The 44,489-nt window shown below is 60.5% G+C and carries 39 protein-coding genes and 5 tRNA genes; 17 read left to right on the forward strand and 27 right to left on the reverse strand.

What is annotated here, in order from left to right:
* Nucleotides 1-158 precede the first annotated feature (158 nt).
* The 5 genes from EDF61_RS18020 to EDF61_RS18040 all read right to left on the reverse strand — a co-directional run bounded on the left by EDF61_RS18020 (nt 159) and on the right by EDF61_RS18040 (nt 4,816).
* Entirely contained in the window at nt 159-404 is a 246-nt protein-coding gene (locus tag EDF61_RS18020) for a hypothetical protein (protein ID WP_133835060.1), read from the reverse strand.
* A gap of 43 nt (nt 405-447) precedes the next feature.
* Complete coding sequence (rlmB, locus tag EDF61_RS18025) at nt 448-1,395, reverse strand: 23S rRNA (guanosine(2251)-2'-O)-methyltransferase RlmB (protein WP_105658780.1); 948 nt, start codon at nt 1,393-1,395, stop codon at nt 448-450.
* 50 nt (nt 1,396-1,445) lie between these two features.
* Nucleotides 1,446-2,897 carry a cysteine--tRNA ligase gene (gene cysS / locus EDF61_RS18030; protein ID WP_133835061.1) on the reverse strand — a complete coding sequence of 484 codons (1,452 nt, stop codon included), beginning with the start codon at nt 2,895-2,897 and terminating at the stop codon, nt 1,446-1,448.
* 87 nt (nt 2,898-2,984) lie between these two features.
* Complete coding sequence (gene ispD / locus EDF61_RS18035; protein ID WP_133835062.1) at nt 2,985-4,226, reverse strand: 2-C-methyl-D-erythritol 4-phosphate cytidylyltransferase; 1,242 nt, start codon at nt 4,224-4,226, stop codon at nt 2,985-2,987.
* 104 nt (nt 4,227-4,330) lie between these two features.
* On the reverse strand, nt 4,331-4,816 hold the full coding sequence (locus tag EDF61_RS18040; RefSeq protein WP_038993823.1) for a CarD family transcriptional regulator: 486 nt from the start codon (nt 4,814-4,816) through the stop codon (nt 4,331-4,333).
* Nucleotides 4,817-5,169: 353 nt separating this feature from the next.
* On the opposite strand from EDF61_RS18040, the gene EDF61_RS18045 reads away from it, so the two are divergent.
* Nucleotides 5,170-5,709, forward strand: coding sequence for a hypothetical protein (locus EDF61_RS18045; RefSeq protein ID WP_105658783.1), 540 nt, complete (start codon nt 5,170-5,172; stop codon nt 5,707-5,709).
* A gap of 83 nt (nt 5,710-5,792) precedes the next feature.
* Here EDF61_RS18045 and EDF61_RS18050 read toward each other — a convergent pair whose 3' ends face one another.
* Nucleotides 5,793-6,473: a response regulator gene (locus tag EDF61_RS18050; protein WP_105658784.1), complete on the reverse strand. Its 681-nt coding sequence runs from the start codon at nt 6,471-6,473 to the stop codon at nt 5,793-5,795.
* On the reverse strand, nt 6,470-7,684 hold the full coding sequence (locus tag EDF61_RS18055; RefSeq protein ID WP_388024205.1) for a sensor histidine kinase: 1,215 nt from the start codon (nt 7,682-7,684) through the stop codon (nt 6,470-6,472). The genes EDF61_RS18050 and EDF61_RS18055 overlap by 4 nt, the downstream gene beginning before the upstream one ends.
* A gap of 227 nt (nt 7,685-7,911) precedes the next feature.
* Between EDF61_RS18055 and phoU the strand changes: the two genes are divergently transcribed.
* On the forward strand, nt 7,912-8,565 hold the full coding sequence (gene phoU / locus EDF61_RS18060) for a phosphate signaling complex protein PhoU (RefSeq protein WP_133835063.1): 654 nt from the start codon (nt 7,912-7,914) through the stop codon (nt 8,563-8,565).
* Between the two features lie 425 nt (nt 8,566-8,990).
* Here phoU and EDF61_RS18065 read toward each other — a convergent pair whose 3' ends face one another.
* The 4 genes from EDF61_RS18065 to EDF61_RS18080 all read right to left on the reverse strand — a co-directional run bounded on the left by EDF61_RS18065 (nt 8,991) and on the right by EDF61_RS18080 (nt 11,912).
* Nucleotides 8,991-9,293, reverse strand: a complete 303-nt coding sequence (locus EDF61_RS18065) for a DUF4193 domain-containing protein (RefSeq protein ID WP_038993831.1) — start codon at nt 9,291-9,293, stop codon at nt 8,991-8,993.
* A gap of 198 nt (nt 9,294-9,491) precedes the next feature.
* Nucleotides 9,492-10,238 (reverse strand): phosphoglyceromutase, encoded by a 747-nt coding sequence (locus EDF61_RS18070; protein ID WP_105658786.1) that lies wholly within the window; start codon nt 10,236-10,238, stop codon nt 9,492-9,494.
* Between the two features lie 128 nt (nt 10,239-10,366).
* On the reverse strand, nt 10,367-10,684 hold the full coding sequence (locus EDF61_RS18075) for a DUF2516 family protein (protein ID WP_105658787.1): 318 nt from the start codon (nt 10,682-10,684) through the stop codon (nt 10,367-10,369).
* 70 nt (nt 10,685-10,754) lie between these two features.
* Complete coding sequence (locus EDF61_RS18080; RefSeq protein ID WP_133835064.1) at nt 10,755-11,912, reverse strand: trans-sulfuration enzyme family protein; 1,158 nt, start codon at nt 11,910-11,912, stop codon at nt 10,755-10,757.
* A 147-nt stretch (nt 11,913-12,059) separates the two neighbouring features.
* Here EDF61_RS18080 and tmk point away from each other — a divergent pair, with 147 nt between their 5' ends.
* From tmk to EDF61_RS18105, 5 genes are all read left to right on the forward strand, one after another.
* Nucleotides 12,060-12,713, forward strand: a complete 654-nt coding sequence (gene tmk, locus EDF61_RS18085) for a dTMP kinase (protein ID WP_133835065.1) — start codon at nt 12,060-12,062, stop codon at nt 12,711-12,713.
* Nucleotides 12,710-13,864 carry a DNA polymerase III subunit delta' gene (locus EDF61_RS18090; RefSeq protein WP_133835066.1) on the forward strand — a complete coding sequence of 385 codons (1,155 nt, stop codon included), beginning with the start codon at nt 12,710-12,712 and terminating at the stop codon, nt 13,862-13,864. The genes tmk and EDF61_RS18090 overlap by 4 nt, the downstream gene beginning before the upstream one ends.
* 23 nt (nt 13,865-13,887) lie before the next feature.
* Entirely contained in the window at nt 13,888-15,423 is a 1,536-nt protein-coding gene (locus tag EDF61_RS18095; protein WP_286172348.1) for an alpha/beta hydrolase, read from the forward strand.
* A gap of 82 nt (nt 15,424-15,505) precedes the next feature.
* Nucleotides 15,506-15,577: transfer RNA gene (locus EDF61_RS18100), tRNA-Thr, on the forward strand.
* Between the two features lie 271 nt (nt 15,578-15,848).
* Nucleotides 15,849-16,601 (forward strand): YqjF family protein, encoded by a 753-nt coding sequence (locus EDF61_RS18105; protein WP_133835067.1) that lies wholly within the window; start codon nt 15,849-15,851, stop codon nt 16,599-16,601.
* A gap of 79 nt (nt 16,602-16,680) precedes the next feature.
* Here EDF61_RS18105 and EDF61_RS18110 read toward each other — a convergent pair whose 3' ends face one another.
* The 5 genes from EDF61_RS18110 to EDF61_RS18130 form a co-directional block, all read right to left on the reverse strand.
* Nucleotides 16,681-17,523, reverse strand: a complete 843-nt coding sequence (locus EDF61_RS18110) for an aldo/keto reductase (protein WP_133835068.1) — start codon at nt 17,521-17,523, stop codon at nt 16,681-16,683.
* A 68-nt stretch (nt 17,524-17,591) separates the two neighbouring features.
* Nucleotides 17,592-18,041: a hypothetical protein gene (locus EDF61_RS18115; protein ID WP_105662501.1), complete on the reverse strand. Its 450-nt coding sequence runs from the start codon at nt 18,039-18,041 to the stop codon at nt 17,592-17,594.
* Nucleotides 18,042-18,194: 153 nt separating this feature from the next.
* A complete protein-coding gene (locus tag EDF61_RS18120; protein WP_073707480.1) occupies nt 18,195-18,386 on the reverse strand; it encodes a YbdD/YjiX family protein in 192 nt (63 codons plus the stop codon).
* A 2-nt stretch (nt 18,387-18,388) separates the two neighbouring features.
* A complete protein-coding gene (locus EDF61_RS18125) occupies nt 18,389-20,623 on the reverse strand; it encodes a carbon starvation CstA family protein (RefSeq protein ID WP_388024215.1) in 2,235 nt (744 codons plus the stop codon).
* Between the two features lie 109 nt (nt 20,624-20,732).
* Nucleotides 20,733-21,710 (reverse strand): NAD(P)H-quinone oxidoreductase, encoded by a 978-nt coding sequence (locus EDF61_RS18130; protein WP_166650880.1) that lies wholly within the window; start codon nt 21,708-21,710, stop codon nt 20,733-20,735.
* A 62-nt stretch (nt 21,711-21,772) separates the two neighbouring features.
* Between EDF61_RS18130 and EDF61_RS18135 the strand changes: the two genes are divergently transcribed.
* Nucleotides 21,773-21,860 (forward strand) — tRNA-Ser (locus EDF61_RS18135).
* Between the two features lie 49 nt (nt 21,861-21,909).
* On the opposite strand, the gene EDF61_RS18140 is transcribed toward EDF61_RS18135, so the two are convergent.
* Complete coding sequence (locus EDF61_RS18140; protein WP_133835070.1) at nt 21,910-23,925, reverse strand: FAD/NAD(P)-binding protein; 2,016 nt, start codon at nt 23,923-23,925, stop codon at nt 21,910-21,912.
* 56 nt (nt 23,926-23,981) lie between these two features.
* Between EDF61_RS18140 and EDF61_RS18145 the strand changes: the two genes are divergently transcribed.
* Both EDF61_RS18145 and EDF61_RS18150 read left to right on the forward strand, forming a co-directional pair.
* Complete coding sequence (locus EDF61_RS18145) at nt 23,982-26,069, forward strand: prolyl oligopeptidase family serine peptidase (protein ID WP_133835071.1); 2,088 nt, start codon at nt 23,982-23,984, stop codon at nt 26,067-26,069.
* 63 nt (nt 26,070-26,132) lie between these two features.
* Nucleotides 26,133-26,224: transfer RNA gene (locus tag EDF61_RS18150), tRNA-Ser, on the forward strand.
* 144 nt (nt 26,225-26,368) lie between these two features.
* Here EDF61_RS18150 and EDF61_RS18155 read toward each other — a convergent pair.
* Together EDF61_RS18155 and EDF61_RS18160 are read right to left on the reverse strand one after the other, a co-directional pair.
* Nucleotides 26,369-27,286, reverse strand: a complete 918-nt coding sequence (locus tag EDF61_RS18155; protein WP_105658799.1) for a hypothetical protein — start codon at nt 27,284-27,286, stop codon at nt 26,369-26,371.
* A gap of 30 nt (nt 27,287-27,316) precedes the next feature.
* A complete protein-coding gene (locus tag EDF61_RS18160; RefSeq protein WP_133835072.1) occupies nt 27,317-29,437 on the reverse strand; it encodes a RecQ family ATP-dependent DNA helicase in 2,121 nt (706 codons plus the stop codon).
* 167 nt (nt 29,438-29,604) lie between these two features.
* On the opposite strand from EDF61_RS18160, the gene EDF61_RS18165 reads away from it, so the two are divergent.
* From EDF61_RS18165 to EDF61_RS18180, 4 genes are all read left to right on the forward strand, one after another.
* Nucleotides 29,605-31,038 (forward strand): phosphomannomutase/phosphoglucomutase, encoded by a 1,434-nt coding sequence (locus tag EDF61_RS18165; protein WP_166650881.1) that lies wholly within the window; start codon nt 29,605-29,607, stop codon nt 31,036-31,038.
* A 12-nt stretch (nt 31,039-31,050) separates the two neighbouring features.
* Nucleotides 31,051-31,521, forward strand: coding sequence for a hypothetical protein (locus EDF61_RS18170; RefSeq protein ID WP_105658802.1), 471 nt, complete (start codon nt 31,051-31,053; stop codon nt 31,519-31,521).
* A gap of 77 nt (nt 31,522-31,598) precedes the next feature.
* Nucleotides 31,599-32,057 carry an RrF2 family transcriptional regulator gene (locus tag EDF61_RS18175; protein WP_133835073.1) on the forward strand — a complete coding sequence of 153 codons (459 nt, stop codon included), beginning with the start codon at nt 31,599-31,601 and terminating at the stop codon, nt 32,055-32,057.
* A gap of 146 nt (nt 32,058-32,203) precedes the next feature.
* Entirely contained in the window at nt 32,204-33,379 is a 1,176-nt protein-coding gene (locus EDF61_RS18180) for a globin domain-containing protein (protein WP_105658804.1), read from the forward strand.
* Between the two features lie 66 nt (nt 33,380-33,445).
* Here EDF61_RS18180 and EDF61_RS18185 read toward each other — a convergent pair whose 3' ends face one another.
* The 3 genes from EDF61_RS18185 to EDF61_RS18195 form a co-directional block, all read right to left on the reverse strand.
* Nucleotides 33,446-34,528: an alpha/beta fold hydrolase gene (locus EDF61_RS18185; protein WP_166650879.1), complete on the reverse strand. Its 1,083-nt coding sequence runs from the start codon at nt 34,526-34,528 to the stop codon at nt 33,446-33,448.
* On the reverse strand, nt 34,525-35,052 hold the full coding sequence (locus EDF61_RS18190; RefSeq protein ID WP_105658806.1) for a PadR family transcriptional regulator: 528 nt from the start codon (nt 35,050-35,052) through the stop codon (nt 34,525-34,527). Before EDF61_RS18190 ends, EDF61_RS18185 begins: the two co-directional genes overlap by 4 nt.
* Nucleotides 35,053-35,219: 167 nt before the next feature.
* Complete coding sequence (locus EDF61_RS18195; RefSeq protein ID WP_133835074.1) at nt 35,220-37,052, reverse strand: phosphoenolpyruvate carboxykinase (GTP); 1,833 nt, start codon at nt 37,050-37,052, stop codon at nt 35,220-35,222.
* A 317-nt stretch (nt 37,053-37,369) separates the two neighbouring features.
* Here EDF61_RS18195 and EDF61_RS18200 point away from each other — a divergent pair.
* The 3 genes from EDF61_RS18200 (at nt 37,370) to EDF61_RS18210 (ending at nt 38,259) form a co-directional block, all read left to right on the forward strand.
* Nucleotides 37,370-37,446: transfer RNA gene (locus EDF61_RS18200), tRNA-Arg, on the forward strand.
* Between the two features lie 59 nt (nt 37,447-37,505).
* Entirely contained in the window at nt 37,506-38,081 is a 576-nt protein-coding gene (locus tag EDF61_RS18205) for a GNAT family N-acetyltransferase (RefSeq protein ID WP_105658808.1), read from the forward strand.
* Between the two features lie 101 nt (nt 38,082-38,182).
* Nucleotides 38,183-38,259: transfer RNA gene (locus EDF61_RS18210), tRNA-Arg, on the forward strand.
* 77 nt (nt 38,260-38,336) lie between these two features.
* Here EDF61_RS18210 and EDF61_RS18215 read toward each other — a convergent pair.
* From EDF61_RS18215 to EDF61_RS18235, 5 genes are all read right to left on the reverse strand, one after another.
* On the reverse strand, nt 38,337-39,350 hold the full coding sequence (locus tag EDF61_RS18215) for a LacI family DNA-binding transcriptional regulator (protein WP_286134377.1): 1,014 nt from the start codon (nt 39,348-39,350) through the stop codon (nt 38,337-38,339).
* A 100-nt stretch (nt 39,351-39,450) separates the two neighbouring features.
* Nucleotides 39,451-40,869 carry a GH1 family beta-glucosidase gene (locus EDF61_RS18220; RefSeq protein ID WP_105658810.1) on the reverse strand — a complete coding sequence of 473 codons (1,419 nt, stop codon included), beginning with the start codon at nt 40,867-40,869 and terminating at the stop codon, nt 39,451-39,453.
* On the reverse strand, nt 40,869-41,756 hold the full coding sequence (locus tag EDF61_RS18225) for a carbohydrate ABC transporter permease (RefSeq protein WP_041648380.1): 888 nt from the start codon (nt 41,754-41,756) through the stop codon (nt 40,869-40,871). Before EDF61_RS18225 ends, EDF61_RS18220 begins: the two co-directional genes overlap by 1 nt.
* The gene (locus EDF61_RS18230; RefSeq protein ID WP_133835075.1) at nt 41,749-42,912 is read right to left on the reverse strand and encodes a carbohydrate ABC transporter permease; all 1,164 of its coding nucleotides are present in this window, start codon (nt 42,910-42,912) and stop codon (nt 41,749-41,751) included. The genes EDF61_RS18225 and EDF61_RS18230 overlap by 8 nt, the downstream gene beginning before the upstream one ends.
* A gap of 96 nt (nt 42,913-43,008) precedes the next feature.
* On the reverse strand, nt 43,009-44,337 hold the full coding sequence (locus EDF61_RS18235; protein WP_133835076.1) for an ABC transporter substrate-binding protein: 1,329 nt from the start codon (nt 44,335-44,337) through the stop codon (nt 43,009-43,011).
* Between the last annotated feature and the right edge of the window lie 152 nt (nt 44,338-44,489).

Genomic DNA, 44,489 nt, shown 5'->3' on the forward strand with positions numbered 1-44,489 from the left:
TGTTATGTATTCACCAAATAAAAATATTCGGTATCAACAAACTTGGCACACTATTGAGTTCTCAAACAACAAACACTCTCGACACCACAACCACCGATCCTTCGATGACTGCTTCGCTCCGGAGCAACTTTACAAGCTTACCACCAAGTTGACCGTTGTCAACTCGACATTTCAGTCTTGTTCACCCCGCCGTTTCCGTTTCGCCCTTTCAGGCTGTCCGGATCAGCGGCGCGAGATAAAACTCTACACGGGTTCAGCCACGACGCAAAATCGGCCAGTTTCCATGCTTTTCTGCGCAGAATCCCCGGAATCATGCGGATTCCCTGCGGTCCAAGGTGAATATCGGCTAAAAACAACGGAAAATTGTTGTTATGAAGCAGGTCACCCCAATGAAAAGGGGCCATAACTTGCCTTGGCAAGTTATGGCCCCTTCACGGTGCTTGGAGACTACTTGGACTGTCCAGCGCGCAAACGCGATACCTCGTAGAGCGAGATGCCAACAGCCATCGAAGCATTCAGCGATTCCATTGCCGAGTCGATTGGAATCGAAACGATGGCGTCGCAGTTTTCGCGGACCAGCCGGGACAGGCCCTTGCCTTCGGAACCAACCACGATGCACAGCGGGCCGGTAGCCAATTCGAAGTTCGGAAGCTCCATGTCGCCACCGGCGTCGAGGCCGATCACGAAAATGCCAGCAGCCTTGATTTCTTTCAGTGCGCTGGTCAGGTTGCTGCACTTGGCTACTGGTACGCGTACAGCTGCACCGGCGCTGGTCTTCCATGCCGAAGCGGTCATGCCGACGCTGCGGCGCTCTGGAATGATCACGCCGTCTGCGCCGAAGGCCGAAGCCGAACGGACAATCGCACCCAGGTTACGCGGGTCGGTGATGCCATCCAGTGCCAGGAACAGCGGCTGGGTCCGGGTGTATCCCTTGTCGAAGTCCTTGATGGCCTTGGTAGCCAGCTGGACTGCATCCTTGTATTCGTATGGCGGGATCTGCAGGGCCATGCCCTGGTGGATCGCGTCATCGGTCATGCGGTCGAGCTCGGGCTTGGATGCTTCCATCAGCGGGATGCCCAGCTCGGCAGCCAGCTTCAGGGATTCGCGGACGCGGTCATCGACGTCGATGCGGATGGCAACGTGCAGCGCCTTGGCAGGGATGCCGGCGCGCAGCGCCTCAACGACGGAGTTGCGGCCGGTGACGAATTCGGCGTTAACCTTGATGCGGTCGGTTCGGCGGCCGGTGCTGCGCTTGGCGGCCGAGCGCTCAGAGAGCTGCTTGGCACGGTAAGCCTTGTGGTACGGGCGGTCCTCCGCTTTGGGGGTCGGGCCCTTGCCCTCGAGGGAACGACGTCCCTTGCCACCACTACCCTTGGTTGGGCCCTTTTTGTTCATTGGTTCATGTCCTTTAGTTTTGAGTTCGTTGGTGCCGCGCGTGTTCGCGACTAGTTGTCCAGAGTCCAGCGAGCGCCATCGGCCGAGTCCGCCACGGTAATGCCAGCGGATGCCAGCGCATCGCGGATGGCGTCGGAGCGTGCCCAGTCCTTGGCAGCGCGTGCTTCGGCGCGTTCAGCCAACTGGGCCTGGATCAGCTGATCCAGGGCTGCGTGCTCTGCAGAAGATTTCGAGCTTTCATTGCTGCCGGCATCATCCAGGCCCAATACCTGGGTCATGGCCAAGACCTGGCCCAAGGCCTTGGCAGTGGCAGCGTCGTCACGGCTATCCAAGGATGCATTGCCCAGCCGCACGGTTTCATGCAGCGCGGCCAGCGCCATTGGAACGTTCAGGTCATCATCCATCGCGGTGCCGAAAGCTTCCGGAACCCCGGTGGCCACGATCGACTCGGCGACGGCACCCAGGCGGTAGCGCGCGTTGGAGATGAAGGTGTCGATGCGTTCGACCGCTGCCCCCGCTTCGGTCAGCGAGTCCGGGCGGTAGTCGAGCATCGAACGGTACTGCGCCTGGCCCAGGAAGTAGCGCACCACGCGGGCGTCGGCCAGCGCGAGCATTTCTTCCGGGGAAATGGTGTTCCCAATGGACTTGGACATCTTCTCACCCTCATAGGTGACCATGCCGTTGTGCATCCAGAAGTTTGCAAAGCCGTGGCCAGCCGCGTTGGACTGGGCCATTTCGTTCTCGTGGTGCGGGAAGCGCAGATCCAGTCCGCCGCCATGGATGTCGAATTCGCTGCCCAGGTACTTGCCAGCCATCGCCGAGCACTCAAGGTGCCAGCCCGGGCGGCCGCGTCCCCAGGGGCTTGGCCAGGAAGCGGTCAACGGATCGGTGCCCTTGTAGCCCTTCCACAGCGCGAAGTCGCGTGGATCCTTCTTGCCGCGCGGATCCGAATCCGGCGCGTCCTGCATATCTTCGATCTTCTGGCGGGTCAGTGCGCCGTACTGCTCATAGGAGCGCACGTCGAAATAGACATCTCCGGAGCTGTCGGCCGCCGGGTAGGCATGACCGCGTTCGATCAGCTGTGCAACCAGCTCATGCATTTCGGTGATGTGGCCGGTCGCGCGGGGCTCGTAAGTCGGGCGTTGGACACCCAGAGCCTCGTAGGCCCGTGCGAATTCCTGCTCGAAGCGGTACGCCAGGGCGAACCATTCTTCGCGCGGCTTGTAATGGGCATCCGCCTCGAAGTCCTCGGCGAAGGATTTCGCCGACTTCTCCAGGATCTTGTCATCGATGTCGGTCACGTTGCGGACGGTGGTGACGGCAAAGCCGCGGTATTCGAGCCAGCGCACCAACAGGTCGAAGACAATGGCGCTGCGGACGTGGCCCACGTGCGGCATGCCCTGCACGGTGGCGCCACAGTAGTACAGCTTGACTTCGCCTTCCGCCAATGGCTGGAAGTCGCGTACGGATGCTGTTTTGGTGTCATAGAATCGCAGGCTCACGCCTTTAAGGTTATCCGATGGATGCACCCTTTGTACTTCACTTGTGACACTCTCGATGATCGAAGCCCCGCGGTTGCGCCAAGGGGCCTAGCCCGATACCGGGTAGACCAGTGCGGTGGCATAGGCTGTCACGCCCTTGCCTTCCCCCTCGTAGCCCAGCCCGTCGCTGGTGGTCGCAATGACGCTGACTGGGGCGCCGATAGCCTCGCTCAGCACTTTGCTGGCTTCTTCGCGGCGCGCGGCAAAGCGCGGGCGGCGGCCAACGAACTGCACCGCGACATTGCCGATTTCGAATCCCGCCTCCCGCACCAGGCGCGCGGCTTCTGCAATCAGGCTCACACCGCTGGCCCCGGCGAATTCCGGTCGGTCCACCCCGAAGTGCGTGCCCAGATCGCCAATGCCCGCCGCGGAGAACAGCGCATCGCAGGCCGCGTGCGCTACCGCGTCGCCATCGGAGTGGCCCGAAAGCCCGGTGTCTTCCGGGAAGTGCAGTCCTGCCAGCCACATTTCGCGAGTCGGGTCTTCGCTGACCGCGTGAACATCGATGCCGTTGCCGACTCGTGGCAGGATCATGGTTTCTTCCTTTGCGCTTGGGGTGGCCGCGGGCTGGTTCGCCGCGAGCTTGCCTGCCGCGTCGAGATCTCCGGGATAGGTGACCTTCATGGCTTGCTGCGATCCCGGCACCACATGGACTTCGGCTCCGAAAGCCCGCACGATCGACGCGTCGTCGGTAACCTTCTCCAGTTCTGCCTCGGTGCAGCCATCCAGTTGGGCATGGGCATCGCGCAACAGCTGCGCGTCAAAGCCCTGCGGGGTTTGCACCGCGCGCAGGATGGAACGTGCCGGGGTTTCCTTAATGATTTCGTGCTCGCCGGCGGCATCGAGCTCCACCACGCAGATGGTGTCGGTGACGTTCAACGCCGGGATGACGGCGTTGCACTGCTCGTCGGCCAGAGCGCCAAGCACTTGTTCATGCAGCTTCGCCGGGGCAAAAGCACGGGCGGCGTCATGGACCAGAATGTTGGTGGCGGCGGAACTGGCTACAGCCAAGCCGGCACGGACCGACGCGGCGCGGCTGGCGCCACCGGGCACGGTGCGCACCTTGTCCCCGTACTGCGCCATGGCCGCGGCCAGGCGTTCGTCCTGCGGCGGGGTAACCACGATGATTTCGGTGATCTGCGGAATTCCCAGCGCCCGGTCCACGGCATGTTCAGCCAGGGATTTTCCGGCCACCTGGACCATCGCTTTGGGAAGGCCAGCGCCGAGGCGGGTTCCCATTCCAGCAGCCACGAGGATCAGGCTTGAGTTATGCACTTCGTTTTGCTTCACAGCGCCCAGCTTATCGTGCCGCGCGGTTCGGCCTTGGCCGCTTTAACGCCAAAAGCCGTGAAACGCTTGGGAGCGTTTCACGGCGATGCGTTACCGGAACGGGGCTAGGCCGAAGCCAGAACCTCGTCCAAGAGGCCTTCTGCCTTGGCCTCGTCCAGATCCTTGGCCAAGGCCAATTCACTGATCAATACCTGGCGAGCTTTTGCCAGCATGCGCTTTTCGCCTGCCGACAGACCACGGTCATTTTCTCGGCGCCACAAGTCGCGGACTACTTCTGCAACCTTGATGACATCGCCGGAAGCGAGCTTCTCGACATTTGCCTTGTAGCGGCGCGACCAGTTGGTCGGCTCTTCGGTAAATTCAGCACGAAGGACATCGAACACATGGTCCAAGCCTTCCTGACCTACCACGTCACGTACGCCAACAAGATCAACGTTCTCAGCAGGAACCTCGATGGTCAGGTCGCCCTGAGCCACCTTGAGCTTGAGATACATTTTCTCTTCGCCCTTGATCTTGCGCATCTTGATCTCTTCGATCATCGCGGCACCGTGGTGCGGGTAGACAACAGTCTCGCCAACCTCAAAAACCATGTGGATAAACCCCTTTCCCACGCCCTAGTCTACCATGTTTGCTATTCCGGATCCTGCGACTGTGCCCCATATAACCGCGAATTCACGCGGAAATGCCTCTTCCACTTGCAAGAGAAACATGCTATGAAGAAGGTAGGGCAGTCGACTGCGCACCAACCCCCTTCCCCGCATCGGTTGTCTACAACTTGTCGAAATGCGTGTGTTGCACGTCGCTAAATCGCGTCTTTGCGTGAAAAACAGCTAGGCTTAGAGGTAATCGTGGTCCAATTTTCGATTGCGCCTGCCCTAGGTGCATTCGATTAAGCAGACCACGAACCGAAGCAACTCATTTTTCTCACCGAGGAGTTAGTGTCGTGATCACCGCACGCATGACCGCTGGACGTCGCATTGCCGCGTCCCTCGCTGTGGCTGCCCTGGCATTCGGTGTCACCAGCTGTGGCGCCATCAACGAGCAGGCCACCAACACCGACTACGCCGCCAGCGATGGCGTCAACGTCGATGTCGCAGACGCAAAGGTCCGCAACCTGATGTTCGTCACCAACAGCGACGACACTGAAGCCCGCCTGATCGGCTCCGTAGTCAACGCCGGCGATTCCGCGCTGACCCTGTCGGTCAAGGCTGACAACGCAGCACCTGTCTCCATCCAGGTTCCTGCAGACGGCACCATCAAGCTTGAAGAAGACAAGAACCAGCAGATCATCAAGAACATGGGCATCGCAGCTGGCGAACACGCCGACTCGGTCTTCACCGTTGCCGGTGAGAACGTGGAATTCAGCGTTCCAGTTGTCGATGGCACCCTGGCTGAATACCGCGACTTCGTACCAGGCGGTGCTGACCAGTCGGTTACCGAGCACCTGATTCCAGAAGAGACCCACTCCACTTCGGGCCACTAAGCTTCGCGCAAGACAAAACAAGAGCCTCTGGCAGAATCGAAAGATTCTGCTCGAGGCTCTTGCCGTATCCGGGCTCTTTGGCTTTAGACCACGAACTTGTAGCCCAGCCCGCGCACGGTCACCAGGCGTTCGGGCACCGCCGGGTCGACCTCGATCTTGGAGCGCAGGCGCTTGACGTGCACATCCAAAGTCTTGGTGTCCCCCACGTAGTCGCTGCCCCAGACGCGGTCAATCAGCTGGCCTCGGGTGAGCACTCGACCGGCGTTGCGCAACAGCATTTCCAGCAGCTCGAATTCCTTCAGCGGCATGGATACCTCGGTGTTGTCGACCGAGACCACGTGGCGTTCCACGTCCATTCGCACCGGACCGGCGGTGACCACATTGCTGATCAGTTCTTCGCCTTCGCCCTGGCGGCGCAGCACAGCACGGATGCGGGCCAGCAATTCGCGGGAGGAGTACGGCTTGGTGACGTAGTCGTCGGCGCCGAGCTCCAGGCCGACGACCTTATCGATCTCCGAGTCCTTTGCGGTGAGCATGATGACCGGTACCTGGCTGTTCAGGCGGATCTGGCGGATCACCTCGGTTCCGGGCTGGCCCGGGAGCATCAGATCCAGCAGCACCAGGTCTGCGCCATGGCGTTCGAACTCGGTCACGGCCTTCAGGCCGTCGTCGGCGATCCGGACTTCGAAACCTTCGCGTTCCAGCAGGTAGGACAGCGGGTCAGAGAGCGATTCCTCGTCCTCAACGATCAATATGCGGGTCATCGGCGTCCTCCTTCACGATCGGACGCATTCGTCTCGATCGTTCGTTCCTTCATCGTCTGGCCGGCAAGCACATTGCTGGTCGCCGGTTCTTCGTCCGCTAGGGGAAGTCTTAGGGTAAATGTGGATCCGTGGCCCGGCTGCGACCACAGCGACACTTCGCCGCCGTGGTTGGCCAGCACGTGCTTGACGATGCTCAGCCCCAGGCCCGTGCCCCCGGTCTGCCTCGAACGTGCGGAGTCCACGCGGTAGAAGCGCTCGAAAACGCGTTCCTGCTCTTCGGCCGAAATCCCGGGTCCCTGGTCGGTGACCGAGATCTGCGCATAGCCATCACGCTGCCGGATGCCCACGCCTACCGTGGTGTTCTCCGGGGAGTAGCGGATGGCATTATCGATCAGGTTGCGGATCGCAGTCATCAGCAGGTCCGCATCGCCCAGGATCGGCTCCTCGAGATGTCCGCCTACGGTAATGGCGATACCCTTTTCCTCGGCAATCAGGTGGCTGCGGTCAACTGCCTCGGCCACGACGCTGTCGATATTCACTTCCTGGCCCTGCACGATGGCATCGGATGCCTGCAGGCGGGAGAGCTCGATAATGTCCTGGACCAGGGCGGCCAGGCGCCGCGATTCCTTGTCCATCCGGGTGGAGAAGCGGCGTACCGCCTTGGGGTCATCGGCAGCCTCGGTAATGGCCTCGGCCAGCAGGCCGATCGCGCCGACCGGAGTCTTCAGCTCGTGGGAAACGTTGGCCACGAAGTCGTTGCGCATCGCTTCGGTACGGGTGATTTCGGTACGGTCGTCGGCCAGCAGGAGAATGTACTCGTCGCCCAGCGGTGCCACGCGCACATGGACAATCAGCTGCCCGGCACCCAGCGTGGAGCGTTGCAGCTCGTACTGGCTTTCGGCAATCACGCCGTCGGCGCGAACCTGCCGCACCAGCGAGAGCAGTTCGTTGTGGACGAGCGTGTGTCCTCGCACCAGTCCGTAGGCATAGGAAGCGGGGTTGGCCCGGACCACCCCGTCGACGTCATCAAGGATCACGAAGGCGCGTCCAATGACCGACAGGACGGCGGCGGCTCCCTCGGGGAGCACGGGTTCGTCGACCTGTGGCAGCTTCGAGGAGCGGTTCTGGGAAAGCCGGAAGGCGATGACGCCAACGATCCCCAGAGCCAGGCCGAGGACGCCGGCTATAAGAGTCGAGATCACTTCGTTCACATCTTTAGACTAGCTTCACCTTTGGGTGGCACCGGCCCTAAATGACGTGATTTAGTCGATTTCGGCGCGCTGTTCACCAAACGTTCACCTTTCGTGGCATATTCGTTAATCACCCGCTGACAAGCTGGAGCAAGACCCTCCACCATGCCACAAAACTGTTTCGGGGCGGTTGGCTGCCACGGCAGTCCACCATCCGGCATGGATACCGACACTCGAAAGGAACTGCTGTGCGTAAGGTATTTCAAGCAGACCTGCAGCAAATTGGCGAAGAACTCATTGAGATGGCCAACCAGGTCGCAACCGCAATGGATCGAGCTTGGGATTCGCTAGCCAACGTCGACGTCGACCTGGCCCAGGAAGTCATCGCAGCGGACGCGAAGATCGACTTCCTGCAGAACCAGCTCGATGAGCGCGCTATCGATACTTTGGCTTTGCAGGGACCGGTAGCCAGCGATCTGCGCATGATCGTCGGTTCGCTGCGCATGAGTGCTTCGCTGGAGCGCATGGGCGACTTGGCACGCCACTTGGCGCAGCTGGCCCGCCTGCGCTTCCCCAACCCGGCAATCCCAGCCAGGATTTCCGACACCTTTGCCCAGATGGCAAAGATCGATATTGACATCGCCAAGGCCGTTGCGCGTTTGCTCGACACCCGCGATCTGCAGATCGCTACCGAAATTATCGAGCTGAACCACCAGCTGGATCGCTTGCACTCCAGCGTCTTCACCCTGGTCGCGGCCGACGACTGGGATGCCAATGCACCCACCACCGTGGACGTATCGCTGACCAGCCGCTACCTTGAGCGCTTCGGCGATCATGGTGTGTCCGTAGCTCGCAAGGTCACCTATCTGGTGACCGGCGAATGGGACCCCACCGAGATCTAGGTCCGCGGACCTAAGCTATAAGGCTGCGCCTTGGCGCCTGCCATCCGGTACCACCGGATGGCAGGCGCCATTTTTGCTCTCCAGCTCATTCAGCACTGAAACTGGGTGTCCGGGGTCCGGGAAGCCTTCGCATCGCGGCGCGAACTGGGTACCGTGCCGTGGCCCGCGACCCCGTTGGCATGGCAGTGCTGCGCCTCGTCCGGCCATGCAGCTCCACGCGCTCCCGGTGAGCGCACATCCAGCCATTGCCCCGGCAGGATGCCAGCGGACGCACGACGCAGCGCTGGGCACCCCAGGGACCGCCGTTGGAGTCCGGTCCCATCCGGGGAATCCAGCCCGTTAAACCAGCAGAGGGCAGTCCACCGATCGGTGGACTGCCCTCGCAGGTTGTTGGCGCGCAAGTGGCGCCAGCGTCTAGCGGGCTTCTAGCCTTCGCACTCGACGCAGAAGCCTACATTGCCCTCTTCGCGCACCAGCTGCGAACGGTGGCGAATCAAGAAGCACGAGCCGCAAATGAACTCGTCGTCTTTCTGCGGAATGACCGTAACGGTCAATTCCTCGTTGGATAGATCCGCACCTGGCAGATCCATGCCATCGGTGTGGTCGGTCTCGTCGAGCTCGCGCACCACCGACTTGGCGTCCGGTGCGTTTGCGGACTTCACCGCATCCAGAGAAGCCTTACGTGCCTCAGCAACGTCTGGGCGGACTTCATCGTAATCAGTTGCCACGAATTGCATTCCTAACGTGAGCCATTGAGCCTATTCGAAATAGGAGATTACAGCATACTAATGCCAAAAATACAATCGTGCGCAGTTGTTTCGCTCACAGCCGGATGCTTGGCGTTACCTCGGCGTTAACAAGCGGACGGCGGCATCGCGAACTACTGGCGAGTAGCCAGCAGCCCCGATGCCGCCGAAAAGCGTGTCCTACTTGCGGCCTTGGTTGGCAACGGCCTTGATGGCGTCCGCAGCGGCTGCTGGATCCAGGTAGGTTCCGCCCTTGGTGATTGGCTGGAAGTTGTCATCCAGCTCATAGACCAGCGGGATGCCGGTTGGGATGTTCAGGCCAGCAATGTCTTCATCGCTGATGCCATCCAGGTGCTTGACCAGCGCACGCAGCGAGTTGCCGTGGGCGGTGACCATGACGGTCTTGCCTGCCGACAGGTCGGCCTTGATGTTGTTCTCCCAGTAGGGAAGCATGCGATCCAGCACGTCCTTGAGGCACTCGGTGCGTGGGGCGGAGTCGCCCAATGCCGCATAGCGCTCGTCGTTGATCTGGCTGAACTCCGAGGAATCATCCAGTGCTGGTGGCGGGGTGTCGTAGCTGCGACGCCATTCCATGAACTGCTCTTCGCCGAACTCGGCCAAGGTCTGCGCCTTGTCCTTGCCCTGCAGCGCACCGTAGTGGCGCTCGTTCAGGCGCCAGTCGCGGTTCACCGGGATCCACGAACGGCCAGCGGCTTCCAGGGCCAGGTTCGCGGTAACAATGGCGCGGGTCAGCAAGGAGGTGTGAAGCACCTCCGGCTTGTAGCCAGCTTCGGTCAGCAGCTGGCCGCCGCGGGCAGCTTCAGCACGGCCCTTCTCGGTCAGCGATACGTCGTACCAACCGGTGAACAGGTTCTTTTCGTTCCATTCGCTCTGTCCGTGGCGAAGCAAAATCAAAGTGTGGCTCATGTAATCCATCCTAACCAATGCGCAAGCCTGCTCGTGCGAAAGTTAAGGCCCGTGATTAAAGTGCGAAGACCTGCAGTCCGCCAAGATGCGGATGCAGGTCTTCGGGAAAACTTGGTGCCTTGGCACGCCTAGTAGTTGTACCAGCCGCCGCCTTTGCCGCTGACGGCAGGCTTGACGTCCGCGAGGTACACGCAGGCGATGCAGGCGCCGATCAGCTGCAGGAAGCCGATTCCGCCCTGGCTGAAGATGCCGAGCAGTGCCACGGCGGTGCTGGCGACGGTCAGTCCAAGCCAGAACCCCTTGGTGCGCTTGCCTTCCTGGGCGAAACGATCTGCGCCATGACGCAGGCAATCAACCAAAGCCCAGACGGCGAGCGCAACGATGACAATGCTCAAAGCGATCATCATGTAGTACTCGATTATTTGGGCCATGCGCAACATGTTCATGCTTGTACTCTACCTTTTTGGCGCAAATGATGGGCGCTGTGCCACGCGCGGAAATCAGCGCCCGCGGGCATCAAAGCCGGTCCAGCGCTTGCTGCAGATCGGCCCAGAGGTCTTCCACCTCTTCAATGCCTACTGATAGTCGGATCAGGCTGGCCGGGACGCTGGCCGGCTCCGAAGCGTGGCGGGCCCGGCGCTCGGCCAGGGACTCCACGCCTCCAAGCGAGGTGGCGCCGGTGATGAGCTTGAAGGCTTCCAGTACCCGGTCCGCTTCTTCGGCGGCGCTTCCCGCTTCAAAGGCGATCACCGACCCGAACCCGCCCATGAGTTCCGCAGCGCGTGCGTGGCCCGGGTCGTTGGGCAGTCCCGGGTAGCGTACGGCCTGCACCTTGGGATGTGCCGCGAGGCGTTCTGCCAGCACCTGGCTGTTTGACTGCGAACGCTGAAGGCGCACGGCCATGGTGCGCACCCCGCGTAATGCGAGGAAGGTATCCATCGGGCCGGCGATCGCGCCGTGCAAGGTCCGGTACCCGTGCAGGCGGCTGTGGAGCTGCTCGTCGCTGGTGACCAGCGCGCCCATGATCACGTCCGAGTGGCCCGACAGGTACTTGGTCACCGAGTGCACTACAAGGTCGGCACCGTGGACCAGCGGCTGCTGGAGCAGTGGGGTGGCAAAGGTGTTATCCACGATGCTCACGACGTTCTTCGCTTTGGCGGCAGCCAGCAGGGTCGGCAGGTCGGCGACTTCCAGCATCGGGTTGGTTGGCGATTCCACCCAGAGCACATCGGCCCCCTCCAAGGCAGCGAGCACTTCTTCGGTGTTGGCAATATCCACCGGGCGAATGCGCAGCCGTCCCGCCTCTTGCAGCTCTGCGCTCAACGCCAGCGAACCGTTATAGGAATGCTGCGGCATCACCAGCACGCCGGCCTCTGGCACGATGCTCAGTGCGGCGGCAATAGCTGCCATGCCCGAGGAGAACACCAGGGCAGGCAGCGTTGCCGCTTCGAGCTGGCCCAGTACTTCTTCAAACGGATCCCAGGTCGGATTGGAGAAGCGCGCATATACGCGTTCACCCGGCACCGCCTGGCCTTTGGAGTGGTAGGTCGAGGTGAAGGTCACCGGGTGGTTGACTGGAGCATCGTAGCCATGGGCCGGACGCCCACCGGCAACGAGCAAAGTTTTCGGATCCCAGGCCGGATTGGCGCCTGATTCTGCGGTGCGGGGGTTCATGGAAAAAACTCTACGCTTCCTTTGACGCTGCCAGCCGGTGGATTTCACTACATTTCATCTGACTGATCCACCACACTGGGTGCATTTTCGTTGCACATCCTGCCGTTGCAACGCACATCTTTAAATGTCCTTGGATAGGCTAGTGGGGTGAGTATCGAATCGAGTACCCCAACCCGTGGCTTGTTCATCGTTTTTGAAGGCGGTGACGGCGCTGGGAAGTCCACGCAGGTCGCCCTGGCCCAGCAGTGGCTGGAGTCCCGTGGCGCCAAGGTCACCACTACCCGTGAGCCAGGCGGAACCCAGATCAGCGAAGAGCTGCGTTCCTTGGTGCTCGAACACGGCCACGGCGAGATCGATGCCCGTACCGAGGCCCTGATTTACTCGGCGGCGCGTGCCGCCCATGTCCAGCAGGTCATCTCCCCCGCGCTGGAAGCCGGCACCCACATCATCTGCGACCGATTCGTTGATTCCTCGCTGGCTTACCAGGGCATGGGCCGCGCCCTCGGCTTTGATGCCGTCGCATCGATCAACGACTTCGCCACCGGCGGACTGAAGCCGGATGCCACCATCATTCTTGATATCTCCGCCGCGCAGGGACGTGCCCGGCGCATTGCGGCCAGCGGCGGCGTGGAGGATTCGGATCGCTTGGAATCCGAGCCGGATGATTTCCATGAACGCATCCGCAACGCCTTCCTCGACTTGGCGGCCCGTGATCCGCAGCGCTATCTGGTCCTGGATGCCACCGCCAGCGTGGAGCAGCTGCACCAGTCGGTTGCGCAGCATTTGGCAGGCTTGCTGTGACCCGGCCAGTCTTCGCAGAACTTGCCGGGCAGGAACGTGTCATTGCCACGTTGACCGCTGAGGTTGATCGCGGCAACCCGACCCATGCCTGGCTGGTCACCGGTCCCCCGGGTTCGGGCCGTACCACCGCGGCGCGGGCTTTCGCGGCGGCTTTGCAGTGCACCCAGGCCCCGGCCGGCTGCGGGCAGTGCGCCAACTGCAAAATGGTCATGAATTCGGAGCACCCGGATGTGTCTTTCGTATCCACCGACAAATTCGAGTACCAGATTGCTGACGTCCGCCATCTGATTACCCGTGCACAGGAAAGTGCTGGCACCGGCCGCTGGCGCATCATCATCATCGAAGATGCCGACCGCATGTCCGAGCGCAGCACCAACGTGCTGCTCAAGGCCATTGAAGAACCGCCCGCCAAGATGATCTGGATCCTGAGCGCCCCGTCTCCTGCAGATGTTCTGGTGACCATTCGATCACGGTGCCGCGCGATAAATCTCTCCGTGCCGTCCACCCAGGATGTTGCGGATCTTCTGGTGCGCCGTGACGGGCTGGAACCGGAACAGGCGCTGTTCGCTGCCCGTGTCTCGCAGTCCCACATTGGCGTAGCCCGTTTGCTGGCCCGTGACGAGCAAGCACGCATCCAGCGTGAAAAAGTCGTTACCCTGCCGTTGCGCACCACCACCTTGCCGCAGGCGATGGCCGCTGCCGCAGAAATTTCCAAACTGGCCAGCGAGCGTGCCGAGAACATTACCGGCACCGATCTGCAGAACAAGATTGCCCAGCTGCGCCACGCCAACGGCTTGGGCCCAGAGGAGAACATCCCCGCTGGATTGCGTGGACAGTTCAAGGCGCTGGAGGATGATGCCAAGCGATTCGCTCGGCGTGCGGCTTTCGATGCCTTGGACCGTACCCTGACAGACCTGACCACATTCTTCCGCGATGTTTTGAGCATCCAGCTGAATACCGGAATTGAGCTGATCAACGAGCACCTGCGCGAGAAGCTCGAACGTTTCGCAGCGGAACAGTCCAGCGAGAAGTCCTTGGCCCAGCTTGATGCCATCAATGAAACGCGCAGCCGCTTGGCTGCCAACGTCAACCAGCTCATGGCCCTGGAAGCACTCATGACCCGTTTGCTGCCGCAGCCGGGACGCCGTTAACCCATCACAAGGAGACACTAAAAGTGCCTGCACGCTCACCGATGATGCGCTTGGCCGCAGTGGGGACCGCTCTGGCTTTGACCCTGGCCGGCTGCTCTTCCACTACAGCGGATTCGCAGTCCGGCGCATCGGATGCGTCGCAGTCCGCGCCCAACGCCAGTACGCCGCAAGGATTGGAATCCTTCTACAGCCAAGACCTCGATTGGGAAGAATGCGGCAGCATCATCGAATGCGCCACCATAGAGGTTCCGCTGGACTATGCCGATCCCGAAGGCGAGAGCATTGATCTGGCGTTGAACCGCCGCGCAGTGGACGGAGCGACAGGCAATCTGCTGGTAAACCCCGGCGGCCCAGGCGGATCCGGCCTGGATCTGGTGGCGTCCTCGGTACCAGGCATGTTCAGCGCTGACCTGCAGCGCGCCTACAACGTCATCGGATTCGATCCGCGAGGCGTGGGAGAAAGCTCCCCGGTCACCTGCCAAAGCGGTGCCGAGACCGATGAGGGACGCCAGGAAAACCTGCGGGCTTGGGTTCCTGAAGACCAGGACGAAATTGTCGAGGATACCGAGGACTACGCAGCTGACTGCGCGTCCAATACCGGCAATCTCCTAGGCCACGTCGATACCGTTTCGGCAGCGAAGGACATGGACGTGATCCGTGCTGTGCTCGGTGATGCACAGCTGGACTACCTCGGTTTCTCCTATGGAACCTTCCTCGGAGCAACCTACGCTGATTTGTTCCCTCGGAATGTGGGTCGCTTCGTACTCGATGGCGCCATGGATCCAACCAGCACAGCTTCGGACCTCACCTTGGCCCAGGCCGTTGGCTTCGAGAAGGAGATCGACGCGTGGCTCGCCAATTGCCTTGAAAGCGGTGAGTGCCCGTTCACTGGAACCGTTGAAGAGGCCAAGGTGCAGCTGCAGCAGTTCTTTGCGCAGGTGGAGAACGAACCAATGACTGCCAGCGACGGGCGTGCAGTGCCGATCATCGACTTCATCAACGGCTTCATCTTGCCGCTGTATGACGATTCCAGCTGGCCCATTTTGACCGATGCGACGAACGCTGCCGTCAACGACGCGGATGTGGATATGATCCTCGGCTTCGCGGATCTCTCGGCGGACCGCGAGGGCGACGGCACGTATGCATCGAATTCCACCGATGCTTTCACCGCCATCAATTGCCTGGACCGTCCAATGGACGCCAGTCCAGAAGCGATGCAGGCCGAAGCAACAGAGTTGATGCGTGCGGCCCCGACCTTGGGCAAGTATCTCGCCTACGGCGGCATCACCTGCGAGGCCTGGGACCACGACGCCACTGGCAAGCCTGAGGTCCTCGACGCGGAAGGCTCGAATGAGATCCTCGTCATTGGCACCGTCGGCGATCCAGCTACCCCCTACGCATGGTCTGAGGCATTGGCGCAGCAGCTGGATAACGCGACCCTGCTGACCTATGAAGGCCATGGCCACACCGCATATGGACGCTCCAATGAATGCATTACCAAAGCGGTGGATGAGTACCTGATTGACGGCAAAGTCCCCGAAGTCGGCACCCGGTGCTGATTGGGCTTGATGATGTCGTCGCCGTTTTGACGTTCAGACAATTCCTCGGATAAAGTGACGTGGTGCCTGTTTGCAGGTACAGGCCTCCTTAGCTCAGGGGTAGAGCAGCTCCCTCGTAAAGAGCAGGTCGCCGGTTCAAATCCGGCAGGGGGCTCGTTGTGAAGAAAACCCCGGAATCGCGCTTGCCGCATGATTCCGGGGTTTTCGCAATTTTCAATGGATTTTCATGACTGGTCCCGGGGTCTTCGATTCCCACGCAGTCCATTCTTATCCCGCATCTTGCCCAACGGCGCTTTTGGATATTCAATTAGGCCAGAGCCGGCAAACGATTCTTCACTCCGCGATCAGCAGATCATCGATCCCGGTTCGCGACCGGCAATAGCGGTATAAGCCTTCGACAGCAATTTCCAAGGAATTCCAAACTGATGCAATCCTTGCAGTACTCCCCTGAACCGCCATCGCTAGGCGGCAACGCGATCATGCGCCAACGGTGGAGCGAAGTAGCGTTCCTGCATTGGCGGGTTAGCCCGGATGAGGTGGCGCCGTACATGCCCGAAGGATGCCGGCCAGATATTGTCGACGGCAGCGCTTGGGTGGGCCTCGTCGCTTTCCAGATGTCGCGCAGTGCGTTCTTCTCCGGTCCTGCGATTCCGTGGTTGGGTGACTTCCCGGAGATCAATGTGCGCCTCTATTCCGTTGACAATCAAGGACGCCGCGCAGTGGTATTCCTGAACCTTGAAGCATCACGCCTGCTACCTGTGCTCATGGCGCGGGCAGTCTTCGGGTTGAAGTACCAGTGGTCGTCCATGAAGATCCTGAAGAAGGCCGGCACGATCAGCTATGCAACACGGCGCATCGGAAATCCGAGCGCACGTTCCCGCATCGTCGTGCGTCCGGTAGAAGCTTCTGCCAGTGCCGATCCAATTACCCCGGGTTCGCAGACCGCCATCGCGCTATCGGCACAGTGGGCGTTCCACCAGCGGCATCTTGGGCGCACCTTGCACTGCCGGAACCACCATGAACCGTGGCCGCTGCAACCTGCACAACTCGTTGAATTCGACGATGGCCTGCTGCGTGCCGCCGGTTTCGCCACTCTCGCTGATCGAGCTCCTGACTCGGTTCTGTACGCCGAAGGCGTCGATACGCTGTTCGCTGGACCAACCGTACTGGACTGCTAGAGGCCAGGCACAAGGCAGTTGCGGCAGAAGGCTCCCGGTTTCGGAAGAAACCGGCAGCCTTCTGTTCTGCCTAGGTTCTTTACTCGAAGTCGGCGGTTGCCGGGTCAGCCGAGATACGGCCTTCCGCTCCGCGGTCCAGGGTAGCGATGGCAGCCAGATCTTCTTCGTCCAGCTTCACGTTCAGCGATTCGAAGTTCTCGACGATGCGCGATTCGGTGGTCGACTTCGGGATGACCACGTTGCCTACCGCCAGATGCCACGCGATGACTACCTGCGCCACCGATGCTTCATGCTTCTTGGCGATCCCCACCAGCACTGGGTCGCTGAGCAGTTCGCCGCCGTGGCCCAGCGGGGACCAGGACTGGTGCAGGATGCCGTGCTCGGCCTCGTAGGCGCGCAGCTCGCCCTGCGGGAAGTACGGATGGGTTTCGACCTGGTTGATCACCGGGCGGACGCCGGTTTCGGTGTAGAGCTCTTCCAGTGCTTCCTTGGTGAAGTTGCAAACGCCGATGGACTTGGCCTTGCCGTCCTTCTGCAGCTGGATCAGTGCCTTCCACGTATCCACGTAGGTGCCGCGCTTGGGCTGCAGCCAGTGGATCAGGTACAGGTCGACGTATTCCAGGCCGAGCCGTTCCAGCGAGGCATCCGCTGCGGCGAGGGTCTTCTCGAAACCCTGGTCCGAGTTCCAGACCTTGGTGGTGATGAAGAGGTCTTCGCGTGGCACGGTGCTGGCTGCAACTGCGCGGCCGACGCCAGCTTCGTTGCCATAGATGCGTGCGGTGTCGATGTGGCGGTAGCCGGCGTCGATGGCCTGGCCAACGACTGCTTCCGCGTCCTCGTCGGCGACCTTCCAGACGCCATAGCCAAGCTGGTCGATGGTGTTTCCGTCAAGGAACTTCAGTTCAGGAATTGTTTGGGTCATGCAACTAATTTAGTCCACTGATGCGCCCTGCGCGGTGGAACACCACGCGAGCGATCGGGAAAACCCAATTATTCGCTGGAAGCGAGCAATTGCACGGCCCGGCTGACGTCTTCTTTCACCAGCATGGCACGATGGCGCACGGCTTCGATATCGATCGGCTTGCCGGCTTCGGCCTGCATGCGCATCATCGCTACGACCTGTGCGGTCGTCGCCAAATCGTTGGCGGCCTTAGTCAGCGAACGATGCGCCGCAGAGGTCAGCTGCGGGATCGTGTCGTCATTGCTCGGGGTGATCCGATGCGCCGCACAGCAAAGCTGGCGCACGGTCGGCAACAGCACAGCCATCTCATTGGCTTCTCGGACCAGCTGGTTGTAAACCTGGTCATCGTTGATGCCCTCTACCACCTGGAAGACCCGGTCCAATGACCGCTGGAAACGGTCATGGGCGCGACGCCAGACGCCCTCGCCAAGTTCGCGAGCAGCAGCACGCTCAGCGCGCAGTCGTGAAAAGAACGCCATTACACTTCTCTGCCGGTGGATTCCGATGAATTACTGGTTCTAGCCTACCGGGATCACCGCAGTGTTCCCGGCAGCGGGGTCGACATAAAACGAAACCGGCCGCGAGCCCCATCCGCTTTCGCCAATGGTTCTCACGGCCGGTACCAGTCGCGTTCAGCAGCAACGCCCTTCAGGATTCTTTTCCTGCCAGTCGGTGTAGTCCTTCCAGAATTCGCGCTCGGTCATTGGCTTGGCGCCAGGATGATTGCGTTCATGGTGTTCCAGGTAGTGTTGGTACTTGTCGGCACCGAGCACCCCGTCGACAAACTTCTTGGCTTGCCCAAGGCGTTCCAAAAGCGTCGCCATGGCTAGTGGCCGCCTCGCTGGACTTGGGCTTCGGCAGGGATTTGCTTCCAAGCCTTTTCAAGTTCCTTTTCGGCAGGCGACGAGATCAAGCCGGCGGGTGCGTACATCTTCGATGGCACGGCAGGATCCTCGGTGCTGTTGCCACCACCGCTCTGCTTGGCCTTGGCGGTTGCGACAACCGCCGAAACCAGCACGATGGCGGTCAGTACCAGGAAGACCACGGACAGCCAGCCCTGGACACCGGTGTTGCGGACCACGGCCTCCATGGCTTCGACGCTGCCCGCCGAGCCGAGGGAAGTCTCGCCATTGGCCAGAGCTTCCTTGTAGGCGTTATGGTTGGCGAAGTAGCCCACCTTGGTATCTGCGGAGAAGATCTTCTGCCAGCTCGCGACGAAGGTGATCACCACGGTGAAGGCCAGCGGCAGAGCCACGACCCACAGGTACTTGAAGTTGTTCTGCTTGGCGATGATGGTCATCACCACGGCCAGCGCTATCGCAGCCAGCAGCTGATTGGCGATGCCGAACAGCGGGAAGAAGGTGTTGATGCCGCCCAGTGGATCTGTCACGCCGAGGATCAGGATGTAGCCCCAGCCGGCAACCATGATCAACGTGCACAGCCACACGCCCGGACGCCACGAGGTGTCCTTGAACTTCGGGAAGAAGTTGCCGATGGTGTCCTGCAGCATGAAGCGTGCAACACGGGTACCGGCGTCAACCGCGGTCAGGATGAACAGTGCTTCGAACATGATCGCGAAGTGGTACCAGAAGCCCATCATCGCGGTGCCGCCGAACCACTGGTGCATGATGTGCGCAATGCCCACAGCCAGGGTCGGAGCGCCACCGGTACGCGAGACAACCGAGCTCTCGCCCACGTTATTGGCAAGTTCGGTCAGCTGGTTTGGATCCAGGCTAACGCCGGCCAAACCCAGCGAGTTCACGAATGCCGCCGCGGTTTCCACCGTGCCACCGGTAGCGGCAGCCGAAGAGTTCATCGCGAAGTAGATGCCGCGGTCGATGGAAATCGCTGCAACCAGCGCCATGATGGCCACCATGGATTCCATGAGCATGCCGCCGTAGCCCAGGAAGCGGGTTTGCTTTTCCTTCTCGACCAGCTTCGGCGTGGTGCCCGAGGCGATCAGTGCGTGGAAGCCCGACAGCGCACCGCAGGCAATGGTCACGAACAGGAATGGGAAGATGTGCCCGGCAACGACCGGGCCATCGGCACGGCCAGCGAACTCGGAGAAGGCCGGAACATCGATTTCCGGGCGGACGACGATGATCGCCACGGCCAGCAGGCCGATGACGCCGATCTTCATGAACGTCGACAGATAGTCGCGAGGAGCCAGCAGCAGCCATACCGGGAGCACCGCGGCGATGATGCCGTAGATGATGATGGCCCAGGCGATGGTGGTGCGATCCAGGTGGAAGAACTCGGCACCCCACGCAGACTCGGCAATCCAGCGGCCGGAAATGATCGCGAACATCAGCAGCACGAAGCCGATGATGGAGATTTCCAGGACCTTGCCCGGGCGGATGAACCGCAGGTAGATGCCCATGAACAAGGCGATAGGGATGGTCAGGCCCACCGAGTAGACACCCCACGCGGATTCGCCCAGTGCATTGACGACCACCAGCGCCAAGATGGCGGTAATGATGATCATGATAGCCAGGGTGGCGATCAGGGCAGCGGTGCCGCCGATCAGGCCCAGCTCTTCGCGGGCCATCTGGCCCAGCGAGCGTCCGCCACGGCGCATGGAGAAGAACATGACGAGATAGTCCTGGACCGCTCCGGCCAGCACCACGCCCACGATAATCCAGATGGTGCCAGGCAAATAGCCCATCTGCGCTGCGAGGATCGGTCCAACCAGCGGACCGGCGCCTGCGATGGCGGCGAAGTGGTGGCCGAAGAGCACGCGGCGATCGGTGGGAACGAAGTCACGGCCGTTATTGACCGATTCGGCCGGGGTGGCCCGGAAATCATCGGGTTTGGCGATCTTGCGCTCGATGAACTTCGAATAGAAGCGGTAGGCAATCAGGTAGGTCGCAACAGCGGCGAAGACGAACCAGATGGCATTGATGGTTTCCCCGCGCGAGAAGGCGAGAATCGACCATGCGATTCCGCCAACCAGCGCGATGGCAACCCAGATGGCGATCTTGGCGGGGGTCCAACGCTTTTCTTCGCGTTCGGCAACCTCAGGATCGACACCCGCTGGTGGCAAGGTATTTTGGGTACTCAAATCGAGCAACCTCCTAGGAACAGTGCAAGTGATGTGCGCGACCAGCGGTTATTAGGCTAGTCACGCATTAATGACTACTGAGTCACCTTACAACTGGTTTCCCGCTGCTTTAAACCTCTATGACAACTTTTCCCGTATGTTCACCGGAATCGAAGTATTCGTGGGCAGCGGCCAGCTCCGGGAATCCAAAGGCCTTGGTGACGTTCAGTGCCAGTTTCCCCTGTTCCAGCAGCGGCATCACGCGGGTGATGGTCTGGCGAACGATCTCCGCCTTCTCATGCAGCGGGCGGGAACGCAAAGTTGTGCCGATGATCCGCGCCCGCTTGCTCATCAGCAGGCCCAAGTTCAGTTCTCCCTTGGCTCCGCCTTGCAGTCCGATGACTACCATCCGTCCGCCGACGGCGAGCGCCTTGACGTTCTCCCCCAGGTATTTGGCGCCCACGACATCCAGGATCAGATCCACGCCCCTGGCGTCGGTCAGTTCCTTGACGCATGCAGAAAAGTCCTCTTCCCGGTAGTTGATCCCCTCGTCGGCGCCGAGGGCACGGCAGTAGTCCAATTTCTCTGCCGAGGAGGCGGTGACGATGACGCGGGCGCCAGCGGCCTTGGCGAGCTGTATGGCCATGGAGCCGATGCCGCCGGCTCCGCCATGGATCAACAGCGTCTGGTCTTGGCCCAGTCCGCCTTCGATGAAGAGGTTGGAGACCACGGTGGCGGCGACTTCCGGCAACCCGGCGGCTTCGATGCTCGAAACCGTTCCAGGGATTTCGATGAGCAGTTCTGCCGGAACATTGACGTACTGCGCATACCCGCCAGCAGCGAGCAGGGCGGCAACTCGCGCTCCGGGTTTCCATCCGCTGACGCCATCGCCGATCTCCACGATGCTGCCCGAGACTTCCAGCCCGGGGATATCGCTGGCTCCGGGAGGTGGCGGATACACTCCCTTGCGCTGCTGCACATCCGCGCGGTTCAGTCCGAAGGCCTCGACCTTGACCAGCACTTCCCCAGCTGCGGGGACCGGCATTGGCCGTTGGACCAGTTCAAGGACTTCTGGCCCACCGGCACGGTTGTAGATATAGGCGTTCATAACGTCGTTCATAGCCTTCAATTCCTTTCAACAGGGGTTCATGCCGTATACTTTTTCGGGTTGGATGGTTGTCCGAGCGGCCGAAGGAGCTGGTCTTGAAAACCAGTAGGCGGCAACCCCGTCTCATGGGTTCAAATCCCATACCATCCGCGCTTTTCGAGTTTGGCGGGCTGATCCATGGATCAGCCCGCCAAACTGCTTAGTGCTGCTCCGCGCTTAATCTTTCGTTGGCGATCAGCCCCGCCAGGCGAGCCACTTCGTTCACTACGTTGGCTGCGTCTTGCAAGGTTCGGGCCGCGGGGTGGCGCAGGTCGCCCGCTTGCGCGGCAATAGCGGTCCCCCACTGCGCTGATGACAATTGCAATCCCAGCACGAATAGCCCGCGGTGCGCCAGCCCATCGCTGTTGACCAGACGGTATGGTTCACCGACCACGTCGAAACCGGATCCAGGCAGGCTTTCGCCTTCCGTGTTCTTCCAAGTGTGCACGCGCGCTACGTGATCTCCCAAGAGCTGCTTTATCAGCGCCGCGTTATTTTGCAGCACGCGGTTACTGGGCATCATCGCTTCGCACATGGTCTTCGCAGTGTGCACCTCCGCATCTACCCAGGGCGAGGATGCGGTGAATTGCTCGGAAACCTCGTCGAAGCCGAACTCCGGGTCCGGACCAAGGAAGGTTACTATCCCGGCGCGCGAAAGCGCCAGCAGCTGTTCAATGCGTTCCAGCGGCGGGCCTGAGGACAGTCCTTCGACCAGTGGCTCGAAGTGCGCTTGGATTTCTTCAATGCGCGACTGCTCGTCGATCACGCCGGAAGCAATCAGCTCCTTGACCAGCATGCGTCCGGCATTCATCGTCATGATGGCGCATGACAACGGGTCTTCTAGCCCGCCGGTGCTGTGCCGGGCATTGCCCACGAGGTAGTCGCGTACTGCCTGCTGGTATTGCTCATCGGAGCTGAACCCGAGTTCTTCAAATGGCCTTGCCAGCTTTGGCACATCGAGCCACTGCAATTGCGGGAACTGCCCGACGAACTTGCGCAGTTCGCTAAGCCACACTTGGCTTCCTTCATGGTGCTCCGCAGAGAGGATCGCTTCGAGCTGATCAACGAATTCTCGCTCATCGAGGCCTTCCGGGGCACCATGCGCGCGAGCGCAGGTGCTGTAGTAGGCGAACAAGATGTCCCGGTGCAGTTTGGGCCAAATATGGCGTGAGAACACCAAGGAGGAGGCAGGGTTGGTGGCGCGTGCTTCGGCAAGGCTCCCGATGAGTTCCGGAGCGTCGAAGTAGCGTAGTTCAATTTCATCAGGAATGAACTGCTCCACTACTGGCTTGCCCCAGTAGGGGGTACCTCGGCGCGAAGCTACGATCAGTGCCGGCTCCCGGCCTGAGCCGATGTACTGCAGGCGATGCCCCGGCTCGGTGCCGGCTTCACGGAAAATCCCGCCGCGGCCTGCCGTCAGCTCGGCCATGCCGTCAAAGAAATTCAAGCCCAACCCGCGGATCAACGCAGGCTGGCCCTCCTTGAACTGGGAGTAGTCGAGGTCCGCTGGAACATTCGGTGGCAGGTAGGTGGCCCCGGCTTGGGAGGCAGCTTCCTTGAGCTGCTTCTGCCATGGGTTCAGTTCTGCCGGCTGGTGGCCCAAGGCCAGCACCACAGCGTCAGCGGCCAGCTGACGGGTTTCGGCACCCTCCAGGTTACTGCGGAAATCGATCTGATAGGCGTTGCCGACGGGGCGGACCGCAACGACTTCTGCGGCTACATGTTCGATGCTGAAATTCTCGTGGGTGGCAAGTATCGCTGCGCTGCGCTCATACACGTGCTCGAGGTACTCGCCATAGATTGCGCGTGACGGATAGGAGCCAGGTTCAATTTGCCCGATCAGCTTGGCATGCTCATCGGTGAGCTTGCGTCCATCGCCGCGCAGTGCGACGAACTGGCGAAAGCTCAACCCCGGTTCATCGCCCAACCGTTCGGGGGCCACTGTCGGAAATGATGACGGGGTGTTCATCAGGAAATGCTCCGACTGTTTCGGGTTCCACACGTGGCCGGAGCCCGGAGGGAACGGATCAAAGACCGTAACTTTCAGAACGGTGCCTTGGGCCGGGAGTTTCAACGCCAAGTTAGCGAGTCTTTCAACCACGCTCGTGCCGCGTGGGCCTGCCCCGACAAGGGCCAGGCTGAACTCGTTCTTTGGTTTTGCTATCTCGCTGTTCACTCCTCTAGGTTATTACCTTTGGAACAGGGCATGGGCCAGACGCATAGACTATGGCCATGACTGAGCATGATTCTGAGGTTGCAAGCGCTGATCCGTATTCCTGGCTTGAAGGAATTCACGACGAAATGGCACTCGAATGGGTGCGGGATCAGACCCAGCGTACCGAGTCCGAGCTGTACGACGACTCGTTCCATGCCACTGCGGAGCGGATCAAAACGGTCCTGGATGCCCAAGACCGCATTCCCATGGTGACCAAGCGTGGCGATCACTACTACAACTTCTGGCGCGATTCAGCCCATCGTCTCGGACTTTGGCGTCGCACCACTTGGAATTCCTACCTCAGCGACGACCCGCAGTGGGAAATCCTATTGGATCTTGACCTGCATGCGCAGCTGGAAGGCCGCGAATGGCATTTCGCTGGTTCAGCATTCCTGCGTCCAGCGGCCGGTGGCGCCTACCAGCGGGCGCTGCTTCGCTTGAGTCCTGACGGCGGCGACCAGGTGCGCATTCGCGAATTCGATCTGGCCTCCAAGAGCTTCGTTGCCGGCGGTTTCGACGTTCCCGTTGCGAAGACCCAAGCCTCGTGGATTGACCACGATACCTTGCTTGTCGGTTCCGCCAGCAGCGAGCAGTTCACAACCCGTTCGACCTACGCGAATACCTTGAGAAGGCTCAGCCGCGGCATGGAGATCGAAGAAGCGCCAATTCTCTTCCAAGTCGATAGAGAACATGTCGCAGCCTTCGGCTACTTCGATTCGACTCCGGGATTCGAACGCGTGGTCACCACTGATGCCATCGACTTCTACAATTCAACTGCCGGTGTCCTCATCGACGGGGAACACCATCTGATCGATGTTCCAACCGATGTGCAGGTCAGCCTGCACCGGCAGTGGGTCCTCTTTGCTCCCCAAACCAATTGGGAACACCAGGGCCAGAAGATCGCTGCGGGTTCATTGGCTATCGCCCGGCTGGATGAATTCCTCGAGTCCGGCAGCATCGAGAAGGTTCTCTTCGTCCCGGATGCGCACACTGCGCTGGAATCACTGAGCTTTACGGCCAATTATCTGCTGCTCACCGTATTGCATGATGTGGCTTCGCAAGTGCGCATTATTGATCTCGCAGATCATTTCAGCCAGTCGGACATGCCGCTGATGGATCCAATGCTCAGCGTCTCGGTGGGAGCCGTTGATGATGAGGACCCGGAGCATGGCGATGACTATTGGATGACCATCACCGGATTCATTACCCCTACTACCTTGTTGCGCGGCACAGTTGGTTCGGCAGCAAAGGTCGTGAAGAAATCGCCAGATCGCTTTGATGCCGGTGGTTTTGAAGTCACCCAGCATTTTGCGTCCTCTGCGGACGGCACCAGGGTTCCATATTTCCAGGTCGCGGCATCCGACCTGGTCCACGATGGGAAGAACCCGGTGCTGATGGACGGATACGGCGGTTTCCAGCACAGCATGACTCCTGGCTATGCAGCCGCCATGGGCACCGGTTGGTTATCGCGGCGTACCGTTGAGGGCCGCAAACCGGTATACGTCATGGCCAACATTCGCGGTGGTGGCGAGTACGGGCCAGATTGGCATCGTGCTGCCCTGCGTGAAAAGCGCCATCGTGCCTACGAGGATTTCGCGGCCATCGCCCAGGACCTGGTGGCTCGCCGGGTGACGTCCCGCGCGCATTTGGCCGCGACAGGGCGTTCTAACGGCGGGTTGCTCATGGGCAATATGATCTCTGGCTATCCGCACTTGTTCGGAGCAATTTCCTGCGGCGTCCCGCTATTGGACATGCAGCGCTACACGCAGCTAGCTGCCGGCCATTCCTGGATTGCCGAGTACGGCGACCCGCAGGTTCCCGGGGACTGGGACTTCCTGCGGACTTTCTCCCCCGTGCATCGACTCACCGACCAGCCTCATCCAGCCAATGACTATCCGGCCTCGTTGATTTGGACCACGACTTCTGATGACCGTGTCGGCCCTTCGCAGGCACGCATCATGGCAGCCAAAATGATGGATCTGGGCATTGCCAATGTGCGGTACCACGAGCCACAGGGCGGTGGCCATGCCGGGTCAACGGATAACGAGTCAACCGCCAAAATGCTGGCGACCAGCTACGAATTCCTGTGGCGACAGGTGCGTTAGCTCTCTCGTTTTGGAACACGCGCCCATCTTCGGGTAGGCTAGATTCTGCTGGAAACAGCGGATGGACACGTGCCAGAGCGGCCGAATGGACTTCACTGCTAATGAAGGGTCGGGCTAAAACTCGACCGGGGGTTCAAATCCCCCCGTGTCCGCCAAGAACCCCCTACTCAGGTAGGGGGTTTTTCGTTCATATGGCACTTTTTCGACGAGAACGTTCCGAATACGGAAAATCCCCCGGATTCACCGATTTTTCGGTGAATCCGGGGGATTTTCAAAACTCCAGGACAGCAGTTTCTCCGCTACTGGTCGTCGCGCTTAACGAAGGTCCGCAGCATGTTCTGCACGATATCCTCTGGCAACGAGGTGTGGCGAACAATGATTTCCGACATCCGGTCCAGATCGGTATCGGCGATTGCGTCGAAGAGCGCTTCGCGGTCAGCTTCTGGAAGTTCGGCAGCATCGAAATGCACTGGACCATCCGGGCCCTGGCCTTCAAAGCGGAAGTCTGCAATATTGCCGTTGGCGCTCGCGCCAGACATGGGAGACGTCGCGATCATGCGCTCCAGGTCTTCGACCGGCAGATCCGTATAGCCGTGCAGGATCTTTGCCGCTTCTTCAAAATTGGAATCCCGCAGCATGGAGAATAGCTGGTCGTATTCATTTGCCGGCAGTTGTTCGCTGGAAAATTCGCGGTTCTCGCCATCAAGTTCGAACGCCATCTTGAAGTGCGTAGCACTTGGTTCCTGAAGGGAACTGAACTGCTCGCTCCATTCCTGGGGTACAACCCAAGTGTCATCGGCAGGTGCTGGTGTGGCATCCTCTGCGGCAGTGGCGGCCGCTTCACGATCTTCGCGCTCAACTTGAGCTTCGAGTTTGTCGCTCAAAGCCTTGATCTCGGCATCATCATTCGGCAATTCCTTGGCAGGGGCTGTCTGCGGGTACTTGTCGAGGCTGCGTACGGCAATCACGCAATCCTTGACCGAGTCGCCAGTAGCAGCGCGGAAATCCTTGACCGCGCCCATGACGTCGCCCTTGGCCAGATTGCGGTACACCGAATTGCGTGAAGCATCATCCAGCCTCGCGTTTGCCGCCTGCGCTGCTTCACGGGAAATCGCCTGCGCGATTTGCGCAGTGTTCTTCTTGCGCAGCGCTTGCAGACCGAAGTAGCCCAGGGCAATCACTGCGATGAGGACAACGAGCCAGATGAGAAATTCCATACTTCCAGACTACTTTGTTTAACTGTGCGATTACCCGGCTACGCCCAAAGTGAAAGGCATGACACCCGGTGCGCCGGCGATGCGCAGGGCCCGCCCAGCCATCGCCATGGACCACCGGGAATCAACCAGATCATCAACTAGCAGCACCGGCCCTGGAGCGTCGGCAATGAGCTGTTCGAGCTGCGTTGGAAGTTCAAAAGCATCGGCAACCGCAGCCACACGGAAAGCGGAATTCCCGCCCGGGCCATTCTGTGGTCCAGCACCGCGATATTCGAGCTGCCCCAGGTAGCGCAACCGTCCCACCTCAGCTAGGCCCTGAGCAAGGGAGGTGATCAGCTGGGGACGCTTATTCGATGGCATGGCTACAACGCCCACTGGACGTTCCTCCCAATTCCATTCGGCAAGCACCTTGATGCACGCATCGAACATCGCCTTGTCGATAGAGGAATCGGTGGGGTCAGCAAAGAGCTGGCGCAATCGGTTGCCCCACCCCAGGTCGGTCAGGCGAGCCAGCGCCCGGCCCGTGGCCACCTGCTCGTCAATAGCGATTTTGCCCTTGAGCGTGTACCCCAGCCGGTCCAGTCCCGAAGGGTACAGCTTGCGCGGTTCAATAGGAACTCCCACCCGTCCAAGTGCCGCCTGCGCGCTGTCCTTCGAATCGTCAGGAATATGGTCGTCAAACCAAACGCCAGCGCAGTTGTCGCACCGGCCGCAGGGAGCAGACTGGGGATCATCCAAGGCGTCGGTCAGAAACTGCATGCGGCATCCGCGAGTGTTCTCGTAACTGACCATGAGGTTTTGTTCATGGATTCGGCTCTGCGCCACTCGCTTGTACCGATCGGCATCATAGGTCCATGGCATGTCGGTGCGCATCCAGCCGCCGGCAACACGCTCCACCGCACCATCCACGGCCAGCACCTTCAGCAACAGCTCAAGTGGCGAGCGGCGAAGGTTCACGGCGCTTTCCAGCGCCGGGACACTCATCGCACCGTCGGTCTTGGCCAAGGCCTCGAGCACCTGGGTGGCGCGCACCTGGTCCGGCATGGAGCTGGTGGCGAAGTATTCCCAAATTTCCGAGTCGTCAGGCCCGGGCAGCAGCAGGACATCTGCGTTGATGCTCCCACGCCCGGCACGGCCCACCTGCTGGTAGTAGGCCACGGGCGAGCTGGGGGCACCGATGTGCAAGACGAAACCGAGGTCTGGCTTGTCAAAGCCCATTCCCAAGGCGCTCGTGGCGATCAGCGCTTTCACTTCGTTATTCTTCAACGCTTGTTCAAGGCGTTCGCGTTCTTCCAAATCGGTGCGCCCGGTGTAGGCAGCAACTTCGTGCCCGGCATCCTTGAGCAGGCGAGCAATATCCTCGGCCGCAGACACCGTCAAGGTATAGATAATGCCCGAGCCCTTGAAGTCCTCGATGTGGCTGAGCAACCAGGCCAACTGCATGCGCGGCGAAGCCAGACGCAGGACACCTAGGCGCAGCGAGTCGCGAGCCAGGGTGCCGCGCAGCGTGAAGACCTCCTCGGTGCCGCCGGCCAGCTGTTCGGCAACGTCCTGGACTACTCGGCTGTTCGCTGTTGCAGTGGTCGCCAAAACCGGGAGTCCCTGAGGCAATCGAGCGATCAGGTCCCGGATGCGGCGGTAATCCGGGCGGAAATCGTGGCCCCAGTCCGAAATGCAGTGCGCCTCGTCGATGACCAGCAGGCCCAAGCGCTGCATCAGCATCGGCAGCTGCTGCTCGCGGAAGGATGGATTGTTCAAACGCTCCGGGGACACCAGCAGCACATCGAGCTCATTGCGTTGCAGCTTTTCGAGGATTTCACGCCATTCGAGCACATTGGCCGAATTGATGGCCGCAGCGCGGACCCCAGCACGCTCCGCGGCCGCAACCTGGTCGCGCATCAATGCCAGCAGCGGGGAAACGATCAGTGTTGGCCCATAGCCCTGTTCTCGCAGCAGCAGGGAAGCGATGAAGTACACGGCGGACTTGCCCCAGCCGGTACGCTGGACGACCAGTGCGCGGCGCCGCTCGGCCACCAGTGCGCTGATCGCTTCATACTGGCCATCATGGAACTGCGCGTCCGGGTTTTGCACCAGTGCGCGCAGTTTCTGCAGTGCCAGCGTTTTCAGATCCACTTGCGTTGAGCCATCCATGCCTCCAGTATTTCAGTTCCTGCCCACGATTTAGCCCGTGGCGTCCGCTAATTGTGGATGAGCTCTCACGAGCTGCGGTGCCGACAGGGGAAAATAGCTGAAATGTTAGGCATTTCCCATCCGCAATCGCCTAGTTCTCAATGATTTGAATCAGTCAAACCGGTAGGCTGAAAGGCGTGAGTGAAGAAATTGATCTTAATCAGAGCTTTAAGGCCTACGACGTACGCGGCGTAGTCGGCGAGAACCTGGATGCCGAAGCAATTGAAGCCATCGGCGCGGCCTTTGTCGACGTCCTGTCCCTGTCCGGCAAGGAAGTACTGGTTGGCGGTGACATGCGCCCGTCTTCCGCAGAATTCGCCCAAGCCTTCGCTCGTGGCGCCACCTACCGCGGCGCCAACGTGATCATGCTCGGATTGATCTCCACCGATGAGCTGTACTTCGCATCGGGCAAGCTCAATGCCGCCGGTGTTGTCTTCACCGCCAGCCACAATCCCGCCCAGTACAACGGCATTAAGATGTCCAAGTCTGGCGCCCGCCCGATTTCTTCGGCTACCGGTCTTTTCGACATTCGCGACCTGGCCCAGCAGTACCTTGACGAGGGACTGCCGGTCTCCGGTGACGCCCCGCAGGGCAGCATCAGCGAGCGCGACGTGCTGGCCGACTATGCAGCATACCTGCGAGAATTGGTGGACTTGTCGGGCATTCGTCCGCTGAAGATCGTGGTGGATGCCGGTAACGGCATGGGCGGCATGACTACCCCTGCAGTTCTTGGGGGCACGGTGCTCGCTGAGCTGCCGCTCGAAATTGTTCCGCTGTATTTCGAGCTGGATGGCACTTTCCCCAACCACCCGGCCAATCCGCTGGAACCGGAAAACCTCAAGGACCTGCAATCCGCAGTATTGGAGCACGGGGCCGATCTCGGCCTGGCTTTCGACGGCGATGCCGACCGCTGCTTCGTGATCGACGAGCGCGGGCTGCCGCTGTCCCCTTCGGCTATCACCGCACTGGTCGCGGTGCGCGAAATCGCCCGTGTGCAGGCAGCTGGCGAAGAGTCCCCGGTGATCATCCACAACTTGATCACTTCCAAGGCGGTGCCTGAATTCGTCGCCAAGTCCGGTGGCGTTCCGGTGATGACCCGCGTAGGCCACTCCTTCATCAAGGCTGAAATGGCTTCCCAGGGCGCGGTCTTCGGAGGCGAGCATTCCGCCCACTACTACTTCCGCGACTTCTACAATGCCGATACCGGCATGCTCGCTGCCATGCATGTGCTGGCCGCCTTGGGCGAGCAGGAACTGCCGCTCTCCGAGCTGGGTGCCGAATACGAACCCTACGCTGCCACCGGTGAAATCAATTCAGAGGTCGAGGACAAGGCAGGTGCCACTGCCCGGGTCGTGTCGCATTTCCAAGACCAGCCAGTAGAAGTGATCACCATGGACGGCACGACCATTTCAGCGGCCGATGGCAGCTGGTGGATCAATCTGCGCCCATCGAACACCGAACCATTCCTGCGTTTCAACGGCGAAGGCCGGACCGCAGAAATCATTGAGCCCATCCGCGATGCCGTTCTGGCTATCGTGCGTGAAAAGAACGTCACCAACTAGCAAAGGGAAGACATGAACCTCGAAGAACTGGATGAGGGCGTCAAGGACGCGCTGAACAAGGTCTTGGGCACCGCCCTGGGCGTGGCCCGCGAACAGCTCGAAGAGCAGGGTGTGTTCCTGCCTTTCGCGATCGCGCTGGAGCCGAAGGAAGAGGAAGACGAGCCGGAGCTGCGCTTGATCGCTGTTCCGCCAACGGATGATCCTGAGGATCCGGAAGCCGACATCGACACCGAAGCCATGGTTGCGGACCTGATGCAGGTGCTGAACCAGCAGGGCACCCACTTCCAGGCGATCGCCGTCGCCTCGGATGTGCTGCTCCAGGAAAACGACCAGGACGCCATCCACATTGTGGCCGAGCACCGTGTCGGTGCGGCGTTGGCCATCGTGCAGCCGTACACCATGCCTGCAGAGCCAGGCGGCGAATGGATCTTCGACGAGCCAGCGGCAGAGTCGGCGGAAGCCATTTGGGCCAACGCGCTCTAGACCGCAGTTGGTGATTCCGGGGTCGGCATAGTCACTATGCTGACCCCGGAATGCTTTTCCCACGTAAAGTAGGAATCATGAAACTCAGTGCCTTCACCGACGTATGCTTGCGAACCGTCATGGTCCTTGCAACGCCCGGCACCGGGCAACTGACCAGCCGCCAGATCGCCGAGTCCGTGGGGGTTCCCTACAACCACGTTGCCAAAGCCGTCCTGGAACTGCGCACGCTGGGAATCCTGCAGGTCACCCGCGGCCGCAATGGCGGCGCGCAGCTGAGCGATGGAGCACTGGATTTTTCCCTCGGCTCACTGCTGCGCAAGTTGGACAAGCGCACCGATATTGTGGATTGCTCCGATCATGACGCGCAATCCAACTGCCCGCTTTCGGGCAACTGCCGCTTGCGGGCAGTCTTCCGGCAGGCCCGCGAAGCTTTCTACGCTTCACTGGACCCGCTGACCATCCAGGACATCTGCCCGGCATCATCCGCGATGCCCTTCACGGGGCTCCCCTTCCCGACGGTGCGCGCCCTTTCCTGATTCCCCTGCCCCCCCGGGGGGTCGCATCGCCGATTTCTGTTACGAATACCGGCCGGTGGATTTGCAATCCTTTTCTACTAGGCGTAGAAATGAATCATAAATCTTGTATCTGTAATACAAGTTATTGCCTACTCCAAGGAGACCCGATGCTGTCCACGAAGTCCTTCCCGGTCGTTGAAGCCACGTTGCCAATCATCGCAGAGCGCATTTCCAGCATTACCCCGAACTTCTACAACCGCCTGTTCACCGCGCACCCGGAACTGCTCGACGGAATCTTCTCCCGTTCGAACCAGAAGAACGGCACCCAGCAGCAGGCCTTGGCGGGATCCATCGCAGTCTTCGCAACCTACTTGGTCAAGTACCCGGGCACCACTCCGGAAACCATGCTCGCGCGCGTAGCCCACAAGCACGCTTCCCTCGGTGTCGCCGAGGAGCAGTACCCCATCGTCTACAAGCACCTGTTCGACGCCATCGCCGAAGACCTGGGCGAGGCGCTGACTCCGCAGATCGCCGAGGCCTGGACCGAGGTCTACTGGCTGATGGCCCACGCGCTGGTCAAGATCGAGAAAGGCCTGTACGCGCAGCAGGCCAACGCCGAGATCTACACCCCGTGGAAGCTTGTCGAGCGCATCGAAACCGGCGTTGATTCGGTCTGCTTCAGCTTCGAGCCAGCTGACCGGACCCCTGCCACCGTCGCCAAGCCGGGCCAATTCGTTTCGGTCCGCATGCCGATGGCCGACGGCCTGCGCCAGGTCCGCCAGTACACCTTGAGCGGCGACATCGAGCGAACCGACCGCCGCACCGTCACGGTCAAACTGGATGTGAACGGCGAATTCTCCCCGGTGATCCACCATGGCCTGAAACTCGGCGACGTGGTGGAGCTATCGAATCCGTATGGCGACCTGGTCATCGATGACGATGGCTCGCCGCTGGTGATCGCCACCGCCGGAATCGGCTGCACCCCGAGTGCGGCCGCGTTGCAGACCCTGGCCGCACGCGGCTCCACCCGCAAGGTCACCGTGCTGCACGCAGACCAGACGGCCACCGCCTGGCCATTGCGCGAGCAGATGCTCGAATCCATCGGCAAGCTGCCAGAAGCCACCATCAGCACCTGGTTCGAACGCGGGGAATTGCCGGAGGGGCTGAACGCCACGTCCGGCTACATGGATCTCGCCGGCGCACTGACTGGCAATGCCCAGGTCTACTTATGCGGCCCGCTGCCATTCATGCATGCAATGCGCAACCAGGCGCTGGAAGCCGGCATCCCGGCCGAGCGTATCCACTATGAAGTCTTCGGCCCGGATGTATGGCTCGCCGCCTAGCTTCCTGGTGACAGAGCCGTGCTGCAGGTGGATCCATGGGGAATCCGCCTGCAGCACTTTTTGCCTTTATTTTCCGGTATCCGCGGGAGAATCCGGCTTGCCACCCTGTTTCGGTGCCTTCTTCTTCAAATCGAACTTTTTCGGGTCCAGCTTTCGAGGATCGATTTTCCCGGCGAACCTGCCAGACTTCTTCTGCCCGGCTTCTTGAGCTGGCGGCGCGGGCTCCCCGGCTTCCAGGTCCTGATTCGCCGGCGCTTCAGCGGCTTGTTCCACCGGTGTTGCTTTCGCGCCGGGTGCCGGCTTCGCAGCCTGCGGATCAACTAGGATCTGGTGCAGACCCGCATCGGAAATCCACTTGCGCAGCACCGAGTTGAACAGGATCGGGTTCTCGATATTCCATTGGTGGTGCATGCCCGGAACCACGCGCGTGATCACCTGCGGGAGCCTTGCGCGCAGCGCGTCAAAGGATTTCTGCACAACTTTCGGCTCCTTGGCTCCAGCGAGGGCCAGTACCGGGCCCCGGTAGGAGCCGAGCTTCTGCGGCAATCCCCCTGGGTCCATCTCGTCCATGATGGCCCGCATGTTCTCGGCTTTGAGCTTCACGCCGTGCTCGGTGAACAGCTCGCGCTCATCATCCACCATTCCGTAGGCACCAGCCTGGAAACGCCAGAACCACTCGCTGCCAATGAGCTTGAGCTGCATCCGCTGGAAAGCCCGGGCCGCCTGCCCCACACCGGTCACCGGAGTGCCGGTAATCAGCACGGAGTCAACGAGCTCCGGATGCCGTGCGGCCACGTGCAAAGCAATCACTCCACCCAGGGAAATGCCAACCAGATGCACGCCGCCTTCGGAAACCTCGTCGGCGATCAAGGCGGCGACATCATCGGCGGCGGATTCCAGGCCATCCCAGGTTTCCTCGAACCGGGCACCAAAGGCCGGCAGGTGCAGAGTCAGGATGTTGCAGTCGCCAAAGGCCAGAACCTGCGGGTCCCAGCTCCAGTTGCCGACGTTTCCGCCGTGGAGGAAGACCAGGGTCTTCATCGACCGTTGCCCATCATGATGCCGCCCGGGATGCACTTCCGGATAATCGGTGGCATCGCGCCCGGCACCGCTTGCAGGGGTCTTGTTCTGGTCTTTGGCTGCAGTCATGGCAAGTACTCCAATACCGCGTCGAGCCATTCCAGCTCCGCGGCTTGTTGTCGGATTGCATGGTCAAGTGTGGCAGCCATCAGGAAGCTGCGACGGTCCGCAGCGGCTCGCATGTCAATGCCTTCGCGCTGGGAGAGGTAGTCATCGAGGATGAACTGCGTGGCTTGGCGGCGCTCCTCCAGCAAGCTCTGGATATCATCGCGTTCGAGTTCGGCGGCGAAGAACACCTGCCCCATGAAGGGATCACGCTCGGGAGACTGCACCGCACCAGCAGAAAGCCACTGGGCCAGTGCCGCACGTCCCGTTTCCGTGATGTGGTGTTCCTGGCGGTCAGGGTAATTCGACTGCGCGACGGTGCGCACGGTGGCATACCCCTTGTCCACCAGCTGCGCCAAAGTGCGATAGATCTGCGCCTTGTCTGCGTTCCAGAAGTGGTTAATAGAGGAGTCAAAGTGCTTCTTGAGCTCGTAGCCAGTCATGGGCGACAAGCACAGCAGCCCGAGAATCAATCGTGCCAAAACCATAGAGCAATCTTTTCATAAATAGTTGATTTTGCACCCACTTTGCCCCGGCGTGTGGAAACTGTACCCGGATTGTGACAATTCCTCCGTGGCGCACGAGAACGCCCCGGTGACTGGAATTCCAGTCACCGGGGCGTTCACTGTGCGGATCTGCTGGAGATCCTAGTCAACTACGCGTTCAGGCGATCCTTCAAGCCGTCGAGCTCTGCACGCAGCGAAGCCGGCAGCGCGTCGCCGAACTTGGCGTACCACTCTTCGATGGCCTCGACTTCGGTAGCCCATTCATCCTTGTTGACAGCTACTGCCGCTTCGACGTCGGCTGGGGTGAACCCTTCAAGGCCGGCCAAATCCAGGGACTCGCCGGTCGGGACGTTTCCGATGATGGTTTCCCGGGCGTCCGCGGTGCCTTCGATACGCTCGACAGCCCACTTGAGCACACGCGAATTGTCGCCGAACCCTGGCCACGCGAAGCCACCGTCAGCCGTGCGGCGGAACCAGTTCACCAAGAAGATCTTCGGCACCTGCTCTGGGTTGAGCTTGTTCGAGATCTTGTCCCAGTGGTTCAGGTAGTCGCCTGCGTTGTAGCCGATGAATGGCAGCATCGCCATCGGGTCACGGCGAATCACTCCGGTCGCACCTGCAGCGGCTGCGGTGGTCTCGGAGGAAAGGGTCGAACCCATGAAGATGCCGTTGGTCCAGCTGCGGGCTTCGGTCACCAGCGGAATGGTGGTCTTGCGGCGGCCGCCGAAGAGGATCGCATCGATCTTCACGCCGTTAGGCGAGTAGTAGTCCTCGGAAAGCATGTCGACCTGGTCGATCGGGGTGCAGAAGCGCGAATTAGGGTGCGCTGCCGGACGACCGGATTCAGGAGTCCAGTCGTTGCCCAACCAGTCGGTCAGGTGCGCAGGAGCCTCGTCGGTCATGCCCTCCCACCAGACGCCGCCGTCATCGGTCAGCGCAACATTGGTGAAGATGTTGTTGCCCTTGGAGATGGCGCGCATCGCGTTCGGGTTGGTGGACCAGCCGGTGCCTGGCGCCACGCCGAACAGGCCGTATTCGGGGTTAACGCCGCGCAGCTCGCCGTCCTTGCCGATGCGCATCCAGTTGATGTCATCGCCCAGGGTCTCAGTCTTCCAGCCTTCAATGGTTGGATCCAGCAGCGCCAGGTTGGTCTTGCCGCAGGCCGACGGGAATGCCGCGGCAATATGGTACGACTTGTTCTGTGGGCTGGTCAGCTTCAGGATGAGCATGTGCTCTGCGAGCCAGCCTTCATCGCGGGCCATCGCCGAGGCGATGCGCAGCGAGTAGCACTTCTTGCCCAGCAGCGCGTTGCCGCCGTAGCCCGAACCGTAGGACATGATGGCGCGCTCTTCGGGGAAGTGCACGATCCACTTGTCTTCGTTGCATGGCCAGGCAACATCTTCCTGGCCCGGCTCCAGGGGTGCACCTACCGAGTGCAGCGCTGGAACGAAGAATGCGTCCTCGGCTTCCATCTTGCGCAGTACTTCATTGCCGATCTTGGCCATGATGCGCATCGAGGCAACGACGTAGGCGGAATCGGTGATCTCCACGCCGTAGGCAGGCACTTCCGCGTTCAGCGGGCCCATGACGAATGGGATGACGTACATGGTGCGTCCGCGCATCGAGCCATCGAACAGGCCGCTGAGCATGGACTTCATCTTGGTTGGGTCTTCCCAATTATTGGTGAAGCCTGCATCTGCTTCCTTTTCGGAGCAGATGAAGGTGCGCTCTTCGACTCGGGCCACATCCTTGGGGTCCGAGAAACCAGCGTAAGAGTTAGGGAAGTTCGGATCGGTCAGCTTGACTAAGGTGCCGGCTTCAACCAGCTCGGCAGTCAGGCGATCATTTTCTTCAGCTGACCCATCAACCCAATAAACACGATCCGGCTTCGTCAGTGCGGCAACTTCCTCAACCCAGGATGCCAACTTCTCGTGCGAAGTAGGTGCTGCGCTGATAACGTTCTGATCCGAGCTCGTGCTCATTATCCATTCCCTCCATTGGGCTGAACTTGCAATAAATCAAGGCTATTAGGTGCTCAACTCCAGCGCCGTGTGATCGAAACCTCATGAAAGTGAAACCCGGAGGACCAGAAGGAAAAAATTCCCGAAATTCCGGGGGTTGGTCTAAACGAATTGACTCGATTATGTGACGAAGGTCACGTAGACCGGTACCCTTTCAACGTCTTCACATAACCTTATGTTCATCTGGACCCACTAGCTTTGCCCGTCGATTTGTACAGCGCGAAATCGACCTGTATAGTTATTCGAGGTTCGTGAGAACGAGCCAGACAAAAGAATATGCGCCCATAGCTCAGCTGGATAGAGCGTCTGTCTACGGAACAGAAGGTCAGGGGTTCGAATCCCTTTGGGCGCACCAACTGAAAAATTCCCACTCGCTCGAGTGGGAATTTTTTGTTTCCCCCAAAGGATTGCCCGATGACACAGCTTGCTCTAGGCGGCCAGCTCAGCCTGCGCCTGCTGGAAGTCGCCGACGCAAAGCAAATCGCTGAGTCCTACCAGCGCAATCGACAGCACCTGGAGCCCTGGGAGCCGGCTCGCCCCGCAGAATTCTTCACCGAGACGCGGCAAGCGGCACACCTCGCAGCCGCCTCAGAAGCTCGCCGAAGCGGATTGGCCTTTCCCTTCGGGCTCTTCGAACGGGATGCGCTCATCGGACGCTTCAATATCAGCGGAGTGGCCCGTGGCGCATTCCAAAGCGCCAGCCTGGGCTACTGGATCGATCATGAATACACCGGGCGGGGCTTGGCTTCCCGAGCCGTGGCCACCTTGCGCACGGTGGCGCTCAACGATCTGGGCTTGCACCGGCTGGAAGCCAGTACGCTCCCCCACAATTACGGCTCGCAGCGCGTTCTTGAAAAGAACGGCTTCGTCCGAATTGGCATGGCGCCGAACTATCTGGAGATCGAAGGACGCTGGCAGGACCACAACCTCTACCAAGCGATCTTGCACGATCATTCGGCTTCCAATCCCAGTGATTTCGTAGTCGACTAGTTATTTTGTGAATCACGGCACTTTTTGCTGTTTTGGTTCTTGCTCCCCGGAAATCTCGTGTAAAGTTATTCAAGTCGTCAAGACGGCTAATAAATGAATATGCGCCCATAGCTCAGCTGGATAGAGCGTCTGTCTACGGAACAGAAGGTCAGGGGTTCGAATCCCTTTGGGCGCACCAACTGAAAATTCCCACTCGATCGAGTGGGAATTTCTTTGTTAAATCCCGGCGGTGAACGGCAGCGGTGCCGCAACAGACTAGTGCGAAGCGCGCAACACCAATTTCGTGTCCATGATGCTCCACTCGGGTACCTGTTCTCCGTTGATGCGTTTGATCAACAGTTCCGCCATGATTTCGCCCTGGCGCTCCGGGTTCTGCGCAATGGTCGTCAACGGCGGTGTCGAGCTTCGCGCGAAAGAGTCATCATCAACGGACGTTACCGAAATGTCCTCCGGCACTTTCACACCGGCTTCCCCTAGGGCTTGCAAAGCTCCGAAGCCCATCTGGGCACTGGCGGCAAACAGGCCGTCTACCGCAACATCCGCGTCCAGCAGCTGCTGCATGATGCGCCGTCCGCTAGCCGGGGTGAAGTCGCCGATCTCAATAGCCGCAGGCTCCAGGCCCGCGCGTTCAACTGCCTGCTTGAATCCCACCAAACGGTCCAGTCCCGCGCCCATGTCCTGTGGCCCGGCAATAATTGCCAGCTTGGTGCGTCCCTGGCCAAGGATGACCTCAGTCGCTTGCCTGGCGGCGGCGATGTTGTCGATATCGACAACATAGATGTCCTTTTGATCGGTGCTCATGGTGCGTCCGCCATAAACCATGGGCAACACAGTTCCGAGATCCGCATAGGAACGGTCATCCGCGTGGTGCGAAAGCACCAGCGCGCCATCCACATTGCTGCCTTGCAGGTAACGGGTGGTTTTCACCGGATCCGCTTCGGTGGACAGCAGCAAGGTGAGCATGAATTCGGTATCGGCCAAGTACTGGGCAGCGCCCTGGACGACCTTGGCGAAGTACGGGTCTGCGAAGAACTTCGCGGTGTTCTCGGGAACCACCAAGGCGATGGAATTGGTCCGGCCCTGCGCCAGCGAACGGGCGGCACGGTTAGGCACGTAGTTCAATTCGCGGATAGCCAATTCAACAGCCTTGCGAGCCCCTGGCTTCACCCGATCCGAGCCATTCACTACACGGGAGACCGTGGCCCGTGAGACACCTGCGCGTTCTGCCACCAACTCGAGGGTCGGTTTCGGGCTCCGCGCTTCGTGCATGATCATGATCTTTATCCAGGTGCCTTGCAGTAGTCCGTCGGTGAAACACGATGATGGTCCGCAGCACCATCGGCAGGCTGCGGACCATCATGCTCAGGTGTTATGCCATTGTACGGTTTGCGGCAATCAACCCCGCGTAGGCCTTGCCACTATTCTTAATCGTTCGCACCTGGGTCTGGTAATCGACGTGGATAATGCCAAAGCGCTTCGCGTAGCCCCAAGCCCATTCGAAATTGTCCAGCAAAGACCAGACAAAGTAGCCGCGGACATCCACGCCGTCTTCTATCGCGCGGGCCACAGCATCAAGGTGGTTGAGGATGTATTCCTCGCGTTCGGGATCTTCAACGGTTCCGGCCTCCGTCACCGTATCGGTGTAGGAAGCGCCGTTCTCCGTGATGTACAGCGACGGAAGGTTAGCGTAGTCCTGGTTCAACCGGTTCAACAGCACGCGCAGCCCTTCGGGATTCACTTCCCAGCCCATGGCCGTGCGCGGCAGGTCGCGTGCCGGGAAGGTCACATACTCGCTGCCGACAAAAGGCGAAGACTTCGGCGAATCGGTAGGCACCACGGGCTGCGGCTGGCCGGCGGGCAGCGGATGGCCTGAAACGTTGTCATCGTGGTAGTGGTTCACGCCCAAGAAGTCGATTGGCTGCGAGATGATCTCCAGGTCCCCTGCTTCAATGACTTCAGCCAGCCCCAAACCCCGGACGTCTTCAAGCAGGTCTTCGGGGTAGGAACCGCGCAGGACAGGGTCCAGGTACATGCGGTTCCACAATGCGTCGACGCGGCGCGCTGCTTCCAGATCCACCGGATCGCCGGGATTATTCGGAACCGCATTGGTCAGGTTCAGCGTGATGCCGATATGCTCCGCGCCCAGTTCGCGCAGCCGGGCGGTGGCCAACCCGTGGGCCAGATGCTGGTGGTGCACCGCTGCCAGCGCCGCTTCCGGTTCCTGGCGTCCCGGGGCATGCTCGCCGGCGGCGTAGCCAATCAGCGAAGAGCACAGCGGTTCGTTGAATGTCGTCCAGTGCTTCACGCGGTCGCCGAGCTTTTCATGCACAGCCTCCGCGTATTCGAGGAATTTGTAGGAGGTCTCGCGGTTGGTCCAGCCACCGCGCTCTTCCAATGCCTGCGGCAGATCCCAGTGGTAGAGCGTCAGCCACGGCAGGATGCCATTCTCCAGCAGCTCGTCGACCAGCCGGGAGTAGAAATCCAGGCCTTCGGGGTTCACGGTTCGGCCCCCGGGGACCACGCGAGCCCAGCTGGTGGAGAACCGGTAGGAGTCCAGGCCCAGTTCGCGCATGAGCTGCACATCTTCGCGGTAGCGGTGGTAGTGGTCCACTGCGACTTCGAGGTTCTCACCTCCTGCGATGGCCCCATGCTTGCGGGCGAAGGCGTCCCAGACCGAATCTTCCTTGCCGTAGGAATGGCCAGCGCCTTCGATCTGGGCTGCTGCCGTAGCCGAGCCCCACAGGAATTCCTTAGGCCACGCGAATTTTTGGGATAGGTGGTTCATCATTAGCCCTTTACAGCTCCTGCCATAATTCCGGATACAAGTTGTTTGCCTGCAAGTATGAAGAGCACCAGCAGCGGGATCGTGGCCAGCAGGGCCCCGGTCATCACGATGGTGTAGTCAACGTATCGGGCAGACTGCAGTTGGCTCAACGCCACCTGCAAGGTTGGGTTCTGCGGTGCCACCAGCATGGGCCACAGGTAGTCGGTCCAGGCGGTCATGAAGGTGAACAGCGACAGGATCGCCATCGCCGGGCGAGCCGCTGGAACCCCGACATGCCAGAAGGTGCCGATCATGGAGGCGCCATCCACGCGGGCGGCCTCAATCAGTTCATCGGGGATGTTCTCCACCAGGTACTGGCGCATGAAGAATACGCCGAAGGCAGTGACCAGGGTCGGGATGATGATGGCTCCCAGCGAGCCGGTCCAGCCGAATTGCTTCATCATCATGAACATCGGGATGATGCCCAGCTGGGTGGGCACGGCCAAGGTCGCGATCACGAAGACCAGCAGCCCCTGGCGCCCGCGGAAGCGCAATTTGGCGAACGCGTAGCCTGCCAGGGTGGAGAAGGAAACCACCGAGAAGGTGATCACCGAGGAGACGATGATGCTGTTGCCCAGGGCCGCCCAGAAATCGACGGAGTCCAGGACCTCGGCGACATTGGTCCAGAACTGGCCGCCTGGCAGCAGCGGCGGGTACGCCGAGGCGAATACCGCACCGGTGGAGGAACCGATGACGAACGAGTACCACAGCGGGTAGGTGCTGCCGATGAGGAAGGCCAGCAGGATTCCGTAGGTGAGGAAGCCAGGACGGCGGTCCATGGAGAAGTTCTTGCCGCGGCGCTGGGGCGCACGGACCTGGCGCGCGGGGCGTTCCACTGTTGCATTACTCATTTGCTGCACTTCCGCTCTGCGTTCCGTTGGCCGGCTTTGCTGCTTTGGCTTCGGCTCGGGCAGCTGCCCGACGTGCCGCTCGGGTTCTGCCAGTGCTGCCGGCGCCCTTCTTGTCGGCCGAGGAAGCGATGGATCCGGAGATCAGGAAATTGATCACGCCGATCACGATGATGATCAGGAAGAGGATCCAGGCCACGGCCGAAGCGCGTCCGAAGTCCCCGCGATTGAATGCCAGGTCCCAGAGGTAGAGCACCGTGGTCTGGTACTGGCGGTCCGGGCCGCCTGGAACCGAGCTGCTGGGGTTGAACAGCTTGGGTTCGGTGAAGATCTGCAGGCCGCCGATGGTGGCAGTGATGATCACGAAGATCATCGTGGGGCGGATGCTGGGCAAGGTAATCGAGAAGAAGCGGCGGATCACGCCGGCGCCGTCGATGGCCGCTGATTCATGCAGTTCGCGTGGCACCGCCTGCATGGCTGCCAGCAGGATCAGCGCGTTGTAGCCGGTCCAGCGCCAGTTCACCATGGTCGCAATAGCCATATGCGACGGGAAGACCTCGGTCTTCCACGCGATCGGGTCGATATTCACGGCGGCCAGCAGGTTGTTCAGCACGCCATACTGCTCGTCGAATGCCGAGGAGAAAATCAGTGTGACGGCCACCGGCGTGACCACGTAGGGAACCAGCACGCTCATGCGCCAGAAGGTCTTGGCGCGGATGTTCTGGTCCAGCATGGCCGCGATGAACGTCGCGATCACCAATTGCGGGATGGCCGAAAGCAGGAAGATGCTGAAGGTGTTGAACAGGGAATTCCAGAACAGCGGAGAGGTCAGTTCGGCTTTGTAGTTTTCCAGGCCGATCCAGGCTCCTGCTCCGCCGAGCAGATCCCAGTCATTGATCGAGACGACGAACGTGTAGATCAGGGGGAACAGGCCCACCAGGCCGAAGAGGATGAAGAAAGGCGAGATGTAGAGATATGGGGAGTACTTGAAATCCCACCGCCCGCGAAGGTGCCGGCGGCGCGTAATGCGCTCGTCCCTGGTCTCGGCCGGCTTAGCCCCGGCCGGAGCATTGTTCCCCTTGTTCCAACGCTGGGGCTGCGGACTGGGCGCGCTGGCGTCCCGGTCTTGTTCCGGGGCATCGTGTGTTGTGGTGCTCATCAGTGGCATCTTTCCTGCTGCAGTAGCTGTCCAGGCATGGGCCGCAACCTCGTTGCGTGCCGCGGCCCTTGCCTGGATTCGAAGCGGGCTACGGGATTACTTGATTTCCAGTTCCTGCAGGGTGGAGAGGGCCTTGTTCCAGGCGGTCTCGCTGTCGCTGCCAGCATCGATCGCCTTGATAGCCGGGCCGAAGACCTGCTCCTGGATCACCGAATCCTGAGGGCCCTTGTACTGGGCCTGGACGCCGTTGGCGCGGTTGCCCAGGATTTCGCCCACCGGTGCGTTATTGAAGAATTCGCTCATCTCATTCGTGCCGGTCACTGCATCGGACTTCTGCGCTTCCAGGTTCGAAGGGAACGTGCCGGCTTCCTCGAATGAGGTCGCCTGCGACGATGCGCTGGTCAGGTACTGGGCGAGCTTCGCAGCCTCGGCCGGGTGCTCGGAGGTGGTCGGCACGGTCAGGAACGAGCCGCCCCAGTTGGCCGCGCCGCCCGGGAAGACATCTGCGAAGTCCCAGCCTGCGCTGGAGTCTCCGCCGGCACCCTCAACCTGGCCCTTGACCGTGCCAAGCATCCAGCCCGGGCAAGGCATGACGGCGAAGGAACCGTCAACGAAGGCCTGGCCCTTGCCCCAGTCCCACTGGGTCTGGTTGGCCGACAGCCCCTTGGACGCAGCATCGGAGAGCAGGTCCCAGCGCTCGCGCAGTTCGGCGTTGCCCTCGATATTCAGTGATCCGTCAGCTTTGTAGTAGCCCTCGTCGAGCTGATTGACCATGGAATTCCAGACGAAACCGGACTGGTCGTAGAAGGCCTTGTCGGTCTTCTTCACATACTCGTTGCCTGCCTTGAAGAAGTCTTCCCAGGTTGCGTCGTCGCCACCAAGCAGCTCGGCAACTTCTTCGCGCTCGCTGGGCATGCCAGCATCCTTGAACAGCTTGGCATTGAAGCAGATGCCCATCGGCCCAATGTCCGTACCGTAGCCAATGACGCGGCCTTCTGGGTCGGTGGCCTGCTTGACCTTCCAGTCAACCCAATCCCCCGCTACCTCATTGGCACCGAACTCGCGCAGATCGGTGAAGGAATCTGCAACCGACATCACCTGGCCCAGCCAGCCTTCTTCCACTGCTTGGACATCTGGCAGGCCAGCACCCGCAGCCTGCTTGGTCTTCCAATCGGTCAACGCGTTGCCACCGGTGTCGATGTTGGTGGCTTCGATGGTGATTCCAGGGTTTTCCTTCTGGTACTTCTCGTACAGCGGGTCCAGTCCCTGGGTGCCGAAGGTCGTCACGGTCAGCGTGACCGGGTTATCAGCCGAGGCCGGCTGGGCATCCTTGCTTGCGTCGGCTGCGCAGCCGGTTGCTACCAGGGCGATGCTTCCGGCAACGGCCGTGGCCAGTGCCAGTGGGGATTTGCGTGAGGGTTTCACGGTGACTCCATTTCGGATATGAATCGTGCGAGCGGGCGAGCGCCAACAAGTTTGAGAGCGCTCTCAAAATACGGCAAAAAAGAAAATTCCTGCGATTTCCTGGATGCCTGAAACGATGAAAGCGACTCTGCCAAACATTTTGTGAGCGCTCT

Source organism: Arthrobacter sp. JUb115, from assembly GCF_004365035.1.
Lineage (GTDB): Bacteria > Actinomycetota > Actinomycetes > Actinomycetales > Micrococcaceae > Glutamicibacter.

Coding starts and splice junctions, on each gene's coding strand:
- EDF61_RS18020 (WP_133835060.1), bottom strand. CDS start 404: ATGGCCCCTTTTCATTGGGGTGACCTGCTTCATAACAACAATTTTCCG.
- rlmB (WP_105658780.1), bottom strand. CDS start 1,395: ATGAACAAAAAGGGCCCAACCAAGGGTAGTGGTGGCAAGGGACGTCGT.
- EDF61_RS18040 (WP_038993823.1), bottom strand. CDS start 4,816: ATGGTTTTTGAGGTTGGCGAGACTGTTGTCTACCCGCACCACGGTGCC.
- EDF61_RS18050 (WP_105658784.1), bottom strand. CDS start 6,473: ATGACCCGCATATTGATCGTTGAGGACGAGGAATCGCTCTCTGACCCG.
- EDF61_RS18070 (WP_105658786.1), bottom strand. CDS start 10,238: ATGAGCCACACTTTGATTTTGCTTCGCCACGGACAGAGCGAATGGAAC.
- EDF61_RS18075 (WP_105658787.1), bottom strand. CDS start 10,684: ATGAACATGTTGCGCATGGCCCAAATAATCGAGTACTACATGATGATC.
- EDF61_RS18080 (WP_133835064.1), bottom strand. CDS start 11,912: ATGAACCCCCGCACCGCAGAATCAGGCGCCAATCCGGCCTGGGATCCG.
- EDF61_RS18105 (WP_133835067.1), top strand. CDS start 15,849: ATGCAATCCTTGCAGTACTCCCCTGAACCGCCATCGCTAGGCGGCAAC.
- EDF61_RS18110 (WP_133835068.1), bottom strand. CDS start 17,523: ATGACCCAAACAATTCCTGAACTGAAGTTCCTTGACGGAAACACCATC.
- EDF61_RS18115 (WP_105662501.1), bottom strand. CDS start 18,041: ATGGCGTTCTTTTCACGACTGCGCGCTGAGCGTGCTGCTGCTCGCGAA.
- EDF61_RS18120 (WP_073707480.1), bottom strand. CDS start 18,386: ATGGCGACGCTTTTGGAACGCCTTGGGCAAGCCAAGAAGTTTGTCGAC.
- EDF61_RS18130 (WP_166650880.1), bottom strand. CDS start 21,710: ATGAACGCCTATATCTACAACCGTGCCGGTGGGCCAGAAGTCCTTGAA.
- EDF61_RS18145 (WP_133835071.1), top strand. CDS start 23,982: ATGACTGAGCATGATTCTGAGGTTGCAAGCGCTGATCCGTATTCCTGG.
- EDF61_RS18155 (WP_105658799.1), bottom strand. CDS start 27,286: ATGGAATTTCTCATCTGGCTCGTTGTCCTCATCGCAGTGATTGCCCTG.
- EDF61_RS18160 (WP_133835072.1), bottom strand. CDS start 29,437: ATGGATGGCTCAACGCAAGTGGATCTGAAAACGCTGGCACTGCAGAAA.
- EDF61_RS18170 (WP_105658802.1), top strand. CDS start 31,051: ATGAACCTCGAAGAACTGGATGAGGGCGTCAAGGACGCGCTGAACAAG.
- EDF61_RS18175 (WP_133835073.1), top strand. CDS start 31,599: ATGAAACTCAGTGCCTTCACCGACGTATGCTTGCGAACCGTCATGGTC.
- EDF61_RS18180 (WP_105658804.1), top strand. CDS start 32,204: ATGCTGTCCACGAAGTCCTTCCCGGTCGTTGAAGCCACGTTGCCAATC.
- EDF61_RS18185 (WP_166650879.1), bottom strand. CDS start 34,528: ATGACTGCAGCCAAAGACCAGAACAAGACCCCTGCAAGCGGTGCCGGG.
- EDF61_RS18190 (WP_105658806.1), bottom strand. CDS start 35,052: ATGGTTTTGGCACGATTGATTCTCGGGCTGCTGTGCTTGTCGCCCATG.
- EDF61_RS18195 (WP_133835074.1), bottom strand. CDS start 37,052: ATGAGCACGAGCTCGGATCAGAACGTTATCAGCGCAGCACCTACTTCG.
- EDF61_RS18205 (WP_105658808.1), top strand. CDS start 37,506: ATGACACAGCTTGCTCTAGGCGGCCAGCTCAGCCTGCGCCTGCTGGAA.
- EDF61_RS18215 (WP_286134377.1), bottom strand. CDS start 39,350: ATGCACGAAGCGCGGAGCCCGAAACCGACCCTCGAGTTGGTGGCAGAA.
- EDF61_RS18220 (WP_105658810.1), bottom strand. CDS start 40,869: ATGATGAACCACCTATCCCAAAAATTCGCGTGGCCTAAGGAATTCCTG.
- EDF61_RS18225 (WP_041648380.1), bottom strand. CDS start 41,756: ATGAGTAATGCAACAGTGGAACGCCCCGCGCGCCAGGTCCGTGCGCCC.
- EDF61_RS18230 (WP_133835075.1), bottom strand. CDS start 42,912: ATGAGCACCACAACACACGATGCCCCGGAACAAGACCGGGACGCCAGC.